Annotated in this window: 35 protein-coding genes and 5 pseudogenes; 16 read left to right on the forward strand and 24 right to left on the reverse strand. The window is 73.9% G+C overall.

All coding sequences use genetic code 11. The features are described 5' to 3' along the window. Window positions 1–46: 46 nt before the first annotated feature. Window positions 47–1471, reverse strand: a complete 1425-nt coding sequence (glnA, locus tag MCBG_RS27980) for a type I glutamate--ammonia ligase (protein ID WP_043329312.1) — start codon at window positions 1469–1471, stop codon at window positions 47–49. 183 nt (window positions 1472–1654) lie between these two features. On the opposite strand from glnA, the gene MCBG_RS27985 reads away from it, so the two are divergent. Further along, complete coding sequence (locus tag MCBG_RS27985; protein WP_043329315.1) at window positions 1655–2056, forward strand: RDD family protein; 402 nt, start codon at window positions 1655–1657, stop codon at window positions 2054–2056. A gap of 60 nt (window positions 2057–2116) precedes the next feature. Here the strand turns inward: MCBG_RS27985 and MCBG_RS27990 are convergent, their stop codons facing one another. Beyond that, window positions 2117–2806 (reverse strand): DUF4191 domain-containing protein, encoded by a 690-nt coding sequence (locus tag MCBG_RS27990; RefSeq protein WP_043329318.1) that lies wholly within the window; start codon window positions 2804–2806, stop codon window positions 2117–2119. Window positions 2807–3021: 215 nt separating this feature from the next. Here MCBG_RS27990 and MCBG_RS33235 point away from each other — a divergent pair, with 215 nt between their 5' ends. The 5 genes and pseudogenes from MCBG_RS33235 to MCBG_RS34465 all read left to right on the forward strand — a co-directional run bounded on the left by MCBG_RS33235 (window position 3022) and on the right by MCBG_RS34465 (window position 6182). Continuing rightward, the gene (locus tag MCBG_RS33235) at window positions 3022–3192 is read left to right on the forward strand and encodes a hypothetical protein (protein ID WP_166456627.1); all 171 of its coding nucleotides are present in this window, start codon (window positions 3022–3024) and stop codon (window positions 3190–3192) included. 59 nt (window positions 3193–3251) lie between these two features. Continuing rightward, window positions 3252–3755, forward strand: a pseudogene (locus tag MCBG_RS34450) (ATP-binding protein); the annotation flags it as partial. 380 nt (window positions 3756–4135) lie between these two features. Continuing rightward, the gene (locus MCBG_RS34455; RefSeq protein ID WP_223201480.1) at window positions 4136–5047 is read left to right on the forward strand and encodes a hypothetical protein; all 912 of its coding nucleotides are present in this window, start codon (window positions 4136–4138) and stop codon (window positions 5045–5047) included. Between the two features lie 3 nt (window positions 5048–5050). Then, a complete protein-coding gene (locus MCBG_RS34460; RefSeq protein ID WP_043329319.1) occupies window positions 5051–5248 on the forward strand; it encodes a hypothetical protein in 198 nt (65 codons plus the stop codon). A 190-nt stretch (window positions 5249–5438) separates the two neighbouring features. Continuing rightward, a complete protein-coding gene (locus tag MCBG_RS34465) occupies window positions 5439–6182 on the forward strand; it encodes a helix-turn-helix transcriptional regulator (RefSeq protein WP_043329321.1) in 744 nt (247 codons plus the stop codon). Here the strand turns inward: MCBG_RS34465 and MCBG_RS28010 are convergent. Then, window positions 6164–7804 carry a DUF423 domain-containing protein gene (locus MCBG_RS28010; RefSeq protein ID WP_051611591.1) on the reverse strand — a complete coding sequence of 547 codons (1641 nt, stop codon included), beginning with the start codon at window positions 7802–7804 and terminating at the stop codon, window positions 6164–6166. The two genes, MCBG_RS34465 and MCBG_RS28010, sit on opposite strands and share 19 nt — an antisense overlap. A 60-nt stretch (window positions 7805–7864) precedes the next feature. Beyond that, a complete protein-coding gene (lipA, locus tag MCBG_RS28015) occupies window positions 7865–8911 on the reverse strand; it encodes a lipoyl synthase (RefSeq protein WP_166456624.1) in 1047 nt (348 codons plus the stop codon). 357 nt (window positions 8912–9268) lie between these two features. On the opposite strand from lipA, the gene aspS reads away from it, so the two are divergent. Next, window positions 9269–10555, forward strand: a complete 1287-nt coding sequence (gene aspS, locus MCBG_RS28020) for an aspartate--tRNA(Asn) ligase (RefSeq protein WP_043331067.1) — start codon at window positions 9269–9271, stop codon at window positions 10553–10555. 500 nt (window positions 10556–11055) lie between these two features. On the opposite strand, the gene MCBG_RS28025 is transcribed toward aspS, so the two are convergent. The 3 genes and pseudogenes from MCBG_RS28025 to MCBG_RS28035 all read right to left on the reverse strand — a co-directional run bounded on the left by MCBG_RS28025 (window position 11056) and on the right by MCBG_RS28035 (window position 13977). Continuing rightward, a complete protein-coding gene (locus MCBG_RS28025; RefSeq protein WP_043329322.1) occupies window positions 11056–11448 on the reverse strand; it encodes a VOC family protein in 393 nt (130 codons plus the stop codon). Window positions 11449–11453: 5 nt separating this feature from the next. Next, a complete protein-coding gene (lipB, locus tag MCBG_RS28030) occupies window positions 11454–12095 on the reverse strand; it encodes a lipoyl(octanoyl) transferase LipB (protein WP_043329324.1) in 642 nt (213 codons plus the stop codon). Window positions 12096–12164: 69 nt separating this feature from the next. Continuing rightward, window positions 12165–13977, reverse strand: a pseudogene (locus MCBG_RS28035) (DUF2079 domain-containing protein). Between the two features lie 174 nt (window positions 13978–14151). On the opposite strand from MCBG_RS28035, the gene MCBG_RS28040 reads away from it, so the two are divergent. After that, a complete protein-coding gene (locus tag MCBG_RS28040; RefSeq protein WP_043329327.1) occupies window positions 14152–15387 on the forward strand; it encodes an extracellular catalytic domain type 1 short-chain-length polyhydroxyalkanoate depolymerase in 1236 nt (411 codons plus the stop codon). Window positions 15388–15415: 28 nt separating this feature from the next. On the opposite strand, the gene MCBG_RS28045 is transcribed toward MCBG_RS28040, so the two are convergent. Continuing rightward, window positions 15416–16315, reverse strand: a complete 900-nt coding sequence (locus tag MCBG_RS28045) for a TIGR01777 family oxidoreductase (RefSeq protein ID WP_043329328.1) — start codon at window positions 16313–16315, stop codon at window positions 15416–15418. Between the two features lie 124 nt (window positions 16316–16439). Between MCBG_RS28045 and MCBG_RS28050 the strand changes: the two genes are divergently transcribed. Together MCBG_RS28050 and MCBG_RS28055 are read left to right on the forward strand one after the other, a co-directional pair. After that, window positions 16440–16910: a helix-turn-helix domain-containing protein gene (locus MCBG_RS28050; RefSeq protein WP_043331068.1), complete on the forward strand. Its 471-nt coding sequence runs from the start codon at window positions 16440–16442 to the stop codon at window positions 16908–16910. 11 nt (window positions 16911–16921) lie between these two features. Then, window positions 16922–17470: a PIN domain-containing protein gene (locus MCBG_RS28055; protein ID WP_043329330.1), complete on the forward strand. Its 549-nt coding sequence runs from the start codon at window positions 16922–16924 to the stop codon at window positions 17468–17470. 29 nt (window positions 17471–17499) lie between these two features. Here the strand turns inward: MCBG_RS28055 and MCBG_RS28060 are convergent, their stop codons facing one another. From MCBG_RS28060 to MCBG_RS28080, 6 genes are all read right to left on the reverse strand, one after another. Continuing rightward, a complete protein-coding gene (locus MCBG_RS28060; protein ID WP_043329332.1) occupies window positions 17500–18510 on the reverse strand; it encodes an aldo/keto reductase in 1011 nt (336 codons plus the stop codon). An 11-nt stretch (window positions 18511–18521) separates the two neighbouring features. Further along, entirely contained in the window at window positions 18522–19469 is a 948-nt protein-coding gene (locus MCBG_RS28065; RefSeq protein WP_043329333.1) for an LLM class flavin-dependent oxidoreductase, read from the reverse strand. Window positions 19470–19538: 69 nt separating this feature from the next. Then, window positions 19539–19964 carry an aldo/keto reductase gene (locus tag MCBG_RS35375; protein WP_369799368.1) on the reverse strand — a complete coding sequence of 142 codons (426 nt, stop codon included), beginning with the start codon at window positions 19962–19964 and terminating at the stop codon, window positions 19539–19541. Next, complete coding sequence (locus tag MCBG_RS35380; RefSeq protein ID WP_369799339.1) at window positions 19946–20419, reverse strand: aldo/keto reductase; 474 nt, start codon at window positions 20417–20419, stop codon at window positions 19946–19948. The genes MCBG_RS35375 and MCBG_RS35380 overlap by 19 nt, the downstream gene beginning before the upstream one ends. 73 nt (window positions 20420–20492) lie before the next feature. Then, window positions 20493–21827, reverse strand: a complete 1335-nt coding sequence (locus MCBG_RS28075) for a low temperature requirement protein A (RefSeq protein ID WP_043329334.1) — start codon at window positions 21825–21827, stop codon at window positions 20493–20495. Between the two features lie 44 nt (window positions 21828–21871). Then, entirely contained in the window at window positions 21872–22438 is a 567-nt protein-coding gene (locus MCBG_RS28080) for a TetR/AcrR family transcriptional regulator (RefSeq protein WP_043329335.1), read from the reverse strand. Window positions 22439–22586: 148 nt separating this feature from the next. Here MCBG_RS28080 and MCBG_RS28085 point away from each other — a divergent pair, with 148 nt between their 5' ends. Then, a complete protein-coding gene (locus MCBG_RS28085; protein ID WP_043329336.1) occupies window positions 22587–23531 on the forward strand; it encodes an SDR family NAD(P)-dependent oxidoreductase in 945 nt (314 codons plus the stop codon). Window positions 23532–23592: 61 nt separating this feature from the next. On the opposite strand, the pseudogene sucB reads toward MCBG_RS28085, so the two are convergent. Both sucB and lpdA read right to left on the reverse strand, forming a co-directional pair. Continuing rightward, a pseudogene (sucB, locus tag MCBG_RS28090) lies at window positions 23593–25427 on the reverse strand (2-oxoglutarate dehydrogenase, E2 component, dihydrolipoamide succinyltransferase). Between the two features lie 65 nt (window positions 25428–25492). Continuing rightward, on the reverse strand, window positions 25493–26884 hold the full coding sequence (gene lpdA, locus MCBG_RS28095) for a dihydrolipoyl dehydrogenase (RefSeq protein ID WP_043329337.1): 1392 nt from the start codon (window positions 26882–26884) through the stop codon (window positions 25493–25495). Between the two features lie 178 nt (window positions 26885–27062). On the opposite strand from lpdA, the gene MCBG_RS28100 reads away from it, so the two are divergent. Next, a complete protein-coding gene (locus MCBG_RS28100) occupies window positions 27063–27392 on the forward strand; it encodes a hypothetical protein (RefSeq protein ID WP_013287729.1) in 330 nt (109 codons plus the stop codon). Between the two features lie 69 nt (window positions 27393–27461). On the opposite strand, the gene MCBG_RS28105 is transcribed toward MCBG_RS28100, so the two are convergent. After that, a complete protein-coding gene (locus MCBG_RS28105) occupies window positions 27462–29030 on the reverse strand; it encodes a leucyl aminopeptidase (protein WP_043329338.1) in 1569 nt (522 codons plus the stop codon). 165 nt (window positions 29031–29195) lie between these two features. Here MCBG_RS28105 and gcvT point away from each other — a divergent pair, with 165 nt between their 5' ends. Beyond that, a complete protein-coding gene (gene gcvT, locus MCBG_RS28110) occupies window positions 29196–30320 on the forward strand; it encodes a glycine cleavage system aminomethyltransferase GcvT (protein ID WP_043329340.1) in 1125 nt (374 codons plus the stop codon). A 42-nt stretch (window positions 30321–30362) separates the two neighbouring features. Here gcvT and MCBG_RS28115 read toward each other — a convergent pair whose 3' ends face one another. The 4 genes and pseudogenes from MCBG_RS28115 to MCBG_RS28130 all read right to left on the reverse strand — a co-directional run bounded on the left by MCBG_RS28115 (window position 30363) and on the right by MCBG_RS28130 (window position 34822). Next, complete coding sequence (locus MCBG_RS28115) at window positions 30363–31652, reverse strand: DUF2314 domain-containing protein (RefSeq protein WP_043329341.1); 1290 nt, start codon at window positions 31650–31652, stop codon at window positions 30363–30365. A gap of 63 nt (window positions 31653–31715) precedes the next feature. Continuing rightward, window positions 31716–32488, reverse strand: a pseudogene (gene cobS / locus MCBG_RS28120) (adenosylcobinamide-GDP ribazoletransferase). Further along, window positions 32478–34564 (reverse strand): annotated as a pseudogene (locus tag MCBG_RS28125) (bifunctional adenosylcobinamide kinase/adenosylcobinamide-phosphate guanylyltransferase). Before MCBG_RS28125 ends, cobS begins: the two co-directional pseudogenes overlap by 11 nt. 48 nt (window positions 34565–34612) lie before the next feature. Next, entirely contained in the window at window positions 34613–34822 is a 210-nt protein-coding gene (locus tag MCBG_RS28130; RefSeq protein ID WP_018785377.1) for a hypothetical protein, read from the reverse strand. 175 nt (window positions 34823–34997) lie between these two features. Here MCBG_RS28130 and MCBG_RS28135 point away from each other — a divergent pair, with 175 nt between their 5' ends. After that, window positions 34998–35198, forward strand: a complete 201-nt coding sequence (locus tag MCBG_RS28135; RefSeq protein ID WP_043329344.1) for a hypothetical protein — start codon at window positions 34998–35000, stop codon at window positions 35196–35198. Beyond that, complete coding sequence (locus MCBG_RS28140) at window positions 35195–35989, forward strand: site-2 protease family protein (RefSeq protein ID WP_043329346.1); 795 nt, start codon at window positions 35195–35197, stop codon at window positions 35987–35989. Before MCBG_RS28135 ends, MCBG_RS28140 begins: the two co-directional genes overlap by 4 nt. A gap of 51 nt (window positions 35990–36040) precedes the next feature. On the opposite strand, the gene MCBG_RS28145 is transcribed toward MCBG_RS28140, so the two are convergent. The 3 genes from MCBG_RS28145 to MCBG_RS33245 form a co-directional block, all read right to left on the reverse strand. Further along, window positions 36041–37039, reverse strand: coding sequence for an aldo/keto reductase family protein (locus MCBG_RS28145; protein ID WP_030500117.1), 999 nt, complete (start codon window positions 37037–37039; stop codon window positions 36041–36043). 61 nt (window positions 37040–37100) lie between these two features. Then, on the reverse strand, window positions 37101–38237 hold the full coding sequence (locus tag MCBG_RS28150; RefSeq protein WP_084789643.1) for a WG repeat-containing protein: 1137 nt from the start codon (window positions 38235–38237) through the stop codon (window positions 37101–37103). Between the two features lie 115 nt (window positions 38238–38352). Beyond that, window positions 38353–39246 (reverse strand): hypothetical protein, encoded by an 894-nt coding sequence (locus MCBG_RS33245; RefSeq protein ID WP_198033322.1) that lies wholly within the window; start codon window positions 39244–39246, stop codon window positions 38353–38355. Window positions 39247–42234: 2988 nt separating this feature from the next. On the opposite strand from MCBG_RS33245, the gene MCBG_RS28160 reads away from it, so the two are divergent. Next, the gene (locus MCBG_RS28160; protein ID WP_043329349.1) at window positions 42235–43086 is read left to right on the forward strand and encodes an ABC transporter permease; all 852 of its coding nucleotides are present in this window, start codon (window positions 42235–42237) and stop codon (window positions 43084–43086) included. The last annotated feature ends 73 nt before the right edge of the window (window positions 43087–43159 follow it).

Consider the following 43159-nt stretch of genomic DNA (forward strand, 5'->3'; position numbering starts at 1 on the left):
GGCTCCGCCATCGCGGAGCCGGCCCGGCCGGTGCTGACGAGCGTGCTCAGCAGTCGAAGTACATCGCGAACTCGTGCGGGGTCGGGCGCAGGCGCACCGGGTCGACCTCGTTGGCCCGCTTCCACTCGACCCAGGTCGAGATCAGGTCCGGCGTGAACACGCCGCCGTCGAGCAGGTAGTCGTGGTCGGCCTCGAGCGCGGTGAGCACCTCCGGCAGCGAGCCCGGGACCTGCTTGACGTCGCCCCACTCCTCCGGCGGGAGGTCGTACAGGTCCTTGTCGATCGGCGCCGGCGGCTCGATCTTGTTCTTGATGCCGTCCAGGCCGGCCATCATCATCGCCGAGAACGCCAGGTACGGGTTGCTGGACGGGTCCGGCACCCGGAACTCGACGCGCTTGGCCTTCGGGTTGCTGCCGGTGACCGGGATGCGGGTGCACGCGGAGCGGTTGCGCTGCGAGTAGACCAGGTTCACCGGCGCCTCGAAGCCGGGTACCAGACGACGGTAGGAGTTCACCGTCGGGTTGGTGAAGGCGAGCAGCGAGGGGGCGTGGTGCAGGAGGCCGCCGATGTACCAGCGGGCGGTGTCGGACAGGCCGGCGTAGCCGGTCTCGTCGTAGAACAGCGGCTCGCCGCCGCGCCAGAGGCTCTGGTGGGTGTGCATGCCGGAGCCGTTGTCGCCGAACAGCGGCTTGGGCATGAACGTGGCGGTCTTGCCGGCGGCCCAGGTCTCGTTCTTGACGATGTACTTGAACAGCTGGAGCTGGTCGGCGGCGTGCAGCAGCGTGGAGAACTTGTAGTTGATCTCCGACTGGCCGGCGGTGCCGACCTCGTGGTGCGAGCGCTCGACGGTGAAGCCACCGTCGACGAGGCGCCGCACGATCCGGTCACGCAGGTCGGCGTAGTGGTCCACCGGGGGCACCGGGAAGTAGCCGCCCTTGTAGGCGGTCTTGTAGCCGCGGTTGCCGCCCTCTTCGATCCGGCCGCTGTTCCAGGCGCCCTCGATCGAGTCGATGTAGTAGAACGACTGGTGGGCGGAGGTTTCGTGGCGGATGGAGTCGAAGATGTAGAACTCGGCTTCGGCGCCGAAGTAGGCGGTGTCGGCGATGCCGCTGGCGGCGAGGTAGGCCTCGGCCTTCTTGGCGACGTTGCGGGGGTCGCGGGAGTAGGCCTCGCGGGTGAACGGGTCGTGGATGAAGAAGTTCAGCGCGAGGGTCTTCTGCGTGCGGAACGGGTCGATGAAGGCGGTGGCGACGTCCGGCAGCAGGAGCATGTCGGACTCGTGGATGGCCTGGAACCCGCGGATCGAGGAGCCGTCGAAGGCGAGGCCGTCGGTGAACACGCTGTCGTCGAACGACTCGACCGGCAGGTTGAAGTGCTGCATCACGCCGGGCAGGTCACAGAAACGTACGTCGACGAACTTCACGTCCTCGTTGGCGAGGTATCGCAGGAGTTCCTCGGAATTGGCGAACACACGTCCTCCTGGCAGGTCCACTCCGGTAGCTAACTACTGGCGACGCTATGGCCGGGGGGTTGCCCGGCCGTGTCTCGTCTGTTTCCGCCGTGTTACGTCGCTTGCGGAGCGTCACTCCGACACGCTCTGGTGGCGAATGTCGGATTTTTCGTCAGGGGTTGCGGCGGCGCTACCCTGGCCGCTGTGACCGATACCGCCGCCACACCGGTGCCGCCCGCCGCCGACCCCGCTTTCACCCCGCCCAGCCTCGGCCGCCGATTCGGCGCCCTGATCATCGACTGGGTGCTGTGCCTGATGGTCGCCCGGGCCTTCTCCGACCCGGTCCGCGACGGCTGGCCGCCGGTCCTGGTGCTGATCCTGGAGTACGGCTTCTTCATCGGCCTGTTCGCCCAGACCCCCGGCATGTACCTGACCCGGCTGCGCTGCGTCGCCTGGGCCGACGGCGGCCGGATCGGGCTGCTCCGCGGGCTGCTGCGCGGACTCCTGCTGGCCCTCGTCGTGCCGGCCCTGCTCATGGACGAGCACAAGCGCGGCCTGCACGACCGGCTCGCCGGCGCCGTCGTCACCGACGCGCCGCGCCGCTGACCCGCACAAGAAAGGAGCCGGCCCCGCACGGGACCGGCTCCTTATCGCGTACGCCGGAAGTCAGCGACCCCGGGTCTGCCGGAACGCGCCACGCGGCGGCCGCATGTTCTTCGGGACCGCGCCCTTGGGCATCTGCGGCCGCGCGGTCAGCGCCTTGAGCCGCTTGTCGAGCGCGTTGACGTCCTTCGGGGACAGGGCGCGGGGCAGCCGCATCAGCGTCATCCGCAGCTTGCGGACCGGCAGCTCACCCTCGCCCTGCCCGATCACGTAGTCGTGCAGCGGCGCCGTGCCGATCACCTTCGCCAGCCGGCGCTTCTCCTGGCCGAGCAGGCCACGCACACGCTGCGGGTTCCCCTCGGCCAGCAGGATCACGCCCTGGCGGCCCACCACCAGGTGCACCATGTCCATCTGCGTGGTGGAACTGACCGCCGGGGTGACCCGCCAGTCGCCGCGCATGCTCTCCATGATCTGCGCCGCCGCGCCCGGCTGCCCCTCGGCGGCGTTCATCATCGCCTTGTTGGAGCGCAGGTTGAGCACGATCAGCACGGCCAGCAGGGCGAGCAGGATGCCGATCGGCAACCAGATCCAGCCCCAGGCGATCACCGCGACCACGGTGAGCGCGAGCGGGATCAGCACCGCCGCCGCCGTCAGCGGCGCGAACCACTTGTCCTGCTTGGCGGTGAACCGGAACACCATCCCGATCTGCTTCAGCCGCTGGCCGAACGAGACCTTCTCCTGGGGCTTTGCCATGCCGCAGAGTCTAGTGGTCGGCGCACGTCACGTTGATCCGTGGCCGCCTCTTCCGGAGCGGGCTGAGTACCTTACGGCCGCGCGGCCCCTCGTCGGCCCTCAGGTAAGGAGGCGGCGGGGGCAAAGATCAGGCGGCGTACCCATGTGCCGGGGGCACCTTCGCGCGAAAAGTGGATCTCGACAGCGACGACAGACCCACGACAGGGAGATCCGACATGTTCGGCAACGACGCGGAGTTCATCCTCAGCATCCACCGCAGCCACGCCTCCGAACTGCAGGCCGACGCGGCGCAGGACCGGCTGGCCCGGTCGCTGCCCCGACGGCACCCGCGCGGCTGGCTGAGCCGCCGACAGCACCACGCCCGCATCACCGACGCCCGCCGGTGACCGCGCCGGCGGCCGTCCACCCCCCGATCGGCCAGGCCGGGCCGTCGGGGGGCCGTGGCATGCTCGACGGCGTGACAGTACGCGCCGCCAGCACCGTTCTCGTCGGCCGCCGGCCCGAGCTGACAGTGCTCGGCGACGCGCTGGCCCGGGCGCGGTCCGGCGACCCGACGACCGTGCTCGTCGGCGGCGAGGCCGGGGTCGGCAAGACCCGGCTGCTGGAGGAGTTCGGCACGCACGTCCACACCGCCGGGGCGCGGCTGCTGGTCGGCCAGTGCCTGGAACTGGGCGAGGCCGGCCTGCCGTTCGCCCCGTTCGCGGCCGCGCTGCGCGACGTGCTGCGCCACGACGGGCCGGCCGCCTTCGCCGGCTACGAGGCGGAGTTCGCCCGGCTGCTGCCCGAGCTGGCCCGGATGCCCGCAGGCGTCGCCGCGCCCGCCGGGCCGGCCCTCGCCGACACCCCGCGCGGCTACCTGTTCGACCTGGTCGCCGACCTGTTCCGGCGCATCGCCGAGGAACGCCCGCTGGTGCTGGTGATCGAGGACCTGCACTGGGCCGACCGCTCCACCCGCGACCTGATCGGCTTCCTGGTGCGGGCCGCCCGCGCCACCCGCCTGCTGGTGGTCTGCACGTACCGCACCGACGAGCTGCACCGCGGGCACCCCCTGCGGCCGTTCCTCGCCGAGCTGGACCGGGTCCGCGGCGTGGACCGGATCGAGCTGGGCCGCCTCGACCGCGACGGCACCGCCGCCGTGCTCGCCGACCTGCTCGGTGTCGAGCAGTTCGCCCGGACCGTGGACGACGTGCACGAACGCACCCAGGGCAACCCGTTCTTCATCGAGGAGCTGGCCGCCGCCGGTGGCCCGGTCGGCTGCGCCACCATCCCGGAGACGCTGCGCGACCTGCTGCTGGCCCGCGTCGACCGGCTGCCCGAGCCGGCCCAGCGGTGCTGCGGATCGCCGCCGCCGGCGGCACCCGCTTCGCCCACCAGCTGCTCGCCGAGGTGGCCGGCCTGCCCGAGGCCGAACTGGAGGACGCGCTGCGCGCCGCCGTCGCCGGTCAGCTCGTGGTGGCCGACCCGGACGGCGACTACGAGTTCCGGCACGCGCTGGTCCGCGAGGCGGTGCACGACGACCTGCTGCCCGGCGAGCACGCCCGGCTGCACGCCCGGTACGCCGCCGCGATCGAGGCCCAACCCCACCTGGTCGCCGCCGGTCGCGCGCCGGCCGAGATCGCCCACCACTGGTACGCGGCGCACGACCACCCGCGCGCGCTCACCGCCGCCCGGGTCGCCGCCGAGGCAGCCGCCGAACGGTACGCGTACGCCGAGCAGAGCCGGCTGCTGGAGCGCGTCCTCGAACTGTGGGAGCAGGTGCCCGACGCCGCGGACCGGCTCGGCATGGACCACCTGCGGGTACTGGAGGACACGCTCATCGCCGCGGTCACCGCCGGTGACCTCAGCCGCGCGCTCACGCTCACCCGGGCCGCGCTGGCCGAGGTCGACTCCGACGCCGAACCGCTGCGCGCCGCCCGCCTGCTCGACCACCGGGGCCGGCTGTTCGCGCTGCTCGGCAAGAGCGACGGCGCGGCCGAGCTGCGCGAGGCGTACCGGCTGGCGGCCCGCGCCCCCGACGGCCCGGAACGGTTCGCCGTGCTGGCCGACATCGCGTCGCACCTGATGAAGGTCGACCCGCGCGAGGCCGCCACGGTGGCCGCCGAAGCCGCGGCCGGCGCGTCCGAGGTCGGCGACCTGGTGCTGCTGCCACCCGGATCGCCCTGCTGCACCGCCTCGACGGCACGCCGGAGCGCGGGCTGGCCGAGCTGCGCCGGTCGAGGCGCGGGCCCGTGCCGCCGGTGACTCGTGGCCCTGGTCAGCGCGCTGGTCTTCCTCTCCGACGTGCTCTACGAGGCTGGGCCGCTACGACGAGTCCGAGCAGGCGGCCGCGGCCGGGGTGAGCGAGGCGCGCCCGGGTCGGCATCAGGCCGCTCGATCGGGGCGTACCTGCTGTCGAAACGGGCCGAGGCGCTGATCGCGCTGGGCCGCTGGGACGAGGCGTGACGCCACCTGCGCCGAGGCGGCCCGCATCGACCCGCCGGGCGTCTCCGGTCTGCACTGGCTGCAACTGCGCGCCGGGCTGCACCTGGCCCGCGCCCACCCCGCCGCCGACGAGGTCGTCGGGCGGGCGCTGGCGTTCCTCAGCCGCCCCTACCTGTGGCCCAACCACCGGCTGCCGCTGCACGAGCTGCGCGTGGAGGCCGCGCTCGCCGCCGACGACAAGCTGGAAGCGGTACGCGCGGCGCGCGCCGCCCTGGCCGACCCGCACCTGGCCGACCTGCCGCGCGAGGGCTGGCCGGTGCTCGGCGCGGTGGCGCGTACCGCCGCGCTGACCGGTGACGCGACGCTCGCCGCCGACGTGTCCACGAGGGCCGCCGCGCTGCCCGCCCGGTACCCGGCCGAACAGGCGTACGCGGCGCACGTCACGGCAGTCCTGGCCGGGCTCGCGCCCACCGGTCCCGCCGGGGCGCTCGCGCAGTGGCGGGCGGCGGTGGCGGCGTGGCGGACGGCCGGGCAGCCGTACCCGCTGGGCCGGGCGCTGCTCGGGCTGGCCGAGGCGGCCGCCGCGGCGGGCGAGCGGGACGACGTGGCCGCCGCGGTACGGGAGACGGTCGAGGTGGCCGCCCGGCTGGGCGCCACCCCGCTGGGCGAGCAGGCGGCGACGCTGGCCCGCCGGGTCGGGCTGCGCGGCACCGGGCGACCCGGGCCGGACCTGCTGACCAGCCGGGAACGGGAGGTGCTGCGGCTGGTGGCCGAGGGGCACAGCAACAGCCGCATCGCCGAGCGGCTGTTCATCTCGCCGAAGACGGCGAGCGTGCACGTGTCCCGGATCATCGCCAAGCTGGACGTGACCAACCGGGTGGAGGCCGCCGCGCTGGCCCACCGCCTCGGTCTGCTCGACCCGCCACCGGGCCTGCGTCAGCGGCGTGGCAGGTAGATCCGCCAGCCGGCGACCGTGACGACGTCGAGCGCGCCGGGTTCGGGGCCGAGGCGCGCGTCCAGCCGGGCGGCCAGCGGCGAGCCGGCGAGCGCCACCCAGGCGGCGTCCGGGTCGGCGGCCACCTCCCGCCGGTACGCGGGCAGCCGGTCGAATCCGGGGCGCAGATCGTCCTCGACCACGGCGCAGAGCACGTTCTCGCCGGTGGCGTAGGTGAGCCGGTTGCACGTCCAGTAGCCGCCGCGCACGTGCCGGACGCCGAGCGCGCCGAGCGTGTCCACGAGCGAGCGGTGCCGGTCCGCCTCGGCGTGCACGGCCGGGGCCGCCCGGATCACCTCCACTGTGGTCGCCGCGCCGGTTCCGAGCACACCTGCGAGCACCGCCACCGCCCCGACACCCGCCACCCGGGCCCTAGCCCAGGCCGCCCGCCGGCCGGTCGCCTTGATCGACTCCACCTCGGCGAGTGGGCGGGCGGCCTGCCACAGTGGCCAGAGCAGGGCGGGCACCGCGACCGCCAGGCACGACAGGTACCGGCTGCTCTCGATCGGCGTCCGCCCGGCCGCGTTGCTGACCGCGTAGGCGGCGAGGACCCCGGCCGCGCCGCCGAGCAGCGCCAGCCGCACCCCGGCCGACACCCGCTCCGCCGAGCGGGGACCGCCGCCGGCACGGCGCAGGGTGTGCCACGCGGTGAACGCGGCGAGCAGCAACAGCACCGGGAACGCGACAGCCCACCAGAGCTGCCAGGTGGCGCACCGGCCGGGCGAGCAGAAGCCCATCGCCAGCGGCGGCCCGAGCACCAGCCCGCCGTGCAGTCGATCCGCCCAGTCCGCGGCAGCGCCCGTACCGCCCGCTGCCAGCACCGCGCTCACCGGGTTGCGGCCGTGCCGAAGGCTGTCCACGAGCATCGGCGCGGTACCCAGCAGCAGCGCCCCGGCCAGCACCACGCCGGCCCGCCCGGCCAGTTCCCGCCAGCGCCACGCCACGAGCAGCGCGCCGAGCGTCAGCACGTACGGCAGGATCAGCGGGTCCACCCAGAGCAGCACCCCGGCGATCAGTCCCCAGGCCGCCCAGCGGGGCAGCCGCGCACCCGGCCCGGTCACGCAGAGCCCGACGGTGAGCAGCGCCAGCGCCGCGCCGGCCGGGTTCAGCTCCGGATAACCGCCACCGGCGATCAGCTGGTTCTTCACCACCCGATCCGCGCCGAGCGCCAGCACGGCGACGACCAGCAGGGCGTACCAGCGGTCACCGCCGAGCCGCCGGGTCAGTCGCCAGGACAGCAGCAGGAACAGCGCGTACAGCGCCAGCGTGGGCAGCCGCAGCACGAGCACCGACGGTCCGGCCAGCGCGATCAGCGGCGCGGCCAGGTACGCCTCCAGCGTGCCCATGTACGCCTGGCCGTAGAACCACACCGGGAAGCCGTCGCCCCGGGCGATGTGCAGGGCGGCCAGCCCCATCGTCGCCTCGTCGCTGTTGGTGGGCGGCACGTCGGCGAACAGCAGCGCCAGCCGGTAGCCCACAGCGGCGAACCCGACGAGCACGGCGAGCAGCGTCGGCAACGGCAGCCGCCGGGGCGTACGGGAGCGCACGGTCTCGCGTGGCTCCTCGCGTACCCCGGCGGTCATGCCTGTGATCATGGCATCCGGCGGGTGGCCGGCGGCGGGTGACGCGGTCGACGGCCGGCCTCAGCCGGCGGCGACGACCTCCCGGCGGGCGTCGAGCGCCTGCTGGTAGAGGCGGCCCGCGCGGTACGACGAACGGACCAGCGGGCCGCTCATCACGCCCGCGAAGCCGATCTCCTCGGCCTCCTCGCGCAGCTCGACGAACTCCTCCGGCTTGACCCAGCGGGTGACCGGGTGGTGCCGGGGGGAGGGGCGCAGGTACTGCGTGATGGTGATCAGCTCACAGCCCGCCTCGTGCAGGTCGCGCAGCGCCTGGGACACCTCGGCGCGCTCCTCGCCCATGCCCAGGATCAGGTTGCTCTTGGTGACCAGGCCGTCGGCGCGGGCCTGGCGGATCACGTCGAGCGAACGCTCGTAGCGGAACGCTGGGCGGATCCGCTTGAAGATGCGCGGCACCGTCTCCACGTTGTGGGCCAGCACCTCGGGCCGCGAGCCGAACACCTCGGCGAGCTGCTCGGGTACGGCGTTGAAGTCGGGGATCAGCAGCTCGACACCGCAGCCGGACTGCAGCGCGTGGATCTGCCGGACCGTCTCGGCGTAGAGCCAGGCGCCACCGTCGGGCAGGTCGTCGCGGGCGACACCGGTGATGGTCGCGTAACGCAGACCCATCGCGGCGACCGACTCGGCGACGCGCCGCGGCTCGTCGGCGTCGAACTCGGCCGGCTTTCCGGTGTCGATCTGACAGAAGTCGCAGCGCCGGGTGCACTGGTCACCACCGATGAGGAAGGTGGCCTCCCGGTCCTCCCAGCACTCGTAGATGTTGGGGCAGCCGGCCTCCTGGCACACGGTGTGCAGCCCCTCGCGCGAGACGAGCCCGCGCAACTGGGTGTACTCCGGGCCCATCTTGGCCTTGACCTTGATCCACGGCGGCTTGCGCTCGATCGGCGTCTCGGCGTTGCGTGCCTCGATCCGCAGCATGCGCCGCCCCTCCGGGGCGACCGTCGCGGGGCGCGCGGGCTGCTCAGTCGTCGGCGCGGATTGCTCGATCGTCACAAAACCGAGCGTACGCCGGTCGGCGCCGGTCGATGAACGGCGGGCGACGGCCGTCACCCCGGAATCGCTGTGACACCGGACACGAAGGGCCAAAAATCCCGGTCACACCGCGAGGCGCCCGGTGCTAGCGTGCCGGGCAGAGCTGTGACGGAGCCGAGTAACGGACCGATCCGCCAGTCGAGAGAGCCGCCGGTTGCTGCGAGGCGGTCTGGCGCCGGGCCGTGAAGACCCTCCCGAGCTGCGGGAAGAACAGCGCCTGTGCGCCCAGTAGAGCCCGCCCGGCCGGCCCCGGTGAAAAGGCGACGAACGAGGCTCCCGCCCCGGCGGGGGCGAAGGTGTGGTGGCACCGCGAGGTTCCCGCTCGCCCACATCTCCCTGGGGATCGCGTTGCGATTGGTCAAGGAGGTAGTCGTCGTGCAACGCATCCTGTCCTCCCAACTCCCCGCCCATGTGGGCGCCACCGTGCGCCTTGCCGGCTGGGTCCACCGCCGCCGGCTGCTCAAGTCGGTGGCCTTCCTGGTCCTCCGCGACGGCGGCGGGCTCGCCCAGGTGGTGGTCACCGCGCCCGCCGTGCGCGCGCAGGTCGAGGCGCTCACCGAGGAGACGGTCGTCGAGGTGGTCGGCACGGTGGTCGCGAACCCGGCCGCGCCCGCCGGGGTCGAGATCGTCGAGCCGACGGTACGTCCGCTCGGGCCGCCCGCCGTCCCGCCCCCGTTCGACCTGTACCGGCCGGTGCTCACGGCCGGCCTGTCCACCCAGCTCGACCACGCGCCGGTCGCGCTGCGGCACCCGAGCCGATCCGCCGCGCTGCGGATCTCGGCGGCGGCCGTGTCCGGCTTCCGGGCCACGCTCGACGGGCAGGGCTTCGTCGAGGTGCACACGCCGAAGGTGGTCGCCTCGTCCACCGAGAGCGGGGCGAACGTGTTCGCGCTGGACTGGTTCGGCCGTCCCGCCTACCTGGCCCAGTCGCCGCAGTTCTACAAGCAGCTCATGGTCGGCGTCTTCGAGCGGGTGTACGAGGTGGGGCCGGTGTTCCGCGCCGAGCCGCACGACACCGCGCGGCACCTGGCCCAGTACACGTCGCTCGACGTCGAGCTGGGGTTCGTGGCCGACCACCGGGACGTGATGGCGGTGCTGCGGGACACCCTGGCCGGGATGGTGGCGGCAGTCGCCGACCGGGCGGACGGTGCGCTGGCCACGCTCGGCGTGACGGTGCCGGAGGTGCCGGCCGAGATCCCGGCGGTGCACTTCACCGAGGCGTTGACGATCGCCGGCGCGCCACCTTCCGAACCCGATCTGGCCCCGGCGCACGAGCGGGCGCTGGGGGAGTGGGCGCTCCGCGAGCACGGCAGCGACTTTCTCTTCGTCACCGGCTATCCGATGGCGAAGCGCCCCTTCTACACCCATCCGGACCCGGCGCGGCCCGCGTACTCGAACGGTTTCGACCTGCTGTTCCGCGGCGTGGAGTTGGTCACCGGCGGGCAGCGGCTGCACCGGCACGCCGACTACCTGGCCGCGCTGGCGGCGCGCGGCGAGCCGGTCGAGCCGTACGCCGGGTACGTGGACGCGTTCCGGCACGGCATGCCGCCGCACGGCGGGTTCGCGATCGGGCTGGAGCGGTTCGTCGCGCGGCTGACGGGCGCGGCGAACGTCCGGGAGGTGACCGCCTTCCCGCGCGACCTGCACCGCCTCACGCCCTGACGGCTGCGCCCTCGCGCGGCTTGCTCCGTGCCGGTCCGCGGCGGCGGGCTCGCTCCTAGCCGGTCCCGGTCCCGGTTCCGACCCCGATGGCGGGCGCGGGCTCGGCATCGGGCCGGCGGTCTCGCCGCCGACCTCCGGAATCGGTTCGGATCTGCCACTGAGCGTGACGAGAGATCGCTCGGCCTAGTGGTCACTCTCGGTGAGGGTTGTTGCGGGGCGGTCGAGAGGCCCTCGGCGTCGGCGGATTGCGCTGAGCTGGGGTTATGGCGGACTGCCGTCCGGAGGGAGGGAAGGGTGTCTGCGCCCTTTGCTCTGCAGCCACGAGCGCAACGGTCGACCGGGCGTGATCGTTGCGGATCTGGCTGCAGAGCAAAGTCGGCGGGAGGTCACATGCCGCGGACGCGGCGTTGTCACTCACCGTGACCGATGGCGGGGTGGGGGCTGGGCGAGCGGCGGTTCTGGGCGGACGGCGATCCGGACCGATCGGCCGGACCGGGCGGTCAGGCCGGGCCGAGCAGGTCCCAGAGGTTGCCGGCGATGTCGCGGAAGACCGCGACCCGGCCGTACGGCTCGGTGCGGGGCGGCCGGACGAACTCGACCCCCGCGTCGGCCATCCGGCGGTACACCGCCTCGAAGTCGTCGACCTGGAGGAAGAAACCCACCCGGCCGTGGGTCTGGTCGCCCACCGCACCGGCCTGGTGCTCACCGTCGGCGCGGGCCAGCAGCAGGCCGGTGCCACCGCCCGGCGGGCGTACGACCACCCAGCGCTTGGGCCGGCCGTCGTTCGTCAGCGAGGGCTTGTCCTCGGCCAGCTCGAACCCGAGCACCTCGGTGAAGAACGCGATCGCCGGGTCGTACTCGGCGACGACGAGCGTGACCAGGTCGAGCCGCACGGGGCTCAGACCTGCGTCAGCGTCGGCAGGTGTCGCTCGACCACCGGCAGCACGTCGGCGACGGTGATCGGCCGGCCCAGCTCGGCGGTCAGCGATGTGACCCCGGCGTCGCGGATGCCGCAGGGCACGATCCGGTCGAAGAAGCCGAGGTCGCAGTCGCAGTTGACGGAGAAGCCGTGCAGCGTGACGCCGCGGGCCACCCGGATGCCGATGGCGGCCACCTTGCGGGCCGGGCCCCTGTCGTCCTCCGGCACCCACACGCCGGAGCGCCCCTCGACTCGGCCGGCGGCCAGCCCGAACTCGGCGCACACGTCGATCAGCAGCTGCTCGGTGCGGCGGACGTACGCGACCACGTCGACCGGGTCGGGCAGCCGGACGATCGGGTAGCCGACGAGCTGCCCCGGACCGTGCCAGGTGATCTTCCCGCCGCGGTCCACGTCCACCACCGGGGTGCCGTCCATCGGGCGGTCCCACGGCTCGGTGCGCTTGCCGGCGGTGTAGACGCTGGGGTGCTCCAGCAGCAGCACCGTGTCGCCCTGCTCGCCGGCCACCACCGCCTCGTGCAGCCGGCGCTGCTCGTCCCAGGCGGCCTGGTAGTCGAGCAGGCCGGCGCGGACGGCGGTCAGCCCGGAAGTCGTCACGCTCACCCGTCCAGCCTAGTCCCGCCCCCGGGAACCGGACCCGTGAGCCTCGTCGCCATCGGGCCGAGGTGGCGGTCAGTCCGGCACCCGCCACAGCCAGACGTCCTCCACCCGCTCCGGCTCGCCGAGCAGCGCGGTGGCGGTACGCCGCAGCGCGTCCTCGTCGACGTCGTACTTCGCGCCGTGCACCCGGTCCGGCAGCACCACCGCCCGCACGCCCCAGTGGCGCAGGTCCGCCCGGGACTCGCGGATGCTGCCGTCGGTGATGATCGGCACCAGCCCGGTCCGGCCGGCCTGGTCCATCAGTGAGTCGAAGGTGCGCGGCACCGGCCCGATCCGGCCCCGGCCCTCCGGCCCGCCCGGCCCGAGGAAGAACCCGGCCGGGATGCGGAACTCACCCTGCCGGTGGGCCAGCGCGTACGCCTGCCAGCGCTGCCCGTCCGGGTACACGTCGACGGTCAGCGGCAGCGGGGTCAGCACCCCGTCGGGCGGGACGTAGCGCTGCCAGGCGCCACTGGTGATGAACGCCGGGATCGGTTCGCGGACGCTGGTCAGCAGTGGCGTCGGCACCAGCGGCAGCAGCGCGGCGACGAACCCGAGCGCCCAGGCCACGCCGACGGCGCGGCGCCGGGGCGGCCGGGCGCGCAGCGAGTCGATCGCGTACGCCAGCAGCAGGCCGATCACCGGCGCGACGACAAGGGCCAGCCGGGACGGCAGCGCCGCGTTGATCACCGGCAGGTTGTCCAGCACCCCGAACGGCAGCGTCTGCTCGAAGCGGCGGCCGTTCCACTTCACAGTCGGCCCCCACGACAGCACCGCGAAGACCACCGCGGTCACCCCGAGCGCCGCGAGGGTGGCCCGGAACGCCCGGTCCGCGCGCCACCACAGCAGCGCGAAGCAGGGCCAGGCCGAGCACGAGCAGCGGTACGCCGAAGAACGAGTTCTCCTCCGTCGGGTTGGGCGCCAGCGAGGTGCCCCACCCGGCCCAGCCGGCCAGCGACCGGCGCGGGTACGACCCGTACGCGGCGATGTCCTCGGAGTGGATCAGCGGATCGAAGCCGGTGCCGTGGAACCGCTGCGGCCCGAGGAAGTGCAGCCAGAGCGGGTACGCCAGCAGCGCTCCGGCGACGAGCGCGGTGACTCCGAGCCCGGCCGCCATCCGGGGCAGCGCGGCGCGTGCCTCCGGCCACCGGGCCGGGTGCAGCGCCCAGACGGCGAGGAACACGCCGAGCGCCAGCGCGGTGAAGAACAGCCCTTCGGCGGCGATCGAGAACGCGGCCGCCACCAGCAGCCCGAGCACGATCCCGCCGGTGACCGCGCGGCCGGGGCGGCGCAGCCGGAACACGCCCCAGATCAGCAGCGGCACCAGCCAGCCGGCGGTCCAGTTCAGGTGCGCGTTGGCGTGCGACACCATCGCCGGGCAGAAGGCGATGAACAGCGCCCCCACACCGGCGGCCAGCCGGCTGCGCACCAGGTACCGGCTCAGCAGCCAGTACCAGGCCACCGCGGTGGCGGCGAGGTTGAGCGTGAGGATCACCAGGAACGTCGCGGGCGGCCCGATCAGGTACGTCAGCGGCGCGAAGACCGCCGCGTACACGGTGATCGAGGTGTTCACCGCGAGGTTCACCCCGTCCGGGACGTTGATCAGCGTGGTGTAGAGCGGGTTCTCCCCGTGGGTGAGCGCGTGCCCGCCGAACGCCAGCAGCCACTCGAACAGCGCCTGGTCGCTGGAGTTGACGGTGATGGCACGGCTGTTCGGATCACGCCACATGCCGCTGGTGACCCAGAAGGCCAGGGCCAGCGCGGCGAGCGTCACCAGCAGGTCGGCCCGCCGGTCACGGACGCGGGTCGTCGACGGCCCGGTGGCCAGGAACGGGGAGGACGGCACGCAGCGGACGTTACCAACCGGACCTGGGCAGACCGCCCGGACACGAAACTCACCCGCACACTTCGGCGGTCGTGAATGTGTGAGCGGCGGCCATTCCGGTGTGACGAAACACAGCCGTAACGTCGCGGCAACCCGGAGGTGACTCAGTTCACATTCCACGATCGGGAGGTTCCCGTGCCCCGCTCCTCATCCCTCATCGCCCGCGTCGCCGGGGCGGCGGCCGGGGTCGTGCTGGCCGCGGCCACCGCGCTGGTCGCCGCCCTTCCCGCCCAGGCCGCCTCGCTCACCCAGGTCACCGGCTTCGGCTCCAACCCCGGAAACCTGACCATGTACGCGTACCGCCCGGACGGCCTGCCGGCCGGCGCGCCCGCCGTGGTGCTGCTGCACGGGTGCGTGCAGAACGCCTCGACCTACGTCGCCAACTCCGGCTGGCAGAAGTACGCCGACCAGTGGAAGTTCACGCTCATCGCGCCGCAGCAGCCCAGCGGCAACAACGCCAACTCCTGCTTCAACTGGTTCGAGACCGGTGACACCGCCCGCGGCCAGGGCGAGGCGCTGTCGATCAAACAGATGGTCGACTACGCCAGGACCACCTACGGCACCGACGGCGCCCGCGTGTACGTCAGCGGCCTCTCCGCCGGCGGCGCGATGAGCGCGGCCATGCTCGCCGCCTACCCGGACGTCTTCGCCGGCGGCTCGATCATCGCCGGCATCCCGTACCGCTGCGCGACCAGCACCGTCACCGCGTTCAGCTGCATGAACCCGGGTGTGGACAAGACCCCGGCCCAGTGGGGCGACCTGGTCCGCGGCGCGTACGCCGGCTACACCGGCAAGCGGCCCCGGGTGGCGATCTGGCACGGCACCAGCGACACCACTGTGGCGACCGCGAACGCCGCCGAGTCCCGGGACCAGTGGACGAACGTGCTGGGCCTGTCGACCACCCCGACCAGCACGTCCACGCTGCCGTCCGGCACGAGCCTGGAGGTCTACGGCAACGACCAGGTCCGCCTCTACCGGGTCTCCGGCATGGGCCACGGCACCCCCGTCGACCCGGGTACCGGCGCGGACCAGTGCGGCACCGCCGGGGCGTACTTCCTGGACACCATCTGTTCGACGTACCGGGACGCGCTCTTCTTCGGGCTCGGCGGTGGCGGCGCCTCGCCGAGCCCGACCCCGACGGCGACCGCGTCACCCACGCCCACCGCGTCACCCTCGCCCACGCCATCGCCGACCGGCGCGCCGGTCTGCGTCACCGCCAGCAACTACGCGCACGTGGTGGCCGGGCGGGCCTACCAGTCCGGCGGGTACGCCTACGCGCTGGGCAGCGGGCAGCGGATGGGCCTCTACAACACCTTCTACACGAGCACGCTCAAGCAGACCGGGCCCGCGTACTGGGTGATCGGCTGCTGAACGGCCACGCCGCGCCGCCCTCGCGGGCTCACTCCGTGAGGGCGGCGCGCAGCGCGCCCGGCAGGTCCGGATGCGTCCAGGGAAAGCCGGACTTGTCGAGTACGCCCGGCAGCACCCGGGTGCTGGTGAGCGCCTCCTGCGAGAAGCCGCCCAGCACCACCTTCAGCGCCACCGCCGGGATCGGCATGATCGCGGGGCGGTGCAGCTGACGGGCAAGTTCCCGGGTGAACTCGGCGTTGGTGACCGGCGCCGGGCCGACCACGTTGACCGGGCCCGCCACGTCGTCGCGGTCGAGCAGGAACGTCGCCGCGTTCAGCCAGTCCCGCATCGAGATCCACGGCAGCCACTGCCGCCCGTTGCCCAGCTTGCCGCCGACGCCGAGCCGGAACGGCAGCAGCTGCGGCTTGAGCAGGCCGCCGTCGCGGTGCAGCGGCAGTCCGGTACGCAGCCGCACCACCCGTACGCCCGCGTCCTCGGCCGGCCGGGTCGCGGCCTCCCACACCCGGCAGACGTCGGCGAGGAACCCCTCACCAGCCGGCGCCTCCTCGGTGACCGCGCGGTCACCGGTGTTGCCGTACCAGCCGACCGCCGAGGAGTTCAGCAGCACCGCGGGCCGGTCCGCGGCGGGCAGACCGGCGATCGTGATGGCGAGCGTGGTGGTGCTGTCCACGCGGCTGGTCCGGATCAGCTTCCGGTACTCGTCGTTCCAGCGCTTGTCGCCCACCCCGGCCCCGGCCAGGTTCACCACCGCGTCCGCCTCGGCGACGCACTGCGGGTCCAGCTGCGCGGCGGACGGGTTCCACTGGCGCTCGGCGGGTGTGCGTGGTGGGCGGCGGACCAGGCGGGTGACCTGGTGGCCGTCCGCGGTGAGGCAGTCGACCAGTCGGGTGCCGAGGAAACCGGACGCGCCGGCCATGAGGATCCGCATGCTCACATCTTCGAGTACGCGGCGCTATTCGGATGCGTGGAGCGAAATCACTCACTCGTCACGCCCACCCGTCACGCGCGCTGAACGTGTTGCGTTTTTTTCGAATAGCGATACCCTTGTGGTCATGAGCAGCGCGCTGCGTGAACGTACCGTCCTTCCTCCGGACGACCCGGCTGAGCTGGCCCGGTTCGTGCACGAACTGCGGAGCGCCAGCGGTCGTGCGCGGGCCAGGCTGGTCGGGCCGGACGGGTCCGAGATCGAGATCCCCGACGAGTTGTACGGAGTGCTGCGGGACGTGGTGACGGCACTGTCCGAAGGGCTTGCGATCTCCATCGCACCGCACAACACGATGCTGACGACCCAGGAGGCGGCAGACCTGCTCAACATCTCCCGGCCCACGCTGGTCCGGTTGCTGTCCGAGGGCGAGATGCCGCACACGATGCGCGGCCGTCACCGGCGAGTCATGCTCCGGGACGTTCTCGACTACCAGGAGCGGACCCGGCAGGCACGCCGCCGGACGCTCGACCGGATGACCGCCGAAGCCGAGGAAGACGGCCTGTACGACGCGACGGCCACACCGCGCAGGACGAGATGAGCGTGACCTGAGTGGCGTTCCCGGCTTTTCTCGACACCTGCGTCCTCTACCCGGCGCATCTCTGCGACACCCTGCTGCGGCTGGCCGAGGTCGCCGCCTACCGGCCCCTCTGGTCCAGGGACGTCCTTGACGAGCTGCGACGCAACCTGATCGCACGAGGCATCGCGGAGGAGCGGGTCGACCGCCGGATCGGCCAGATGTCCGAGGCGTTCCCGGACGCCATGGTCAGCGGGTACGAGTCGCTCATCGACGGCATGTCCAACGATCCCAAGGACCGGCACGTGCTGGCTGCCGCCGTCCGGGCGAACGCGGAAGTGCTGGTCACGTTCAACGTCGGTGATTTTCCCGAGGCGTCGCTCAAGTCCTTCGACATCGTGGCGATGCACCCGGACGACTTCCTGCTCGACCAGCTGGACCTCTACCCGGGGCAGACACTGGACGTCCTGCACCGCCAGGCGGCCGCCTACCGCAGGGAGCCGACGACCGTACCGGGTCTGCTCGTACTGCTGGGACGCACCGGCCTGCCCCGGTTCGCCGCGGAGGTCCGCCGGCACCTCTGAGGCGGCCCCCCCGCGGCGGGACAGAGCGGTCAGGCGTCGGCCGGGGCGGTGCGCAGGTCGGCGAGCAGGCGTTCCACCTCGGCGAAGGCCGCCTCCGGCAGCGGCCCGTACGCCAGCGCTCCCAGGTTCTCCTCGGCCTGCGCCACGGTCCGGCAGCCGGGAATCGGCAGCGTGTGCGGGCTGCGGGCGAGCAGCCAGCCCAGCGCGCCCTGGGCGAGCGTGCGGCCGTCGGCGGTCAGCGCCGCACGGACCCGGGCCACCCGCTGCGCCCACTCGGCGCGCGGTACGCCGCCGGTGAACCAGTCCAGCCACTCCGGTGCCACACCGCGGACGTCGTCGCCGCCCCGGGCGGTCGGCGCGTCCTGGTACTTCGCGGTGAGCAGGCCCATCGCCAGCGGCCCTCGATTGAGGCTCGCCAGGTCGAACTCCGCGCACACCGCGAGCATGGCGGCGTTGTCCCGCAGCACCGACTGGTCGTGCTGGATCGCCGCGCAGTGCGGTCCCGCCTCGGCGAAGGCGCGCGCCGAGGCGGGGTCGTCGGTGCTCCAGCCGTACGCGCGAATCTTCCCCTCCGCGACCAGGTCCTCCAGCGTGCCGACGAGGTCCAGCGCCCGTGGCACCGGCAGGCCGCCCAGGTGGAGCTGGTAGAGGTCGACGTGGTCGGTGCCGAGCCGGCGCAGCGAACCCGCCAGGCTGCGCCGCGCGTACTCGGGACTGGCGTCCTCGCCGAGCGCCTGGCGGGTCTCCTCGTCGGTGGGATAGCCGAACTTGGTCGCGATGACCGCGCGGTCCCGGCGGCCCGCCAGCGCGCGCCCGAGTACCCGCTCGCTGTGCCCGGCGCCATAGTTGCTGGACGTGTCGAACAGCGTCGCGCCCAGGTCGAGAGCCCGGTGGACGGTACGCACCGACTCGTCGTCGTCCACCTCGCCCCAGCCCAGCGGTTGGGTGCCGTCCCAGAGCGGGCCGCCGATCGCCCAGCAGCCCATGCCGATCGCGCTGACCTCGATGCCGCTGCGGCCCAGCCGTCGTGTCGTCGTCATGCGCCCAGTGTTCACTTTCGAGTGTGCTCGAAGTCCAGCGCTTTTCCGGCCAGCCGGGGCAGCAGCGGCGCGAGCGGCGCCACCGCGTCGGCGCGTACCGCGAAATGGGTGACGCCCCAGCGGCGCTCGTGCCCGGCCACCGCCGCGACGATCTCGTCGGGCGTGCCGGCCAGCACGAACGGGGTGGCCAGCACCTCCTCCGGGGTGAGCCCGGTCTCGGCGGCCGTTGTGGCGGCGGCCGCCTCGGCGTCGTCGGTGACCGCGACGTGCTGGACCAGCGCCTCCAGCACCGGCGGCGTCTCCCGGCCGTCCGCTCCGGCCGCGACGTGCGCGAGCTGCGCCTCGATCTGGTCGGCCCGCCACCGGACGGTGTGCTGGTGGCCGTCGGCCAGGGTACGGCCGAAGCCGGTCAGACCGACCACGTCGGCGTGCTTCCCGGCCCAGCGCAGCAGCGTCGAGTTGGCCGTGCCGACGATCAGCGGGATCCGGTCCTGCACCGGGCGCGGCCGGTGCAGGCGTGCCGCGTACGCGGTCAGCTCCTCGGTGTCCACAGTGACCTCGTCGCCGGCCAGCAGCGCCCGTACCGCCTCGGCCACCGCGACGCAGCGGCGGACCCGGGCGGCGACGTCCGGCCGCTCGCGCCCGACGGCCCGCCACTCGGCCGGGGTGTGGCCGGCGCCGAGCCCGAGCCGGGCCCGCCCGCCGGAGACCACGTCCAGCGTGGCCACGTCGGCGGCGAGCAGGATCGGTTCCCGGACAGCGGCGTTGGAGACGTACGAGCCGAGGCCCAGCGTGCTGGTCACGGCTCCCGCGGCGGCCAGCGCGACGAACGGCGACGCGCAGTCGCCCGGATGGTCGGCGGCGAACAGCGCGTCGAAACCGGCCGCCTCGACGGTGCGGGCCAGCTCGGTCCAGCTCGCCGCGTCGGTGGGATGGGCCTGTACGGAGAAGGTCGCCATCGCCCCAGCATCGGCGCGCGCCGGGCCGCCGGCCACCCCGCGCGCGCCGATTCTGCCGACGGCCGAACGTCACACCGCGTCGAGGCGGGCCAGGTCGTCGGGGGACAGGCGCAGCGCGGCGGCGGCGACGTTCTGCTCCAGGTGCGCCGGGTCGCCGGTGCCGGGGATGGCCAGCACGTTTGGACCCCGGGCCAGCGTCCAGGCCAGCCGGACCTGGGCCGCCGTCACGCCGTGCTCCCGGGCCACCGCGAGCACCTCCGGGTGCTCCTCGCCGGTCGCGCCGGCCTCCCGACCGCTGGTGACGAGGGAGAAGAACGGCACGAACGCGGTGCCGTGCGCGGCGCAGTCGCGGATCAGCTCGTCGTGCTGACGGCGGTAGCCCAGGCCGTACGAGTTCTGCACACACACCACCGGTGCGATGGCGCGCGCCTCGGTGACCTGGTGGGGGCGTACGGCGGAGACGCCGAGGTGCCGGATCAGCCCGGCGTCGCGCAGCTCGGCGAGCGCGCCGAAGTGCTCGGAACAGCGGCTCCGGGCCGTGCACCCGCCAGGTTCACCACGTCCAGGTGGTCGCGGCCGAGCTGGCGCAGGTTCTCCTCCACCTGGCCGCGCAGCTGGTCCGGGCGGGCCGCCGGCAGCCACTGCCCGGACGGGTCCTTGCCCGGCCCGACCTTGGTCACGATGACCAGATCCTCCGGGTACGGCCACAGCGCCCGGTTGATCAGCTCGTTGGCCGAGCGCAGCGGCGAGAAGTAGAACGCGGCCGTGTCGATGTGGTTGACGCCCAGCTCGACGGCGCGGCGCAGCACGGCGACGGCCCGGTCGCGGTCGCTCGGGCTGCCGTCGGCGTTCGCGGTCAGCCGCATCGCGCCCAGGCCCATCCGGTTGACGGTCAGGTCGCCGAGCTGCCAGGCGCCGGCCGCGCCGGCGTGGACGGTGTCGATGGTCATGTGGCCCCCGTATCCCTCAGGTGTGGCCCCGCGGCGGGGCCGACAGGTTTCACGGAGGCGGCGGGCCGGTGGTTCACTCGCCTTCGTCGCGGTCGTCGGGCCGTTCGTGCCAGCGGGCCCGCCAGGCCGCCTCGTGCGCCTCGTGGCTGGCGCGTTCCTCGAAGACCAGCTTCCGCAGGGCCCGCCGGCCCTCGTCGAAGACGATCACTTCGACGGCCACCATACCCACCGTGATGGCGGTGAGCATGCCCAGCGCGGCCAGCCCCGGCACCCGTTCCGCGACCGGGATGCTCAGGCCGAGCAGCAACGCCGTCGCGACCCGCGTCCAGCTCAGCGTGCGCAGGGTACGGAGTTGGAACAGCATGTTGCCGCAGAGATAGCAGATCACGCCGCCGAACAGCAGCGGCACGCTCGGCCCGTGCCCCGGCTCGCTGGGCGGCACGTTCGGGTCGGCGATGCCGTGCACTATCGTCTCGGCGCCGAGCGCGAACAGGATGATGCCCGCGATCATCGGCAGGAACAGGTAGGCGTACGCGTCCCGGGCCATCGCCACCCGGGGGCCGTCCTGCGCGACGTGCAACGCGATCCGGGCGGCCGGCCCGATCATGTCGTAGTGCGCCCACCAGAGCGCGGCGGTGAAGAAGATGCCGAGCACGGCCGCGGTCACGGCCGGCCAGGTGGGCGGCTGGCCGAGCAGGTTGCTGCCGACGCCGACCGAGATCACGGACTCGCCCAGCGCGATGATCAGGATCAGGTCGTACCGCTCGGTCCAGTGTTCGGCCGATGCGACGCCCCAGCCCCAGGTCCCGGCGAGGATGCCGGTGCCGTACTGGAGCAGGACGACCACCGCCCACAGCACGTCGCGGAGCACCGCCGCGGAGAACAGGTCGTCGATCCTCGGCGGCAGCAGCGCGGCGACCAGCAGCAGCGCGGTGCTGCCGATCAGTTCCGGGGCGAACCGGAGGAGTTGCCGGCGCTCGTTCGGGCTGTCCCGGACCGCGTGCCGGTACAGCAGCAGGTGGATCAACCGCAGGACGGTGTAGCTGAGCGCCGCGACCATCGGCCCGGCCGCGTTGCCGGTCGGGTCCCGGAACGCCTGCGGCAGCGACAGCGCGAACGTGAACAGCGCGGCCATGCCGACTGTCATGAGCACCGGGACGAAGCCTTCGCCGAGGCGTACCCGGGTGGCGACCACGCTGTGCACCACCCACGACCACCAGAGCACGGCGAGGACCAGCAGCGCGTGCAGCAGCGCCCCGCCGGTCACCTGCAGGGCGGTGGCCCGGGTGATGATGAAGAACGAGAAGACGAAGACCAGGTCGAAGAAGATCTCGAACCGGTCGACGCGGGCGCCCGGGGCCACCGGCACCGCCGGCCCCAGGCGTCCACGCCACCGGTTCGAGCCCACCGGCCGAGTCTGTCAGCGCAGGTCGGGCCGGGTGGCCGATTCGGTCAGCCCGTCCGGTGGCGCAGGCCGTCCATCAGCAGGTCGAGCAGGCGTCCGGCCTGGGCGCGCTGGTCCGGCTCGCCGGCCACCAGGGACACCCCGCTGAGGCTGGCGAGCACGTCGGCGGCGGCCACGTCGGCGCGTACGGCACCGGCCGCCGCGCCGGCGGCGAGGAGTTCGCCGAGCGCGGCCAGCAGCAGGTCGCGGCTCTGCGCGTACGGGTTGGCGCCGGAGGCGATGACCAGCCGTAGGGCGTCGGCCATGCCCCGCTTGGTGGCGAGGTAGTCGACGAACCGGTCCATCCACGTGCGCAGCGCCACGTCGGCGGGCCGGGTGGCGAGCAGCGCCGGCGCGGCGTCGCAGAGCTTCTCCAGCTCGTTGCGGTACGCCGCCTCGATGAGCGCTTCCCGGCTGGGGAAGTGGCGGTAGAGCGTGCCGATCCCGACCCCGGCCTCCTTGGCGACGCGGTCGAGCGTTACCTCCGCGCCCGCCTGGGAAAACGCCTGCACCGCGGCGTCCAGCAGGCGCTGCCGGTTGCGCAGCGCGTCGGCGCGCAGCGGTCGGTCGGGCACGGTTCCTCCTCGGCTCGACCGGGTCGCGGGCCCGGGTCGGTGGTAACCGGAGTCTCCTCCGGTTATGCTGAGCAAGTAACGGAGGATCCTCCGCTTCTCATCGTAGCGGGCGGACATCGGTCCGCGTCGCCGTCGACAAGGATGGACCATGACAACCCCGACACCAGTCACGACCCCGTTCGACTCCGAGACCACCGCCCTGGAAGTGGTCCGCGACCTGGACCTGACCGGCCGGCGGGCCGTCGTCACCGGCGGCGCCTCCGGGATCGGCGTGGAGACCGCCCGCGCGCTCGCCTCCGCCGGAGCGGACGTCACCCTCGCCGTCCGCAACACCGAGGCCGGTCAGCGCGCCGCCGCCGAGCTCACCGGCGCCACCGGCAACGACCGGATCCTGGTCGCCCCGCTCGACCTGGACGATCTCGCGTCGGTGGCCGCGTTCGTCCGGAACTGGGACGGGCCGCTGCACATGCTCGTCAACAACGCCGGGATCATGGCCTCCCCGGAGATGCGTACCGAGCAGGGCTGGGAGATGCAGTTCGCCACGAACCACCTCGGGCACTTCGCGCTCGCCACCGGACTGCGCCCGGCGCTCGCCGCGGCCGGTGGCGCGCGGATCGTCTCGGTCAGCTCGGCCGCCCACCTGAGGTCGCCGGTGGAGTTCTCCGACATCCACTTCCGGCAGCGGCCGTACGACCCGTGGCTGGCGTACGGGCAGTCCAAGACCGCGAACGTGCTCTTCGCGGTGGAGGCGACCCGCCGCTGGGCCGACGACGGCATCTGGACCAACGCGCTGATGCCCGGCGCGATCCGGACCAACCTCCAGCGCTACATCACCGAGGAGGAGTTGGCCCGGATGCGCGCGCAGAGCGGTGGCGGCGCGGCCTCGTTCAAGACCCCGGAGCAGGGCGCGGCGACCTCGGTGCTGGTCGCCACCTCACCGCTGCTCGACGGCGTCGGCGGCCGGTACTTCGAGGACTGCCAGGAGGCCGGGCCGAACCAGCCGGGCACGCGGACCGGCTGGGCGCCGTACGCCCGGGACCCGGAGGCCGCCGAGCAGCTCTGGACGGTATCCGAGGAGCACCTGAAGGGCTGAGGCCGCTGACGACGAAGGGGGCGCACGGCATGTCGCCGCGCGCCCCCTCGCCGTCTCGGATCTACAGACCCAGCTCGGCCTCGAAGTTGCCGGCCTCCAGCCGCTCCTTCACCGCGGTGAGGAAACGGGCCGCGTCGGCGCCGTCGATCAGCCGGTGGTCGTACGACATGGCCAGGTAGACCATCGACCGGATCGCCACGACCTCGCCCAGCTCCGGGTCGTTCACCACGACCGGGCGCTTCACCACAGCGCCCGTGCCGAGCATCGCCGACTGCGGCGACGGCACGATCGGGGTGTCGAACAGGGCGCCCCGGCTGCCGGTGTTGGTGAGCGTGAACGTCGCCCCGGCCATCTCGTCCGGGGTGATCTTGTTGGCCCGGGTGCGCTCGGCCAGGTCGGCGATCCGCTTGGCGATGCCGCCCATGTTCAGGTCACCGGCGTTGTGGATGACCGGCACGAGCAGGCCGCGCTCGGTGTCCACGGCGATGCCCAGGTGCTCCGCGGCCGGGTAGGTGATCGTCCCGCCCTCCAGGTCCATGCTGGCCTGGACGATCGGGTACGTCTGGAGCGCCTCGACGGCGGCGAGCGCGAAGAACGGCAGGAACGACAGCTTCACGCCGTGCTTGGCCTGGAACGACTCCTTCGCCCGCGCCCGCAGCTTCGCGACCCGGGTGACGTCCACCTCGACCACGGTGGTCAGCTGGGCCGTCTCGTGCAGCGACTGCTGCATCCGCTTGGCGATGGTGGCCCGGATACGCGGCAGCTTCTCCGTCGTACCCCGCTTGGCGCTCGGCTGCGGCTTGGCGGCCGGCTGGGCCGGCGCCTCCGCCTTCGCGGCCGGAGCGGCGGCGGTCGGCGCGGGCTTGGCGGCCTTCGCCTTCTCCGCCGCCTCCAGCACGTCCTGCTTGCGGATGCGGCCACCCACGCCGGTGCCCTTGACCGAGCCCAGGTCCACGCCGTGCTCGGCGGCGAGCTTGCGCACCAGCGGCGTCACGTACCCGGCGGCGTCCTCGCCGTGCTCGGCCGGAACGCTCCGGCGCTGCGTGGCGGCCGGCGCGGCCGGCTGGGCCGCCGCCTCGGCCTTGGCCGGCTGCGCGGCCTGCTCCGCCTCGGCGGCCGGCTCGTTGTAGGCCGCGCCCGGCGTCGGCTCCTCGACCTTCGGCTCCGGCTTGGCTCGGGCTTCGCCTCGCCTTGGGCTCCGGCTTGGCTCGGGCTTCGGCTCCGCCTTCGCGGGCGCGGCGCCGGCCACGCCGAGGATCGCCAGCACGGCGCCGACGTCTTTTGTCTCCCCTCGGCGACCTTGATCTCCTGCAGCGTGCCGGCGACCGGCGACGGGATCTCGGTGTCGACCTTGTCGGTGGAGACCTCCAGCAGCGGCTCGTCCACCTCGACGGTCTCACCGACCTGCTTGAGCCAGCGGGTGACGGTGCCCTCGGTGACGCTCTCGCCCAGGGCCGGCATGGTCACCGGCGTACCCTCGCCCGACGACGCCGCCGGCTGGGCCGGCTCCTCGACGGCCGGCTGCTCGGCCTCGGCGCCCGGCTCGGCGGCGGCCTCCTCGGCCTGCTGCTCCGGCTCGGGGCCGGTGCCCTCGGCGGCGGCGGTCGGCTCGGTGGCCGGCTCGGCCTCCTGCTTCGGGGCCGCGCCCGCGTCCTCGCCCTCACCGGCGATGATCGCCAGCTCGCTGCCGACCTCGGCGGTCTCGTCCTCGCCGACCACGATCCGGCTCAGCACGCCCGCCGCGGGGGACGGGATCTCGGTGTCGACCTTGTCGGTCGACACCTCGAGCAGGGGCTCGTCGACCTCGACGGTGTCACCCTCCTGCTTGAGCCAGCGCGTGACGGTGCCCTCGGTGACGCTCTCGCCGAGCCGGGGCATGGTGACCGATACCGGCATGTTCTCCAGACTCCTTCATTCCCTGGTGGGATTCTCGCCCGTCGCCGGACGCCGCGGTTGTCGTGTCAGGCGTGCGCGTGCAGCGGCTTGCCGGCCAGGGCCAGGTGCGCCTCGCCCAGAGCCTCGTTCTGCGTCGGGTGGGCGTGCACGAGCTGCGCCACCTCGGCCGGGTACGCCTCCCAGTTGTAGATGAGCTGCGCCTCGCCGATCAGCTCACCGACCCGGGCGCCGACCATGTGCACGCCGACCACCGGGCCGTCGTCCACCCGGACCAGCTTGACGTGGCCCGCGGTCTTGAGGATCTGGCTCTTGCCGTTGCCGCCCAGGTTGTAGTTGTACGTCTTGATCTTGTCGGCGCCGTACTGCTCCTTGGCCTTCGCCTCGGTCAGGCCGACCGACGCCAGCTCCGGGTCGCAGTAGGTCACGCGCGGGATGCCGGCCTCGTCGATCACGGCCGGGCTCTTCCCGGCGATCTCCTCGGCGACGAAGATGCCCTGCTGGAAGCCACGGTGGGCGAGCTGCAGGCCGGGCACGATGTCGCCGACCGCGTAGACGTTCGGCACGCTGGTGCGCAGCCGCTCGTCGGTCAGCACGTAACCGCGGTCCATCTTGACGCCCTGCTCCTCGTAGCCGAGGCCGGCGGTGTTCGGGCCGCGGCCCACGGCGACCAGCAGCAGCTCGGCCTCGACCGTGTCACCGCCCTGAATCGTCAGCTTCACGCCCTTGTCGGTCTTCTCGACCTTCTCGAACGGCTTGCCGACCTTGAAGTTGATCTTCCGCTTGCGGAACGCCCGCTCCAGCGCCTTCGACGACTCCTCGTCCTCGGCGGCGACCAGGCGGGGCAGCGCCTCGACGATGGTCACGTCCACGCCGAAGGACTTCCAGACGCTGGCGAACTCGACGCCGATCACGCCGCCGCCGAGCACGATCGCCGAGGACGGCACGCGGTCCAGGGTCAGGGCGTGGTCGCTGGTGATGATCCGCTCGCCGTCGACGTCCAGGCCGGGCAGGCTCTTCGCGTACGAGCCGGAGGCCAGCACGACGTTACGGCCGGTGTAGCGCTTGCCGTCCACCTCGACGACGTTCTTGCCGACCAGCTTGCCGGCGCCCGCCACGAAGGTGATCTTCTTGCTGCTGCCCACCAGGCCCTGCAGGCCCTTGTACAGGCGGGAGATCACGCCGTCCTTGTACGAGTTGACCGCCTTCATGTCGATGCCCACCAGCTCGGCCTTCACGCCGAACTGCTCGGACTCGCGGGTCTGGTCGGCGATCTCGGCGGCGTGCAGCAGCGCCTTGGTCGGGATGCACCCGTTGTGCAGGCACGTCCCGCCGAGCTTGCTCTTCTCGATGAGGGCGACGGAGAGGTCCAGCTGGGCGGCACGCAGCGCCGCCGCGTAGCCGCCGCTACCACCTCCGAGGATGACGATGTCGAAGGTCGTGTCGTTCGGCTCGCTCACATCCAACTCCCAGGTCGCGTCACTGCATCGGGGGTTACGGCGGAGTAACAGGCACACCCCACCTCGGTCATCTTGTCACCACCACGGACCGGGCGCGTACCGAGGTGCCCAACGACACGTCGGTGACACGTACCCTTGGCACCGTCCTCGATGACGGCTTGGGGGAGGAGTGGATTCGGTGGGGTTGTTCCGACGACGAAAGCGGGCCGCCCCGGCGAGCCGCGACCGTGCCGCCGACCGCGCCGATCTGGACCACTTGGAGAACTTCGTCCGGACCCGTAAGGGCGTCGAGGCGTACATCGAGCCCCGTACGACGGTCACCGAGACCACGATCATGCTGATCGCCGACGACGGCGAGTGGACCCGGCGGCGCGTGGGCGGGCCGGACGAGGCCCGCCGCTGGGCGCACCGGATCGCCATCCCGATCTACGACGTGCGGCTGATGGGCTATCCGCAGCGCATGCGCGACTACAACGAGCGCCGCAAGCGTCGTCCCGAGTTGTTCTGAGCGGGCGCGGGTGTCAAAAAGGGCCCCTTCTACAACGCGAGGCGTTAAGAAGGGGCCCTTCCTTGCACGTCAGCCGTTGGTGGCGACGTCCTCGACCAGGTGCACGAGCGTACGCACCGGCACGCCGGTGCCGCCCTTGGTCCAGTAGCCGGTCGCCTCGCCCGAGTGGTAACCCGGACCGGCGATGTCGATGTGCGCCCACGCCACGTCGTCGGTGACGAACTCGCGCAGGAACACGCCGCCCTGCAGCATGTGCCCGGCCCGGTCCATCCCGGCGTTGACCTGCGAGATGTCCGCGACGTCCGACTCCATGCCCTTGCGCACGTCGTCCGGCAGCGGCATCGGCCAGGCCGGCTCACCGGTCGCGTCACCGGCCACCCGCACCCGCTCGCACAGCTCCGGGGTGCCCATCACACCGGCGATCCGCTTGCCCAGCGCGATCACCTGCCCGCCGGTCAGCGTGGAGGTCTCGAACAGGTAGTCCGCGCCGTCCGCGCAGGCCCGCGCCATCGCGTCGGCCAGCACCATCCGGCCCTCGGCGTCGGTGTTCAGCACCTCCACCTTCTTGCCGTTGAACATGCTGATCACGTCGCCCGGGCGGTAGCTGGCGCCCGACGGCATGTTCTCCGCCATCGGCAGGTAGCCGGTGACGGTGACCGACGGCTTGAGCGCCGCGATCGCCAGCATGGCCGCGCCGACCGCCGCCGCGCCGGCCATGTCCGACTTCATCTCCCACATGCCCTGCGCCGGCTTGATCGAGATGCCGCCGGTGTCGAACGTGATGCCCTTGCCGACCAGCGCGACCCGCTTGCCGTTGCCGCCGCCCTCCGGCGTCCAGGTGAGCTTCACCAGCCGCGGCGGGGCCTCGGAGCCCTGGCCGACGGCGAGGATGCCGCCGTAGCCACCGGCCTTGAGCGCCGCCTCGTCCAGCACCTCGACCTCCAGCCCCGCCTCGCGGGCGGCGGCGGAGACGGCGTCGGCGAACGCCGGGGGACGCAGCTCGTTCGGCGCGGTGTTCACCCAGTCCCGGCTGGTCCGCACCGCGCCGGCTACCGCCTGCGCCCGCGCGACCTCGGCCTGGGCGGTCGCGTCGGCCGCGTCCGGCACCGCCACCAGCACCTCGGCCACCGGCTCACGGCGGGCCGGCTGCGGCTTGGTCTTGTAGCCGGCGAACCGGTAGCCGCCCAGCAGCGCGCCCTCGGCGACCGCGCGCAGCGCGGCCGGGGCGTCGGCGTCGTCGGGCAGGGGCAGGGCCAGGGCGACGCGCGCCGCGCCGGCCAGCGCCCGTACGGCGGCGCCGGCGGCCCGGCGCAGCGACTCCGGGGCCGGAGCGGCGCCCGAGGGCTCCGGGCCGAGGCCGACGGCCACGACCAGCGGGGCGGTCACGGTGCCCAGCGTGGCCAACTTGATCACCTCGCCCGGGCCACCTGTCGCGCCGAGCAGGGCCAGCGTCTCGGTCAGCTTTCCGTCGAACGCGGCGGCGATGCTCTCCCCGCCGGTGGCCAGCAGCAGGGCGTGGGCGGGTGCGCCGCTGCCCGGCTCGGTGGTCTGGCTGTGCACGCCGATCACTTGAAAAACGACGGCGAGTTCGGCGGGGTCGGTGTCGACCAGGCTGAGGGTGGTGCGGGGCGATGTCACGAAAGCTACTCCGGGCGGGCCGGGCCGGCCGCGTCGTCGGTACCGGCGGTGAAGGTGTCTCCGGCGGCAACCTACCCGCCGGAAGGCGTGGGTGTCCCGCCGATGCGCGCCGACGGGATCCCGCCGATGCTAACCACAGTCGTCGCGGCCGGTAAGTTGCCACCCATGACCGAGGTGACCTCCGACGCCGCCGAGACCCGGCTGCGCCGCTCCCCGCTGCACGAGCGGCACACCGCGCTCGGCGCGAAGTTCGCCCCCTTCGGGGGCTGGCAGATGCCGCTGGAGTACGCCGGTGGCGGCGTGCTCAAGGAGCACACCGCCGTCCGTGAGGGCGTCGGCGTGTTCGACGTCTCGCACCTGGGCAAGATCCGGGTCACCGGGCCGGGCGCGGCGGACTTCGTCAACGCCTGCCTCACCAACGACCTCGGCCGGATCGCCCCCGGTCAGGCGCAGTACACGCTCTGCTGCGACGACGCCACCGGCGGCGTGGTGGACGACATCATCGCCTACCTGCACGCCGACGACCACGTCTTCCTGATCCCCAACGCCGCGAACACCGCCGAGGTGGCCCGCCGGCTGCGCGCCGCCGCGCCCGCCGGGGTCACCGTCACCGACGAGCACGAGGCGTACGCGGTGCTCGCCGTCCAGGGCCCGCGCTCGGCGGACCTGCTGGGCGCGCTCGGCCTGCCCACCGGGCACGACTACATGAGTTTCTCCACCGCCACGCTCGACGGGGTGGAGCTGACCGTGTGCCGCACCGGCTACACCGGCGAGCTGGGCTACGAGCTGGTCGTGGCGTCCGAGCACGCGGTCGCCGTCTGGGACGCGCTCTTCGCCGCAGCCGGCGACGTCCGCGCCTGCGGCCTGGCCGCCCGGGACACGCTGCGCACCGAGATGGGCTACCCGCTGCACGGGCAGGACCTGTCCCCGGAGATCACCCCGGTGCAGGGCCGCTCCGGCTGGGCGGTGGGCTGGGACAAGCCGGCGTTCTGGGGCCGCGACGCGCTGCGCGCCGAGAAGGCCGCCGGACCCGCCCGTACGCTGCGCGGCCTGACCGCTGTCGACCGGGCCATCCCGCGCCCCGGCATGGCCGTGTACGCGGGCGACCGGCAGGTCGGCACCGTCACCAGCGGCACGTTCAGCCCGACGCTCAAGCACGGCGTCGCGCTGGCGCTCGTCGACACCGACCCGAAGCTGGCCGACGGCGAGGAGCTGGAGGTGGACATCCGGGGCCGCCGTGCCCGGATGCGCCTGACCCGGCCGCCGTTCGTCAAGCCCTCGGTGCGCTGAGGCCGGAGGCGGATCGGCCCTCGGCGCGCTGAGCCGCGCGGGTCAGTCCTCGCCGCGCTCCCCGGCGTCGAGGACTGCCTGCGTCCAGCCGCCCTCCAGCACGCCGGTGCCGTCCAGCACCGCCCAGTCGACCACGTCCGACGCCTCCACCACCACCGGGGAGCCGATCCGTACGCTCGGGTCGGTGTTGGCGTCGCTGGCGCTCGCGCCGACGATCCGTTCCGGGCTCTCCCACGAGGTCACCCCGGCCCAGACGTACTCGGGGCCGTCGTCGCCGGGCAGCCCGTACTTGACCACGAGCTGGCTCTCCTCGGGCAGCCGCCCGGCCAGGAACCGGGCCCGGATGTCGCCGAGCGCCTCCCGGGCGGTCTCCACCGCGCGGCTCATCGCGTCCCCGGTGCGGGTGTAGCGCACGTCCGGCTGGATGCCGTTGAACAGCGTCGCGCAGGCGGCGGCGAAGTAGCGGCCGGGCGGACCCGGATGCCCGGGCGGCGGGTTGAGGCTCAGGAACGAGTCGGCGTCCGGGTCGGTGGCCGGGTCCAGCTCCAGCCGCAGCAGCACCGGCGCGGTCGCGCCGTGCTGCTCCGGATTGCCGTACGCCACGGCGATGTCGTGCCCGGTCACCGTGGCCAGCACGGGAAGCTGCACGAACGCCGGCACCTCCTCACCGGCGAGCCCGTCGGTCCAGTCCCGCAGCAGCCGCCGGGCCGCGCCGGTCATCACCGCGCCCCACGCCCGGGTCAGGTGGTCCGGCACGCCCTGGGCCTGCAACTCCAGCAGCCCGAACCGGCGCAGCCCCTTCGTGGTGAACCACAGCCCGTCGGAGTCCGAGGAGTAGGGCACCAGCACCCAGTCGACGAGCCGGATCCGGCCCTGCTCGTCGGGCAGCGAGCGCAGCGCCGCCGCCGGGTCGAGGAACTGGAGCCCGAAGACGTCCACCACGTCCCCGCCGACCGTCTCGGCGACCGCCGCGGCCACCGCGCGGGCGGCCCACTCGTGCGCCGGCGGCCAGCCCGGCCGGTACTCGGCCTGCACCACCACCAGGTGGGTGGCGGCGGCCAGCCGGGCCAGCTGCTCCTCGGTGGCGCCGAACGCGGTGAGCAGGTCCGGCGGCAGCTCGGGGAACTCGTCGACGGTACGGGTGTCGACGGTCATCAGCGGGCTGTCGAGCATCTGCTTGGCCAGCCCGTGCACCGGCTCGGCGAGCCGCCCGGCCAGCCCTTCCACTGCGGTCTTCGGGCTCACCTTCGGCAGGCCGGTGATCGGCACCAGATAGGTCGCGTCGAGCGACTCGGGCACCGGTACCGGCAGGAAGTCGTCCGTGATGAGCATGCCGTCCCCCTCGACCGCGCCGGTGCACTCGCCCCGAACGCTACCCGCCCGGACCGGTGACGCTCAGCCGGTCAGCACCAGTCCCAGGTAGGACAGCGTGGTGACGATCTCCACGAGCGCCCCGAGCACGTCGCCGGTGATGCCGCCGAAGCGGCGTACCAGGTGCCGGAGCAGCCCGGCCGCGACGGCGAGCGCCCGAGCACGGCGATCGGCCCCTGCCACGGACGGTCCGGCACCGCGGGCACGGCCGCCAGCGTGACGGCGATCGCTCCGAGCGCCAGCGCGCCCCACCCGACGGTGCCGGCCACGAGCGCGCCCAGGCCCTCCGGCCGCGCGGCCGGCACGTCGCGCCGGCAGGCCAGGCTGACGGCGAGCCGCCCGGCCGCGGTCGCGGCGACCACGGCGGCGAACGCGGCGAGCGCGTCCCGCCCGGCCAGCTCCGCGAGCACCGCGCTCTGGAGCAGGAGTACGACCACCAGCGCGACCACCCCGAACGGGCCGACGTCCGGCTGCTTCATGATCTTCAGCGCGGCCGGACCACGCCGGTACGAGCCGAGCGCGTCCACGGTGTCGGCCAGCCCGTCCAGGTGCAGCCCCCGGGTGAGCAGCGCGCCCAGCCCCACCGTGACCACGGCGGCGACGAGCGGTGGCGCGAGCGCGCCGGTGAGCAGCAGCGCCCCGCCGAGTACGGCGCCGAGCAGCGCGCCGACCAGCGGGGCGAGCGCCATCGCGGTGCCGGCGGCGGCCCGGTCGACCCGGCCGGCGCGTACCGGTGCGGTGGTGAACGTGGTGAGCGCCAGCCGGATGCCGTCGGCGAGCCGCGCCTCAGTCGGCACGTCGGCCGGGGAAGACCGGCTCGTCGGACCCGATCGTGGTCGGTCCCGGCCCGGCCGGCTCCGGCTCGGCGAAGTCCGGTTCGTCGCCGGTCCGGCCGTCGCCGGTGTCGCCGTCGTCGTCGGGGCCGCCCAGCGACGGATGCGCCGGCAGCGTGGCGGCGAGCGTCAGCGCGGAGCGCAGCAGCGGCAGCGCGGCCAGCGCGGTCGCCCCCTCGCCCAGGTCGAGCCGCAGGTCCACCAGCGGCGTCAGGCCGAGCACGTCGGCGGCCAGCCGCACACCCGGACGGCCGCCGTGGTCGGGCAGCAGGCACCAGTGCCGCGCCTGCCCGGCCAGGTCGCGGCTGACCATCGCGGCGGCGGTGCCGACCGGGCCGTCCAGCAGCACCGGCACCTTACGGGCGGTGGCGCCCAGCAGGACGCCGGTGGCCAGCGCGATGTCGCCGCCACCCAGCTCGGCCAGGATGTCCTTGGCCTCGCGGGACGAGCGGCGGGTGCGGTGCAGCGCGTCGCGTACCGCCGCGCAGCGGACCATCCAGGCGGTGTCGTCGATCTCGCCCTGCTCGGTGATCACCCGGCCGAGCACGGTGGGCGGCTCCGCGCCCGCGGTGGCCGCGAGCACCGCCGCGGCGGCGGCCTCGGCGCCCGCACCGCACGCGGCGAGCACCAGCAACTGCACTCCCGCGTCGGCGGCCTGCTCGGCGAGCCGCCAGCCGTAACGCAGCGCCGCCTCGACCTCGTCGCCGGGCAGGGCCGGGCGGTCCTCGATCGGCGCCGACGTGGGCGCCTCGACGATCTGCAGGTCGGCGCGGTTCTCGGCGGCCAGCCGGGCCAGCGCGCCCCGGCCGGCGCGGGCCTGCCGGGCCCGGCGGGCCGACTCACCGGCCGGCGCGCCGGCCGACACGCCGCCTTCGTGGTCGCCCTGGATCAGCAGTACGCGCACCGAGTCCCACGGCCGCGGCATCGAGGTGCCCTGGGTGGCGGCCGCGAAGCCGACCACCTGCTCCAGCACGCCCAGACCGGCGCCGGGAAGGTCGAGCGTGGCGAGCCGGTCGACCGCCTGCGGACCGGTGTAGTCGTCAGGCATCGGCAGTTCCATGCCCGGCTGGATCACCAGGCCGGTGGCGATCATCGGCAGCGCCATGGTGGGGGCGGCCCAGTCGCCCGTGCCGGGCTCGTCGGACGCGGCCGGGGCGGGCAGCGGGGCGGCGGCCGGGGTGAGCACCTCGGGCAGCGTCACGTCCCCGGCGCCGAGGTCGGCCGGTACGGCCTGAGCCGGTGCGGTCCGGCTCGCGGCGGCTCCGGTCGGCGCGGCCTGGTCCGGCGCGGGCCGGGGTGCCGTGGCCCAGGATGTCGCGACCTGGGGCGCCGCGTCGCGGCTCGGCCCGGCCTCGGGCGACGTGCCGGCGGGCGGCACGGCGTGGGCCGGAGCGGCCGGCTTGAGCCAGGTGGTCTGACCGGCGACCACCAGCGCGACCGCGTCGCAGGCGTCGGCGACCGCGCGGTTGGCGGCGCCGAGCGCGTCAGTGAACGCCCGGCCGAGCGGCGTGGTGGGCACCAGGGACAGGCCCACCTCGGGGCTGACCAGCACCAGCCGGGCGGTGCTGGAGCGCACCGCCGCGGCCAGCTCGGCGATCGTGGCGGTGTCGTCGGCCGGCTGGTGGGCCGGGTCGAGCAGCACCGTCACCAGCCGCCCAGGTCGTCCACGAGCAGCGTCTCGTTCGGCCCGGCGCGGCGATCATAACGTAGACGCTCCCTAGAGTGACGGATGTGTTTCGTAGAGATTCATCTTAGCATTGAGATATGTCAGCGGTGGTAGGCCCCTGCTCTTTAGTTAGAAACGGCCAACTGGATAACCTGCGCCAAAAGCAGGGATTCTAACTAATACATTCCAGCATCGACAGACGTGCAGTTGTGCGCGAGGCGGGCCGCCCACTCGGTGTCCTCGGGATCCCCGGCCGGGGCGGTCGCCACGTACCGGACCGTGGGCGCGTCGGCGACCAGCGACTCGGCGATCTCGGACTTGCCGGAGCGGATACCGCCGAGCACCAGGAGGGTGTGCCACCCGTCAACGGACATGCCCCGTACCTTAGATGCCGCCGCCCCGGCGGGGCAGTGAGAGGTGGCTCATCGCGGTCGGCGCTCGGGGGCCTCGAAGCGATAGTCGTTGGGATTCACGTCAACCGGCTTCGGATCCTCCTGCCAGGCTCCCTCGCCGGGGCGGGCGAGAAGCGCGTCGAGCAGCTCCTCCCGGTCCATCTCGTGGGCCGCCTCGATGCCGCCGCGTACCGCCATCGCCCGTATCTCCTCGGTGTCCATCTCCCGCAACGGCCGCATGGTGTCCTCCCTCGCTGACGACGTCCGGCGTGGATACCCCGCTGGTGACGGCCGAACCTTGCGGGCACCCGCGCGTCGGCCCGCGCCGGTCGAGGGGTGAAGCGTCGTGGGCGGGCGACTAGGCTTGCGGAGGTTTGGCGTCCTGCGGGACGACGGCGGCGAGGGGAGACGCGGCATGGCGTGGAGCTGGCGGTACGAGGGCACGAACGGCGACGCGGTCGACGGGCCGGACGAGTCGTTCACGAGCCAGGCGGACGCCGAGTCGTGGATCGGCCAGACCTGGCGGGAGCTCGCGGCATCCGGCGTCACCACCGTCGTGCTGGTCGAGGACGACCGGGTGGACTACCGGATGAGCCTGCAACCCCCGGCCGAATGACCGGCTACGACCGTCCCGGCGAGCCGCTGGTCCTCGGCGTGCCCCGGGCGGCGTTCCGGCCGAGCCCGATCTTCCTGGCCCTGGTCGCGCTCTTCGTGGCCAGCGGGGTGATGGCCTGGAACCGGTACGGCAACGTCCGGTTCGACGTGTTCCTCTTCGTGGTCTCCGGCTGGCTGGTCTCACTGTGCCTGCACGAGTACGCCCACGCCGTGGTCGCGTACCGGGCCGGTGACCGGGACATCGCCCACCGGGGCTACCTGACGCTCAACCCGCTGAAGTACACCAGCCCGCTGCTGTCGATCGTGCTGCCGGTGGTCGTGGTGCTGCTCGGCGGCATCGGCCTGCCCGGCGGCGCGGTCTGGGTGGACCGGCACGCCATCCCCGGCCGGCTGCGGCACACGCTGGTCAGCCTGGCCGGGCCGGCCACAAACGTGCTGTTCACGCTGGTGCTGGTGGCCGCGGTGGCGTGGGGCCCCGAGCTGGGCGGGCCGCTGGAGTTCTGGGCCGGTGTCGGGCTGCTCGCGTTCCTCCAGCTCACCGCCAGCGTGCTCAACCTGCTGCCGGTGCCGGGCCTGGACGGCGGCAACATGCTCCAGCCCTGGCTCAGCCCCGCCTACCGGCGGATGTACGACCTGTTCGCCCCGTACGGCTTCATCCTGCTGTTCGCGCTGCTGTGGAGCCCGCAGATCAACCGGGCGTTCTTCGGCGCGGTGTTCGCCGTCGGCGACGCGCTCGGGCTGCCGCGGGAGCTGTACCAGATCGGCTACGCCCTGATCCGCTTCTGGCAGTAGCCGACCGGCCGTTCCCGGGCCGGAGCGAGCCGGCCCGGGAACGACGCGACGTCACGGACGCTGCGCCGGGCTCTCGGTCTTCGCCGGGTCCCGCTCGGTGACCGGCTCGACGATCTCGTCGATCGCCTTCAGCAGGTCGGCGTCGAGCTTCACGCCCGCCGCCTTCACGTTGTCGTGCACCTGCTCGGGCCGGGACGCGCCGACGATCGCCGAGGCGACGTTCGGGTTCTGCAGCACCCACGCGACGGCGAGCTGCGCCATCGTCAGTCCGGCCTGCTCGGCCAGCGGCTTGAGCCGCTGCACCCGGGTGAGCACGTCGTCGTTGAGGAACCGCGCGATGAAGTTCGCGCCGGACTTCTCGTCGGTGGCGCGGGAGCCGGCCGGCGGCGGCTGGCCCGGCAGGTACTTGCCGGACAGCACACCCTGCGCCATCGGCGACCAGACGATCTGACCGATGCCCAGCTCCTCGCTGGCCGGGATCACCTCGGTCTCGATGACCCGCCACAGCATCGAGTACTGCGGCTGGTTGGAGATCAGCGGGATGCGCAGCTCACGGGCGAGCGCGTGCGCCTCGCGCAGCTGCGACGCCTTCCACTCGGAGACGCCGATGTAGTGCGCCTTGCCGGAGCGTACGACGTCGGCGAAGGCCTCCATCGTCTCCTCCAGCGGCGTGCTGTAGTCGTACCGGTGGGCCTGGTAGAGGTCGACGTGGTCGGTCTGCAGGCGGCGCAGCGAGCCGTCGATCGACTCCATGATGTGCTTACGGGAGAGGCCCCTGTCGTTGCGGCCCGGCCCGGTCGGCCAGTAGACCTTGGTGAAGATCTCCAGCCCTTCGCGGCGCTCACCCTTGAGCGCGCGGCCGAGCACCGACTCGGCCCGGGTGCCGGCGTACACGTCGGCGGTGTCGAACGTGGTGATGCCGCTGTCGAGAGCGGCGCGGACGCACGCGAGCGCGGCGTCCTCCTCGACCTGTGAGCCGTGGGTGATCCAGTTGCCGTACGAGATCTCGCTGACCATCAGGCCGGAGCGGCCCAGGTGACGGAATTCCATGCTCCCGACCCTAGTCCTGCCCGGTGGCGACCGCCGTCCGGCGCTCCCCGCCGGGCGCGGGTCAGAGCACCGGGCTGGCGTCGGCGAGCAGACGGTCGATCTCCGCGACCACCGCCGCGCGGCCGGGATGCACCGGGTCGATGAGCGGGTCGCCGCGCCGGTCCAGCGCGCCCCACCGGCCCGACTCCGTGGCGACCATGAACGCCACCGGATGCACCACCACAGTCGGGTACGCCGGCGTGACCACCACCCGCCCGGCGCGGTCCACCACGCCCCGGCGGCCGGCCAGCTCGACCACGGCCAGGCCGTCGGCGGTGAACCCGTCCACCTTCCGTCCGTCGGCCAGCGGCGTGCCGAGACCGTGGTACCGGGTCGGCACCACCACCTCGCCGGTGAGGTCCACCGCGCCCCAGCCGCCGTTCTGCCGTACCGCCGCCAGTCCGTTGCGGAACGACCTGACCTCCTCGTACCCGGGCGGGATCCGCACGATGTTCATCCGGTCCACGGCCATCCAGCGGCCCTTGCCGTCCATCGACACCCAGGACAGCCCCTCGGAGAAGGCGCCCACCGCCCGGTAGCCGTTGTTCGCCTCGATCAGCGCCGCGCCGGACGTGTCGATCAGCGCCCAGCGGGACGCCTCCGGACGGCGTACCCAGGCCAGCCCTTCGTGGAACGGCTGCACCTCGGCGTACCGGTGCGCGATCACCATCTCGCCGTCGGCGTTCGCGTACCCCCAGAGCTGCTGCTCCTCGTCGAACGTCGCCACCGGGAGACGCGGCGCGCCGAGCACCTCCTCGGGCCGGCGCGGCGCCGGACCGAAACCGTCGGCGGCGGCCCGCTCCGCGACCGCGTCCAGCGCCACCTCGACGCGCGCGTTCATCGCCGCGTCCTCGCCGTGGCGCAGGTCCAGCGCCCGCTCGAAGTGCAGGCACGCCTCGGTCAGCCGTCCCTGGTCGTAGCAGCTCCGCCCGGCGTGCTCGTGCAGCAACGCGCGCAGCGGGTCCGGCAGCTCCGGCGAGTTCGTCTCGGCGAAGAGCCGGTCGGCCTCCGCGTGGTCACCCCGCCACCGCAGCGCCTCCGCGAGACGGGCCCGGGCCAACGCGGTACGCCGCAGCTCACCCGTCGTCTCCGCGTACGTGACTGCCAGCCGCGCGTCCCCGAGCGCGTCGTCCAGGTCGCCGAGGATCCGCGACGCCACCGGCGCAAGCTCAGCAGCCGGGGCCGGCCACGGTTGTCCAGGGGGGGGGTCGAGCTTGCCGGTCAGGTCGGAAACGCCCTACAAAACGATTACGTAGCTTTCTTCAGTGTGGCGGCTATTTGTCCCGCCAAGCCGACCGCGGCGAAGGGGCCTGCTCCGGGTCGCCGGGGGCGGCGGCGGTCCGGCCAGGTTCGGCGTCCGCTTCGGTGTCCGCTTCCTCGGTACGGGGAGTCGGCGCGTCGTCGGTCTGAGCGGTCGGCTCGTCGGCGGGCTCGGGTGGTGCGGGCTCGCGGTCGTGCTCCGGGTCGACGGTTGTGGTGTCGGTGTGAGGTGCGGGCTTGCCGTCGGCCGCGGGCTCGGCGGGGGCGCGGTCCGGGTCACCGGTCGGTGCGGTCTCGCCGTCGGAGTCCTCGCCGGGCGCGGTGGCCGGGGTGTCGGCGGCCTGCGGCTGCGGGATCGTGATGCCGGCGGGCTCGATGCCGGCGGGTGCCGATTGCGGGGTCGCGATGCTCGTGAGGTCGGCTTCGGCTCGGCTGCCCGGAGACTCCAGTGGCGAGGCGGTGATGTCGGCGTCGGCCCGGATGCTGCCGGTCGGCTCCGGTGTGGTGGCCGGTTCCTCGACGTGACCGGCCCCGCCCGGCTCGCCGGCTGTCTGGCTCCCGCCGCCAGCCTCTGAATCCGTGGCGTCCTGCCCGGCATCCACAGTGACCGGCGGCTCGGCGTCGGTGGCCGGCCGGCCGCTTCCGGTGTCGGCGGACGTGCCGGTGGCGGGCATGCGGTTGCCCGCGTTCTCCCCGCCGGAAGCGGTCCCGTCCGGTGTGTCCAGGTGTCCGGCCGCCGGGTCCGCGGTGCTCGTGGATTCGTCGGTGTCGGTGTCGGTGTTTGCGTTGGTGCTGATGTCGGTGGCGGCAGGGGCGCTCGGTGTGGCGTCGCTGGTTGAGGCGGCGGATGGCGTGGTGACGCCGGTAGCGGGCGGCGTCGAGCCGGTACCGGACCCGGCCTCGGCCACCTCGGGGGTACGAATCGTCGCCGGCTGGGCTCGGTCTGCCGGAGATCTTGGTACGAAATGGCCCCCAGGGGGGCCGAAATCTTCCAAGATCTCCGGCGGTTCCGGTGTCTGGGCGGGGGCGGCGGGCTGGCTGGGACGGAACCATGCCTCGGCGCCGGAGTCCGTGGCCGGGGAGGGCGGAGCGGTTGTCGCCCCCGGGCGGGGGTGCTCGGCTCGCTCCGATGGCTCGCCGGTCCGGTCGACAGCCGGGCCGGTTTCCGTCCGTCCTGTGCCGGGCGCGGGACGGGCACTGACGTCGGCGTAGGGCCGGTCGGCGTCAGGGGCCGAGGTGGACGGAGCCTGCACCTCGGACTCGCGCCGACGACCGGCATCCACATCCGACGGCTTGGCCTCGGCGTCCGGTCCGGCCTCGGGCTCGCCGATGGCGCCGCTCTCCACGACTGGCCGGGGCGCGATCGGGGCCGGGTGCTCCACCGAGTCGGCGGGCCTGACGTCGGGTAGCTGCTCGGCCGGTGTGGGTACGGGTGGCCTGCCCGCGGTCTGCTGTGCGGGCACGGAACCGGAGTAGGCAGGCGGTGCCGGGCGAGCCCTCGCGGGTTGCGCCGCGTTCACCGGGTCGGAAGAAGGCGGGCCGTGACGCTCGGCGGTCCCGTCCTGCGACGGCGTGGGCCGGGCCGCGCCCTCGCTCCGGTCCGTCGGTGCCGCGCCACCCGGACGCTGCGCTCCAGAAGTGGGCGCTCCGGACGTGGGCGCACGGGATACGTGCGCGTCGGAAGGAGGCGGAACGGGGGTGACCGCGCCGGAAGCGGGGCTGCCCGCGCCAGGCATGTCGGCCTGCGGCGCGGCGGGGGCGGACGCTCCGGAAACGGGAGCGTCCGCGACGGGCACGCCGGCCTGCGGCGCAGGAGGTGCCGGACGCGGGGTGTCGCCGGTCCGAGGCGCGGCCGAGCCCTCCCCGGAACGCCCGGGCGTGGCCGGCGGCGGCACCGGATCGGGCCGTACCGGGGCGACCCGGGGACGGTCGTCGGGACGGGTGTGTGCGGCCGGCTCGACAGGTGCCGTCTCCCGGCCGTCGGCGACCCGGGGCGGCGGGTGACCGGCCGGCCGCACCGGCCACTGCACCGGCGGCGCCGACCTGCGCTCGTCGGGCGGTGCCGACCTGCGCTCGTCCGGCCGCACCGGCCACTGCGGGGCACGGGTCTCGGGGCGGGCGGCGGCATCCGGCTGTGGCCGACTGGGCTCGGGACGGGGCATCACGGTGGGCGGCCGGGTGGCGTCGGACGGCGGCATCGGGTACCGCTGCGGCGCCGGCCGCTCCACGGGTGGGCGCTGCCGTTCGTCCGGCCGGCGCGTGTCCGTCTCGGGACGGGGCCGCGGCTCGATGATGGGCCACTCGCCCTGGTGCGGGCGGGACCGGTCGACCGGCGGGCGCTGACCCTGCCACCGCTGGTCGGCGCCGGGACGCGGTGCGCCGTACCGGTCGGGCTCGGTCTGCGGAGGCCCGTTCTCGGGCGCCCGGCGCTGGGTCTCCGGGTACGCGGCGGCCTCCCGGCCCGGCGCACGTCCGTCTGCCAAGGGCCGGCCGTCCACCGGCTCACGCCGCTCCGCCGGGGGACGCCGGCTCGGGTCACGCCAGCCGTCACCGTCGGTGCCGCGCCAACCGTCCCGGCCCGGCTGGCCCCACCCGGCCGCGCCCCGCTCCAGCGGCGGCACGGCGTCGTCGCGCCGATCGGCCGGGCGCCCGGCGCCGTGGTCACGCCGCCCGTCGGACGGCGGCTCCCGGCGCTCGTCCGGGAAGCGGTCGCGGCGTCCGTCGGGCATGGACTCGCGGCGCCCGGCGGGGGAATGGTCCCGCCGCGCGTCGGACGCCGAGCCCCACCGCTGTTCCGACACGGCAGGCGGGCCCTCGACCGGGGCGCGGCGTCCGTCGGCCTGGTGCGGGCGGTCGGCCCGGCGCTCGCCATGGTGCGGGAACTCGTTCGGCTCCGGCATCCAGCCGGGCTGGGACGGCCGGCGCGGTGCGGCCTCGGGGCGTACCCAGCGTTGGTCGAGCCGCTGCTCGGGCGGCGTGGGCGGGCCGGTGCGGCGCCGATCCTCCGGCCAGGGCCGCCGCCCGTCCGCGGGGTGCCCGCGGCGGTCGTCCGGAGGGCTGCCGGCGGGGCGCTGGCCGCCGTGATCCGTGGGCCCGGCCGGGTACGCCCCGCGGGACGTGGCCGGACCGGCCGGGCCGCCACCGCGTGGACCGCCGGACCCCGGCTGCTCGGCCCCGCGCGGACCGGCGGGACCGGTCGGGTGCGTGCCATGTGGGGCGGCTGGACTGGTCGGATACGTGCCGCGTGGGCCGGCTGGACTGGTCGGGTACGTGCCGCGTGGGGCGGCCGGACTGGTCGGGTACGTGCCGCGTGGGCCGGCCGGACTGACGGGGTACGCGTCGCGCGGACCCGCGGGACCCACCGGGCCGGCGGGGTGCGGGCCGTGCGGACCGGCCGGGCTGACCGGGTGGAATCCGGCGGGACTGACCGGGTTCGCGCCGGCCGGGCTGACCGGATACGGATCGGTGTCGGGCGCGGGACTGACGGGGTGGAACCCGGCCGGGCTGACCGGGTGCGCGCCTGCTGGGCTGACCGGGTACGGGTCGGCGTCGGGCGCGGGGCTGACCGGGCGTACCTCGGCGCGGCCGACCACGGTACGGCGGCGCGGCGTCAGGTTCTCGATGCCGATGTCACCCGGGTAGCGCTGCCCCGGGAACTGCGGCTGCCACTCGTGGGTGGGCTCGGCGGCCCAGGCCGGTTCGGCCGGCTCGCGCCAGCTCCCCCAGCCACTCATCGGCAACCCCTCCGGCCGCTCGCGCGGGACGGCCCCGGGGCCGGCTCGCGTCGCTCGCTCACGGCGGTGTCACCTCATTGGAAATTCGCGCGCTGGGGCGCCGGACGTGCCGGTACAGTCGCCCGGTCCAGCACGTCGTGGCTGCGGAAGGAGGGTAACGGCGTGGGCTCGGTCACCGCCACTGTGGCACCACCCACCGGCGCACACGTTACCCCATGGTTTCGGACATTCGGCGCGATCGCGGCGGCCGGGTTCCGGCGGCACGCGACCTACCGTCAGGCCGCCGTGGCGGGGCTGTTCACCAACACCGTGTTCGGCTTCCTGCGCTGCTACATCTTCCTCGCCGCGACCGGCGCGGCCGGCACCGTGGCCGGCTACGACAGGGCGCAGCTCGCCACGTTCGTCTGGGCCGGCCAGGGGCTGCTGGCTGTGATCGCCATCTGGGGCTGGACCGACCTGGCGGACCGGATCCGTACCGGTGAGGTGGCTGCCGACCTGCTGCGACCGGTGCACCCGGTGACCAGCTACCTCGCCACCGACCTGGGCCGGGCCGGGTTCGCGTCGCTGGCCCGGCTGGTGCCGCCGCTGGTGATCGGCCCGTTCTTCTTCGCGGTGTACGTGCCCCGGCACTGGGCAACGGTGCCGCTGTTCCTGCTCTCCGTGCTGCTCGCGGTGGTGGTCTGCTTCGGCTGCCGCTACCTGGTGAACGCCACCGCGTACTGGCTGCAGGACGTCCGAGGGCCGATGATCCTGTGGACGCTCGGCTCGGGCGTGCTGGCCGGGCTCTACTTCCCGCTCGGGTTCCTGCCCGGCCCGCTGGAGGCGGTCCTGCGGTACGCGACCCCGTTCCCCAGCATCCTTCAGGTGCCGCTGGACGTGCTGGTGGAGCGGGAGCCGATGTCCACCGGTCTCGCCCTGGTCGGGGTGCAGGCCGCCTGGGTGGTGGCGCTGCTGGCGCTGTGCCGGCTGGTGCAGCGCCGCGCCGAGCGCCGCCTGGTGGTCCAGGGTGGCTGAGCGCGACAGCGCGCCCAGGGTGGCTGAGCGCGACAGCGCGTCCAGGGTGGCTGAACTGCGGGCGTACCGGGCG

Origin of the sequence: Micromonospora sp. M42, from assembly GCF_000568915.1 — a bacterium.
Taxonomy (GTDB): Bacteria; Actinomycetota; Actinomycetes; order Mycobacteriales; family Micromonosporaceae; genus Micromonospora; species Micromonospora chalcea.

Bases quoted from the DNA above. Each gene is read 5' to 3' on its own strand.
- MCBG_RS28085 (WP_043329336.1), top strand. From the start codon at position 22,587: ATGACAACCCCGACACCAGTCACGACCCCGTTCGACTCCGAGACCACC.
- MCBG_RS28130 (WP_018785377.1), bottom strand. From the start codon at position 34,822: ATGCGGCCGTTGCGGGAGATGGACACCGAGGAGATACGGGCGATGGCG.
- MCBG_RS28045 (WP_043329328.1), bottom strand. From the start codon at position 16,315: ATGCGGATCCTCATGGCCGGCGCGTCCGGTTTCCTCGGCACCCGACTG.
- MCBG_RS28065 (WP_043329333.1), bottom strand. From the start codon at position 19,469: ATGGCGACCTTCTCCGTACAGGCCCATCCCACCGACGCGGCGAGCTGG.
- MCBG_RS28135 (WP_043329344.1), top strand. From the start codon at position 34,998: ATGGCGTGGAGCTGGCGGTACGAGGGCACGAACGGCGACGCGGTCGAC.
- MCBG_RS28115 (WP_043329341.1), bottom strand. From the start codon at position 31,652: ATGCTCATCACGGACGACTTCCTGCCGGTACCGGTGCCCGAGTCGCTC.
- MCBG_RS27990 (WP_043329318.1), bottom strand. From the start codon at position 2,806: ATGGCAAAGCCCCAGGAGAAGGTCTCGTTCGGCCAGCGGCTGAAGCAG.
- MCBG_RS28050 (WP_043331068.1), top strand. From the start codon at position 16,440: ATGAGCAGCGCGCTGCGTGAACGTACCGTCCTTCCTCCGGACGACCCG.
- MCBG_RS28140 (WP_043329346.1), top strand. From the start codon at position 35,195: ATGACCGGCTACGACCGTCCCGGCGAGCCGCTGGTCCTCGGCGTGCCC.
- MCBG_RS35380 (WP_369799339.1), bottom strand. From the start codon at position 20,419: ATGACCATCGACACCGTCCACGCCGGCGCGGCCGGCGCCTGGCAGCTC.
- gcvT (WP_043329340.1), top strand. From the start codon at position 29,196: ATGACCGAGGTGACCTCCGACGCCGCCGAGACCCGGCTGCGCCGCTCC.
- MCBG_RS28145 (WP_030500117.1), bottom strand. From the start codon at position 37,039: ATGGAATTCCGTCACCTGGGCCGCTCCGGCCTGATGGTCAGCGAGATC.
- MCBG_RS28010 (WP_051611591.1), bottom strand. From the start codon at position 7,804: ATGACCGCCGGGGTACGCGAGGAGCCACGCGAGACCGTGCGCTCCCGT.
- MCBG_RS33235 (WP_166456627.1), top strand. From the start codon at position 3,022: ATGTTCGGCAACGACGCGGAGTTCATCCTCAGCATCCACCGCAGCCAC.
- MCBG_RS28060 (WP_043329332.1), bottom strand. From the start codon at position 18,510: ATGACGACGACACGACGGCTGGGCCGCAGCGGCATCGAGGTCAGCGCG.